The following is a 50,453-nucleotide window of genomic DNA, read 5'->3' as shown; positions in this document are numbered from 1 at the left end:
AGCCGTTCAAGTCCCTGTCAAATTGACCGGACTCGCTCGACCTGCGGGAATTAAGCGCCGCCCCCTTTCGGAGACAACCCCTCAAACTTACCAGCCGTTCGGCCGTTCTGCGAATCGATCTCCAGACCGGCGCGTCAGAAGGGTTTGCCGACAAGCGAGACACAACACACCAAAGTCACCTGAGTGAGAGAGGAGGGTTGCGCCGCACCGCGTCGGCTCCTAAAGATTAGCAGCGCTTCCGAGCCCTCGTGCCGCTTCGCCGTCTTCTCCGGCAACAGAACGATCACGACCGAACATAGACTCCCCACGTGAGCAGCAACACGCCGCCAGTGGCGAAGAAGGTTCCCACGAAGCGCATCCATCACGGCGACACCGTCATCGACGAGTACGCCTGGCTGAGCAACAAGGAAGATCCCGACACGACCGCCTATCTGGAGGCGGAGAACGATTTCCTCAAACAGCAGACCGCTCACCTCTCCGATCTCCAGGAGCAGGTGTTCCAGGAGATCAAGGGCCGCACCCAGGAGACCGACCTGTCGGTGCCCAGCCGCAAGGGCGCGTGGTGGTATTTCTCGCGCACCGAGGAGGGCAAGCAGTACGCGGTCTCCTGCCGGGTCCCCGCCGACAGCGACGCGCCCCCGGAGATCACCCCGGGCGAGCGGCTCGACCGCGAGCAGGTGATCCTCGACGGCAACGAGCTGGCCGGCGACAGCCCGTTCTTCTCGGTCGGCGCCAGCTCCGTCAGCCCCGACGGCACGATGCTGGCCTTCTCGACCGATTACAAGGGCGACGAGCGCTTCACGCTCAGGTTCAAGAACCTGACGACCGGCGAGGTGCTCCCCGACGAGATCACCGACATCTTCTACGGCGGCGCCTGGTCTGCCGACGGGTCGACGTTCTTCTACACGCGGGTGGACGACGCCTGGCGCCCCTTCCAGGTCTACCGGCACGCGCTGGGCACCCAGGAGGACGTACTCGTCTACGAGGAGTCCGACGAGCGCTACTGGGTCGGCATCGGGCTGACACGCAGCGAGAAGTACCTGGTGCTCGGCGCGGGCAGCAAGATCACCAGCGAGGTGCGGATCCTCGACGCGAACGACCCCGCGGGCGAGTTCAGGGTGGTCCGCCCGCGGACGACCGGCGTCGAGTACGGCGTCGAGCACGCGGGCGACTTCTTCTACGTGCTGCACAACGAGAACGCCGAGAACTTCGAGCTGGCCACGGCCCCGCTCGACGACCCCGGCACCTGGACGCCGCTCATCCCGCACGGGGAGGACACCAGGCTCCTGGAGATCGACGCGTTCTCCGACCACGCCGTGGTGCACCTGCGCCGCGACGGCCTGACCGGGCTGCGCGTGCTCCCGTACGGCTCGGCCGGCGGCACCTGGCGCGAGCGGGTCGAGGCGTCGGAGCGGAACGCGTACGAGATCGACTTTCCCGAGCCGCTCTACGACGTCGGCCCGGCCGGAAACCCGGAGTTCACGACCAGGCGGCTGCGGCTGGCCTACACGAGCATGGTCACCCCACCCAGCGTGTACGACTACGAGCTCGACAGCCACGAGCTGATCCTGCTCAAGCAGCGCCCGGTGCTCGGCGGCTACGACCCTGGCGACTACGAGCAGTTCCGCGAGTGGGCCACGGCCGGCGACGGCACGAAGATCCCGGTTTCGATCGTCAAGCGCAAGGACGCGGCCAAGCCCGCCCCGACCCTCCTGTACGGGTACGGCAGCTACGAGACCTCGATCGACCCCGGCTTCTCGGTGCCGAGACTGTCGCTGCTCGACCGCGGGTTCGTCTTCGCCATCGCGCACGTGCGCGGCGGCGGTGAGATGGGCCGGCGCTGGTACGAGGAGGGCAAGCTCACCAGGAAGCGCAACACGTTCACTGACTTCGTGGACGTGGCCAGGCACATGAAGGCGTCCGGCTGGAGCGAGCGGATCATCGCGCGGGGCGGTTCGGCAGGCGGCCTGCTGATGGGCGCGGTGACGAACCTGGCTCCCGAGCTGTTCGCGGGCGTGGTGGCCGAGGTGCCGTTCGTGGACGCGCTCAACACGATCCTCGACCCGTCGCTGCCGCTCACCGTCATCGAATGGGACGAGTGGGGCGATCCGCTGCACAACCCGGACGTGTACGCGTACATGAAGAGCTATTCGCCCTATGAGAACGTAGACGGCGGGCCGTACCCGCCGATCCTGGCGATCACGAGCCTGAACGACACGCGCGTGCTGTACCACGAGCCGGCCAAGTGGATCGCCCGGCTGCGGGCGTCCGCGAGCGGCGGGCCGTTCCTGCTGAAGACGGAGATGGGCGCCGGTCACGGCGGGCGCAGCGGGCGTTACGACGCCTGGCGGGAAGAGGCGTTCGCGCTGTCGTGGATCATCGAAAGGGGCACAGCATGACCTACCAGGCCGACGAGGGGCGTTATGAGCGCCAGCCGTACAACCGCAGCGGGCGCAGCGGGCTGAAGCTGCCCGCGGTCTCGCTGGGGTTGTGGCACAACTTCGGCGACAACCGGCCGATCGAGAACTCGCGGGCGATCCTGCGCCGCGCGTTCGACCTCGGCGTCACGCACTTCGACCTGGCGAACAACTACGGCGTGCCGTACGGCTCGGCGGAGCGGAACTTCGGCCGGATCTTCAGCGAGGACTTCGCCCCTTACCGGGACGAGCTGATCATCTCGACCAAGGCGGGCTTCGACATGTGGCCGGGCCCGTACGGCGAGTGGGGTTCGCGCAAATACGTGCTGGCCAGCCTGGACCAGTCGCTGGGGCGCATGGGCCTCGACTACGTGGACATCTTCTACAGCCACCGTCCCGACCCGGAGACGCCGCTGGAGGAGACCATGGGGGCGCTCGACCGGGCCGTGCGCTCGGGCAAGGCGCTGTACGCCGGCATCTCCAACTACTCGGCCGAGCAGACCGCGCAGGCCGCGCGGATCATGCGCGAGCTGGGCACGCCGCTGCTCATCCACCAGCCGTCCTACTCGATGATCAACCGGTGGATCGAGGACGGGCTGCTGGACGCGGTGGAGGAGGCGGGCATGGGCTGCATCGCGTTCTCGCCGCTGGCGCAGGGGCTGCTGACCGACCGTTACCTCGACGGCGTTCCCACCGACTCGCGTGCGGCGACCAGCAGGTTCCTGAACGCCGAGCAGATCAACGTGCAGCTGGCGCGCGACCTCAACGAGATCGCGCGGACCCGGGGTCAGACGCTGGCGCAGATGGCGCTGTCGTGGGTGCTGCGGGACTCGCGGGTGACGAGCGTGCTGATCGGGGCGAGCAGCGTCAAGCAGCTTGAGGACAACGTGGCGTGCGTGGACGGCCCCGCCTTCACGCAGGACGAGCTCCAGGCCATCGACAAGCTCACCGGCTCGGCATGAGCACGCCTCACAGGGCTTCGTGCCGCTGGAGGTAGGTGAAGGAGGCCCAGCCGGGCAGGACCGGGAGCCAGAACGTGAGCAACCGGTACAGCAGCACGGCCGAGGTCGCCAGCTCCTTGGGCACCCCGGCCAGCACCAGGCCGCCCACGAGCGCCAGTTCGACCGCGCCCAGACCACCCGGTGTGGGCGCGGCCGAGCCGATCGCGTTGGCCGTGAGGAAGACGACCGCCACGGCGGTGAAGCTGATCTCGTGGCCGAAGGCGGCGATGCAGGCGTGCAGGCACAGCACGAACATCAGGGTGATCATGAGCGTGCCGACGCACGCCTCGACCATCTTGCGCGGCGACTGCAGCACGTCGAGCAGCCGGGGCAGCACGTTGGAGAACAGCTTGCTCATCCGCGTGGTCAGCAGCCGGCGCAGCGGCGGGATGCCGAGCACCGCCACCACCAGCACGGCGACCGCCAGCATGACCAGGACCAGGCCGCGTGACGGCGTGAACGAGGTCGCGGTGGTGGAGCCGGTGATGTAGGCGAACAGGGCCAGCAGCGAGATGTGGAAGACGAGCATGATGAGCTGCGAGGCCCCCACGCTGGCCACCGCGCTGGCCGGTGGGACGCCGCGTTTCTGCAGGTAGCGTGTGTTGATCGCGACGCCGCCGACGGCGGCGGGCGCGACCAGCTTGACGAACGACGACGCGAACTGCACGAGCACCGTGCGCCAGAGCGGCAGGGGCTCGGGGACGAATCCGCGCAGCATGAGCGCGGCCGCCACGAAACTGGCGAACGAGGCCACCAGGGCGAGGCCCGACCAGGCCCAGTTGGCCGTGGTGACGACGTGGTAGACGTCGACCTGGCTGAGCTGGTAGAGCACGATGTAGGCGGCGATGGCGCTGGCGATGATCGTGATCAGGGTGCGCGGACGGAAGCGTTCGAGGCGGACTTCCTCGACCTTGCTCTGCGGCTTGAGGGCGACGATGTGCTCGCGGATGGCGGGCAGGACGTTCTTCGCCTTCGACAGCGCCGAGCGGGTCTCCCTGGTCAGCGCGATCTGCTGGAGCAGCGGCATGGCGGCGGCCAGCGCGTCGGGGCCCATCACGGCGGCCGCGGCGCGTACGGAACGCTCGGGGCCGACGCGCAGCGCCAGGTAGGTGAGCAGCTGGGCGACGTCGAGGCGCAGCAGCAGGTCGCCGGCGGCGACCTCGCCGCTGCGGGCGTCGGTGAGCACCACGCGGCCCGCCCGGTCGACGTGGATGCTGTCGCCGGTGAGGCGGCGGTGGGCCAGGCGCTGGATCTGCAGCAGCTCGACCTGCTCCCAGATCTGGGCGAGCAGGTCGTCGTCGATCTCCTCGTCGGGCAGCTCGTCGAGCGGGCGCGTGTCGATGTGCTCGTAAGCGAGCAGCGCGGCCTCGGTGCCGATCTCGCTGGTGCCGAGCAGGCGGGGGGTGCTGGCGCCGGCCGCCTGGGCCGCGTACGCCATGAGCGCCTCGCGTTCGAGCTCGGCCCGCAGCGATCTGATCGCCCGCCGCCTGGTCTCGGAGTTGAGCCGGAAGCGGCGCCACAGCCGGTAGGGGAGGCCGGCCACCTGCCGGTCGCGGTCGAGCACGGTCACGTCGAGGCCGGAGCCGTCGCGCAGGCCGATGGCGTAGCGGCGGCTGCCCTGGTGGTCGTCCTCGATGCGGCGGGCGGAGATCGGCGAGAACGACAGTTTGCGCAGCGCGGCGACCACGGCGCTGCCGGCCGGTCTGGTGTTGGGGCTGCCGACCCCGTAGAGGGTGGCGTAGCCGATGGCCATGCCCACGAGGACGGTGACGATGGCGCTGGGGATGGTGATCTGGCGGCCGGAGAAGAAGGCCAGGATGTAGAGGGCGATCGTGGTCCACATCAGCATGCGCCAGGTGGGGCGGCGGGAGATGCGGACGGCGGTGGCGTACGCGACGACCGAGGTGAGCAGCGTGTTGAGCGGCTCCATCTCGCGCCCGCCGGTGAGCAGGACGCGCAGGTCGTAGGCGTTGCCCCCGACGAGCCACTGCCCGAGCAGGAACGAGCCGGCCATGCCGACGATGGCGGCGATCAGCCCTTCGGCCACGCGCAGCCCGTCGCGGTGGAAGACCCGCTCGACCGCGAAGGCGGCGGGCACGATGAGGACGGCGGCGCCGCCGAGGAAGGCGGCGATCCTGCTGAGCAGGGGGACGAGCTCGGCGCCCTCCTTGACGTCGGCCTCCAGCCCGATCAGTGTCTGCTTGGCGACCAGGGCGAGCAGGACGACGGCGGCGAGCACGAGGATCGTGGCGATGAAGCGCAGCAGGTCGGAGGGCCGGCGCAGGCGCTGGGGCAGCAGCGGCTCGACGACGTAGACGGCGTTTACGTCGTCAGGGTCGTGGTCAGGGCGCGACTCAGCCACGGCGGGATCCTCCTCCGAGAGGTCCTCCGTGTTGTCTCGTTCCCTGATATCGGCCACCGAGAGAGATTCTGCCCCTTCCCGTGCCGGACCGTACGATCTCCGCCCCCCAGTGTCGTCGATCGTGCTCCAGTCGTCGCACGGGGCAGGCTACACGCTGGAGTTCCCACCCTTCACCTCTGATTTCCCGGCGCACCGAGGGGACGTAGGCTGTTCCTCATGTCGGGCGAATTGAGGGTTTTGGGGGCATGTCCACTGGACTGTCCGGATACCTGCTCCTGGGTGGTCACCGTGGAGGACGGCGCCGCGGTGAAGCTGCGCGGCAATCCCGACCAGCCCTACACCAGGGGCGCGCTGTGTGTGAAGGTCAACCGCTACCTGGAGCACACCAGGGCGGACGACCGCATCCTCTACCCCATGCGCCGGGTCGGGCCGAAGGGCTCGGGTCGGTTCGAGCGGATCACGTGGGAAGAGGCGCTCGACGAGATCTCCGTACGACTGCGCGGCATCGTCGAGGAGCACGGTGGCGAGGCGATCTGGCCGTATCTGGGCACCGGCTCGCTGGGCTACCTGCAAGGGTGCGAAGGCGTGGCGGGACGGCGGTTCTGGAACATGCTCGGCGCCTCCAAGCACTGGCTCAACATCTGCTCGGCGGCCGGCAACAGCGGCCTGCGCCGGACGAACGGCACCGCGGGCGGCATGGACCCGGAGAACTTCGCGCTGTCGAAGCTCATCCTGCTCTGGGGCACCAACACCCTGACCACCGGCCACCACCTGTGGAAGTTCATCCAGGACGCGCGGGCGAACGGCGCCCACGTCGTCGCCATCGACCCGATCCGCACCAGGACCGCCGACCAGGCCGACGAGCACCTCGCGATCAGGCCGGGCACGGACGGGGCGCTCGCGCTCGGGCTGCTCAACGTCGTGCTGGCCGAGAACGCGCAGGACGAGGAGTACCTGGCCGAACACGCCGAGGGCTGGGACGACTTCCGCGAGGAGATCCTGAGCTACCCGGTCGAGCGGGTGGCCGAGATCACGGGGATCCCGGCCGAGGCCGTCCACAGGCTGGGGATGAGGCTCGCGCACACGCGCCCGACCGCGCTGCGCGCCACGCACGGCCTCCAGCGGCACGCCGGCGGCGGCGCGGCGCTGCGCACGATCGCCGCCATCCCCGGCGTCACCGGCGACTGGCGCCACCCCGGCGGCGGCATGGCCTTCTCCACCAGCGACCACGTGCACCTCAACGTCGACCGGCGCGACGACCTGCTGGCCGAGCCCGTGCGCACGCTCGTGATGACCAAGCTGGCCTCCCAACTGGAGTCGGTGAAGTGCCTGTGGGTGTACGCGGCCAACCCGGCCGGCTCCTCCCCCGACGCCAACGCCATCAGGCGCGGCCTGGCTCGCGAGGACCTGTTCACGGTGGTCATGGAGCACTTCCCGACCGACACCGTGGACTACGCCGACATCGTGCTGCCCGCGACCATGCAGACCGAGCACCACGACCTGCACGCCGGGTACGGCCACATGTACCTGCTCTGGAACGAGCAGGCCGTGCCGCCCCCCGGCGAATGCCTGTCCACGACGGAGACGTTCCGGCGGCTGGCGGCGCACATGGGGATGACCGAGCCGTCGCTGTTCGACTCGGACCTGGAGCTGGCCGAGCAACTGCTGAACAGCGGGCATCCGTCGCTTGAGGGCATCACCCTGGACAGGCTGCGCAAGGAGGGCTGGATGCGGATGAGCTACCCGCGGCCCTTCACGCCGTTCGCCGAGGGCTTCCCGACGCCGTCGGGGCGGCTGCGCTTCCCGCCCCGGGGGAAGGCGTACGTGCCGTCGCACACGGCCGCCGCGGCGGGCGACTCGCCGTACCCGCTGACGTTGATCACGCCCGCCTCGCACACGTTCCTGAACACGACCTTCGGCAACAATCCCGAGCTGCGCCGCCGGGCGAAGGATCCCGTGGTGCTGGTCAACCCGGCCGACGCGGCGGCGCGCGGGCTGGTGGACGGCCGGCGCGTGCGCGTGCACAACGACGGCGGCGAGTTCCTGGCGGACGTGCAGGTCAGCGACCGGGTGGCGGCCGGGGTGGTGGCCTCGCGGAAGGGGCACTGGCCCAAGCTCAGCCCCGGCGGCGCCAACCCCAACGCGGTCGTGGCCGAGCGGGACGCCGACATGGGCAGGGGCCCGGCCTTTCACGACAACCTGGTGGAGATCACCCCAGTGTGAGCTTGTATCCCTCGTGGGAGGCGGTGAAGCCGAGCGAGTCGTAGAAGTGGTGCGCGCCCGTACGTGACTTGTCGGAGGTGAGCTGCACCATCGCGCAGCCGCGCGCCCGCGCCCTGTCGATCGCCCAGGTGATCATCTCGCGGCCGAGCCCCTGGCCCCGGGTGGAGGCGGCGACCCTGACGGCCTCGATCTGGCACCGCTCGGCGCCCAGCCTGGACAGCCCGGCCAGGTAGGTGAGCTGCATCGTCCCCACGACCTTGCCGTCCCGCTCGGCGACGATCAGCTCGTCGTACGGGTTGGCGTCGATCCGGTCGAACGCGGCGAGATACCGCTCGTCGTTCGGGTCGCCCTCGCGCGCGGCGCCGAGGTGGTCGTCGGCCAGCATCGCCACGATGGCGGGCACGTCCTGCCTGCGGGCCTGACGGAAGACGAGGGACAGCACGTAGTGGGACTCCATCACCGCGGGGTTGGACGGCAGCGCCATCACCTGGCCGCTGGGGGTGAAGCCCTTGCGGGCGTAGAGGGCTCTGGCGGCGTGGTTCCCGTCCACGGCCCACAGGCCGATCCGCCCGGCCCCCGTGCCCCTGGCCCAGTCCACGGCCTGGTCCACGAGCCGGGAGCCCACGCCCGCGCCTCTGGCTTCGGGGGCGACCCACATGGACACCAGGTGCGCGTCCTGCTCCTCCAGCAGCACGCACACCAGCCCGACGTCCTGGCCGGCGCGGGTGGCCACCCACCAGCACGACTCGGGGTTCGCCAGCCGCTGCGCCCACGTCTCGGGGTCGAAGGCGATTTCGCGGTCGTACGAGGAGCCGAACGCGTCCGGCGAGTCGCGCAGCGCGCGTAGCCGCACCTCACGCAGCCGGGGCCCTTCGCCGGGGCCGAGCCGCACAATGTCGATTTCCTGCATGCCCGAAATCATGTCAGGGACAGCTCAGGGTCTGTCCCCGATGCCCCCAGGGTGGGACAAAAGGCAGCATTGCTGACATGAACGAAATCAGTCGACGCGATGAGATATCGCTCTCCGGTGCAGCGCTGCGTGGCGCTCCATGGACGGCCGCCGCGATCGGCGGCGGGGTCACGGCCGCGGCCGGCTTCGGTGTGAGCCTGCTCACCGAGGGCGGCGACCTGGTGTGGGCGCTGGGGCTGGGCATCAGCCTGTTCGCCCTGATCGCCGCCATCGGCGCGGTCTCCAAGCCGGACGTGGGCGACCGGGTCACCCGTCAGGCCCGGCTCTGGTCGCTCAAGCATCCGTGGCGGTTCTCGCTCCTGCCCGCCGGCATCGTGGCCGTGCTCGACTACCCGGTGCAACTCGTCCTGGACGGCGAGGGGGTCTTCGGCTCGGCCTGGGACGCCGCGTGGCACAGCGCGCTCGTCTACCTGATCTCCGCCGTCCTGACGCTCACGATGCAGGGACGGGCGCGATCGAGCCGGTGAGCTCAAGCACTCGGCCGGTCAGCTCAAGCGCTCGTCCGGTGAACACAGGCGGTGCCGGTGAGCTCAGGCGGTGCCGGTGAGCTCAAGTGCTCAGCCGGCGACGGCCTCCCGCTCCGCCTGGCTCCTGCAGACGCAGAACTCGTTGCCCTCGGGGTCGAGCATGGTGACCCAGCCGGTGCCGTCCGGCTGACGCCGGTCGTCGAAGACGGTCGCGCCCAGCTCGATCAGCCGCTCGACCTCCTGGTCACGAGTCCTGCCCTCGGTCCCGTTGACGTCGAGGTGCAGCCGATTCTTGACCGTCTTGCCCTCAGGGACGCGGATGAACAGCAGGAACGGGTCGCGCTCGGTCCGCAGCATGACCTCGTCGTGGCCGGGCTCGTCGCCCTCGCCCAGGGGCAGTCCGGTGGCCTTGCTCCACCACGTGGCGATCTCGTACGGGTTGTGCGCGTCGATGGTGACGGCATGAATTTCGATCACGCCGCCACCCAACCCGACACCACCGAAGACGTCAAGCCAGTGTTCGCAGGCCGATGACCCCGGCCAGGATCAAGGCGATGGAGACGAGCCGGGGCCACGAGACCTCGTCGCCCATGGCGATCATGCCCAGGATCGCGGTGCCCGCCGCGCCGACGCCGGTCCACACCGCGTAGGCGGTGCCGACCTCCAGCGTCCTGAGCGCGTACGAGAGCAGGCCGAAGCTGAGCACGGCGGTGAACAGGAACGACAGCGTCCACCACAGATGGGTGAAGCCGCCGCTGAGCTTGAGTGACAGGGCCATGGCGACCTCGAAGACGCCGGCCAGCACCAGGATGATCCACGCCATGATGACGAACTCCCTCGGAGACGAGACTGACTCGGTGCGTCGTCTTCGCCTTCCGGGTACGGCGCGTCTCGTCCGGGAGCCGTAACGGCCCATCTACGCCAACGGCGCCCGCGCGGGGGTCATTCCCACCAGATGGTGACCCAGCGGTCGCGCGGCACCGGCCACATGCCGAGCTCGGCCGCCGTCTGCCCCACCTCCTCGGTTCTGGAGGGATCGAGGCAGACTCTTCTGACCGCGCTCGCTGCCAGCTCGTCAAGTGAGCTGAAACGTTCCAGCGGAGCCTCTCTCTCCTCCACCCGCACCGCGAACCCCAGCGCGGCGGCGAGCGCCACGCAGTCTTCCGCGATGGGCCGTACGGGCCGGTCGACGCCGTGGAAGTGCTGCCAGAGCGGCGTCATCCAGCTCATGGGATGGCGGTGCGGCAGCTCAAGCACCACCCGCCCGTGGGTGCGGGCGTCGAGCGCGCGCAGGAATCCGGCCAGGTCGGGCACGTTGTAGACCACGTGCGCGGCCACCGTCACATCGGCGGTCGGCACCTGGTCGGCGACGTCGGGCCAGCGGCCGTGGACCGTCGTGACCGGCACGCCCAGCTTCTCCGCCCTGGCGGAAAGCCCTTCCAGCATGGAGGCGGAGGTGTCGACCGCGTAGAGGTGGCCGATGCGCTCGTGCAGCGGCAGCGAGGCGGCACCGGGCCCGGAACCCACGTCGAGCAGGGTGCCCTTGTCGGGCAGTGCCTCGGCCAGGCGCGTCATGGTGGGGCCGTCGTCGGGCTCGGCCAGCGCCCTGTCGGTACGGGTGCCGAACCTCTCGAGCGAATGGCTCCACGGGTCCACCGGAGCCTTGGCCAGGATCTCGTCCGGAATCGCCCACGATTCGAGTCGCTCTCGCCACCTGGCGGCGAGTTCTTCGGCGTCCATGGAGACGAGCATGCCATGCATGGCGCGGGTTACCCGCGGGTAGCATTTCAGAGTAAGGTTACCCGCCAGTACAGATGTCTCGGTTCAAGGAGATCGACGCCCATGGGCCACTACAAGAGCAACCTGCGTGACCTGGAATTCAACCTCTTCGAGGTCTTCGGGAGAAGCGAGATCCTCGGCACGGGGCCGTTCGCGGAAGTGGACGAGGACGTCGCCCGCAGCGTGCTGGACGAGGCGAACCGCCTGGCGACCGGCGTGCTGGCCGACTCCTTCGAGGAGGGCGACCGGAACCCGCCCGTGTTCGACCCGGCCACCGGCTCCGTCACCCTTCCGCCCGGCTTCAAGAAGTCGTACAAGGCGCTGATCGACGGCGGCTGGGCGCACCAGGACCTGCCCGCCGACCTGGGCGGCCCCGGCATTCCGCGTACGCTCGCCTGGGCCACCGCCGAGATGGTGCTGGGCGCCAACCCCGCGCTCTACATGTACGCGGCCGGCCCCAACTTCGCCTACACCCTGTGGCAGGTGGGCACGCCCGAGCAGAAGCGCTTCGCCGAACTGGCCATCGAGCGCAACTGGGGCGCCACCATGGTCCTCACCGAGCCGGACGCCGGCTCCGACGTGGGCGCCGGGCGCGCGAAGGCGGTGCGGCAGCCCGACGGCACCTGGCACATCGAGGGCGTCAAGCGCTTCATCACCAGCGGCGAGCAGGACCTGACGGAGAACATCTTCCACCTCGTGCTGGCCCGCCCCGAGGGCCACGGCCCCGGCACCAAGGGCCTGTCGATGTTCCTGGTGCCGAAGTACCACGTGGACCTGGAGACCGGCGAGCTGGGCGAACGCAACGGCGTCTACGTCACCAACGTCGAGAAGAAGATGGGCCTGAAGGCCTCCACGACCTGCGAGCTCACCTTCGGCGACAAGCACCCGGCCGTCGGCTGGCTGGTCGGGGAGGTGCACGAGGGCATCAAGCAGATGTTCATGGTGATCGAGCACGCCCGCATGATGGTCGGCACCAAGGCCATCGCCACGCTGTCCACCGGCTACCTGAACGCCGTGGAGTACGCCAAGGCCCGCGTGCAGGGCGCCGACCTGGCCAAGATGGCCGACAAGAGCGCGCCCAGGGTGACCATCACCCACCACCCGGACGTGCGGCGCGAGCTCATGCTGCAGAAGGCGTACGCGGAGGGCATGCGCGCCCTGGTGCTCTACACGGCCACGTACCAGGACACCCTGCTCATCAACCCTGACGACCGGCACGCCCACGCGATGAACGACCTGCTGCTTCCCATCGTCAAGGGCATGGGCTCCGAGCGGTCGTACGAGCTGCTCTCCCGCTCGCTGCAGACCCTGGGCGGCTCCGGCTATCTGCAGGACTACCCGATCGAGCAGTACATCCGCGACGCCAGGATCGACTCCCTGTACGAGGGCACGACCGCGATCCAGGGCCAGGACCTGTTCTTCAGGAAGATCCTGCGCAACCAGGGCGCGGCGGTGGGCGCGCTGCTGGCCGAGATCAACGAGTTCGCCGGCTCCGACGCGGGCAACGGCCGGCTCAAGGAGGAACGCAAGCTGCTCGTCGAGGCCGCCGCCGACGTCAAGGCGATGGGCGACACCATGGCGGGCTGGGCGCTCGGCTCGCTGGACAAGCCCGAGGAGATCTACAAGGTCGGCCTCAACACCACCCGGCTGCTGCTCGCGCTGGGCGACCTGATCATCGGCTGGCTGCTGCTGCGCCAGGCCGAGGTGGCCCTGGCCAAGCTGGCCGAGGGCGAGGACGCCTTCTACTTGGGCAAGGTGGCCGCCGCCTCCTTCTTCGCCAAGACCGTGCTGCCCCGGCTGGCCGCCGAGCGGCGGGTGCTCGACTCCACCGGGCTGGAGCTCATGGAGCTGCCGGAAGAGGCCTTCTAGGACCTTCTCGCCGACGAACGCCCGCCTCTCGTGCGGGCGTTCTGTCGTGCGGGCGTTCTGTCGTCGGGGACACAGCCGGGCGGCGCGCCGGGCGAGTAAGTTCCCCGGCATGAGCTCTTCCCCGCACGACGACCACCATCCGGCCGCCCTGCCGCCACCGCGGGTCGAAGAGGTGTCGGACGGCGTGTTCGCCTACGTCCAGCCCGACGGCAGCTGGTGGATCAACAACACCGGGTTCCTGGCCGGGCGGCGCGGCGTCGTCGTCATCGACGCCTGCTCCACCGAGCGCCGCACCAGGGCCTTTCGCGAGGCGATCGGCAAGGTCAGCGACCGGCCGATCACCACTCTGGTCAACACCCACCACCACGGCGACCACACGTTCGGCAACTGGCTCTTCCCCGAAGCCACGATCGTCGGGCACGAGGGCGTGCGCGAGCAGATCATCGCCGACGGCATGCCCGCCTACCGCGCCGCGTGGTCGCCCGAGGTGGAGTGGGGCAAACTCGAACTCGCGCCGCCGTTCCTCACCTTCACCGACCGGATCACCCTCCACTCCGACGACCTGCGCTGCGAGGTCAGGCACGTGGGGCACGCCGCCCACACCACCAACGACTCCTACGTGTGGATCCCCGAGCGGCGGCTGCTGTTCTCGGGCGACCTGGTCTTCAACGGCGGGACGCCCTTCGTGCTCATGGGCTCGGTCGCCGGGGCGCTCCAGGCGCTCGAACAGCTCCGTGAGCTGGGGGCCGAGACGGTCGTGCCCGGTCATGGCGAGGTGTGCGGGCCGGAGGCGTACGAGCCCGTGGAGCGTTATCTGCGTTTCGTGCAGGAGACGGCTCGGCGCGGCAAGGAGGCGGGCCTGACGCCGCTGGAGGTGGCCGGGGAGACCGACCTGGGCGAATGGGCGGGGCTGCTCGACGCCGAGCGGATCGTGGGCAACCTGCACCGCGCCTACGCCGAACTCGACGGCCGGCCCCTGGGCGCCCCGATCGACGTGGTCACGGCCGTGCTCGACATGATCACCTACAACGGCGGGCAGCCACTGTCGTGTCTCGCCTGACGAGTGACGGGTGTGATCGGCTATAGCCGGGTATGACCGTGGCTGTACTTGCCGTTTGCCTGGAGGTCGCCATGGGTGTCGGGGTCAGCATCTTCTTCCTCACGCTTGGCGCCATCCTGAAATTCGCCATCGAGCCCGACGTGTTCGGTCAGAGCGTCCACATGGACATCATCGGCATCATCTTCATGATCGTCGGCGGTGTGGGCGTGGTGCTGAGCATCGTGCTGGCCCCTCGGCGGGGCCAGACGTCCGACGGCAGGCTGATGCACCGCGAGAACAACCCGCCGGACCTCTGACGGTTTCCTCGCGGCCGGTCAGAGCCTCATCAGAGGCTCAGCTGTACGGCCGCCCGGCCGGCCACGATCGGCTTGATGTGCTCGGCGATCACGGCCTGGTGGCCGGGGTCGTCGCGGTAGACGAGGTAGTCGTCGGCGTTGTCGAAGTCCGCCACCACGGCGAAGTCCCAGGTGCCCTGGTTGATGCCCGCGTCGGCGCCGACCGTGTAGGAGCGCAGCTGGGGGATCTGGCCGGGCAGTTTGCGCAGCTCGGTGACCACCCTGGCCTTCTGCTCGTCGGTCGCTTCCTCGGTCCAGGTGAACAGCACGATGTGGCGAATCATGAAAGCCACTTTAGCCATGTATCAAATGCCGGCCTCGGCCGCTCTGACGTGATCGGGGTGCGGGCGTCCCCCACCGTACGGCGATCGCCGGGAGAGGGGTCCTCCCGGCGGTCGCCGTACCGGTTCCATCGCGGTCCTGTAGGGGTCTGCGAGTGTTCAGCTCCAGGCGAGCATGCGGACGGGGTCCTCCAGCATCGCGCCGACGTCACGCAGGAAGTTCGAGCCCAGCTCGCCGTCCACGATCCGATGGTCGAACGAGAGCGACAGGGTCGCCACCTTGCGCACCGCCAGCGCGCCGTCCACCACCCACGGCATGTCCCTGATCTGTCCGATGGCGAGAATGGCCGATTCGCCGGGGTTGAGGATCGGGGTGCCGCCGTCGACGCCGAACACGCCGACGTTGGAGATGGTGAAGGTGCCGCCGGTCATCTCCGCCGGCTGCATGCGGCCCGCCCTGGCCGTTTCCGCCAGCCGGGCCAGCGCCCTGGCCAGGTCGGGGAGCGACAGCTCGTGGGCGTTCTTGATGTTGGGCACCACCAGGCCGCGCGGGGTGGCGGCGGCGATGCCCAGGTTGACGTAGTGCTTGATCACGATCTCCTGGGCCTCCTCGTCCCAGGAGGAGTTGATCACCGGGTGGCGTCGTGCCGCCGTGAGCACGGCCCTGGCCACCAGGAGCAGCGGGGAGACCTTGACCTCGGCGAACTCCTCCATGGTGCGCAGCCGCCGGACCGCCTCCATGGTGAGCGTCATGTCCACCTGGAGGAACTCGGTGACGTGGGGCGCGGTGAAGGCGCTGGTGACCATGGCGCGGGCGGTCGCCTTGCGTACGCCCTTGACGGGGATGCGCTCCTCGCGCTCCTTCTGGGCGGGCGCTCGGACCGGCGCGGTCACCGGCTCCTCGGCCCTGGCCGCCGCCTGGATGTCGTCCCTGGTGATCGAGCCCTGCGGGCCCGTGCCGGTGATGGTGGTCAGGTCGACGCCCAGGTCCTTGGCGAGCTTGCGTACCGGGGGCTTGGCCAGGACGGCCACCCGGGCGGGGGTCCCGGCCGGTGCCGCGTGAGGGGCTGCCTGGGGGGCGGGCTGGGGAGCGGGCTGGGGCGGTGGGGTGTCCAGCTCCACCCTGGACGGGTTGGCGACCGGGTTGGCGGGGATGCCCTTGCGCGGGCGGCGCTTGCTGGCGCCGGTCTTGACGCCGTAGCCGACCAGGACCGCCTGGCGCTCCTCCTTGGGGGCGGGGCTGCCGTGGGCGCCCGGCTCGACCGCGCCCTCGGCGGGCGGCCTCGGCACCATGTCGTCGGCCAGCGCCTCGGCCTTGCTCCTGGCCGCGGCTCCCGCACCCGTGCCGGCGGTGGTCTCGTCGCCGGGCTCCGAGGTGTCCACGGCGATGATCGGGACGCCCACGTCGACCGTGTCACCCTCGTTCACCAGGAGAGCCGCCACCACGCCGTCCCACGGGCTCGGCAGCTCGACGGCCATCTTGGCGGTCTCGATCTCCACCAAGGTCTGCTTGACCTTGACGGCGTCGCCGGGCTTGACGTGCCAGCGGAGGATCTCCGCCTCCGTCAGCCCCTCGCCGACGTCGGGCAGCTTGAACTCGCGTCGCATCGCCAACCCCCTCAGTACCCGAAGACCCGGTCGACGGCGTCGAGCACCCGGTCCAGGTCGGGCAGGTAGTGCTCTTCGAGCTTCGACGGGGGGTAGGGGGTGGAGAAGCCGCCGACCCGCAGCACGGGTGACTCCAGGTGGTAGAAGCACTCCTCGGTGATGCGCGCCGCCAGCTCGGCCCCGAGGCCGCTGTTGACCGGCGCCTCGTGGACCACCACGACCCGCCCCGTCCGGCGTACTGACTCCATGATCACCGGCTCGTCGAGCGGGTTGAGCGAGCGCAGGTCGATGACCTCCAGCGAGCGCCCGTCGTCCTCGGCCGCCGTGGCGGCCTCCAGGCAGGTCTTGACCATGGGCCCGTACGCCAGCAGCGTGACGTCGGCGCCCGGCCGCACCACCTTGGCCGCGTGCAGCGGCGTCCACCAGTCGGTGGAGGTGGTGTCGATGTCGGCCTTCTCCCAGTAGCGGCGCTTGGGCTCGAAGAACACCACCGGGTCGTCGCTGCGGACGGCCTGCTGGATCATGGTGTAGGCGTCGGCCGGGTTGGAGCAGGCGACGACGCGCAGGCCCGCGGTGTGGGTGAAGTACGCCTCGGGCGACTCGCTGTGGTGCTCGACCGCGCCGATGCCGCCGCCGCAGGGGATGCGGACGACGATGGGCAGCTTGATCGCGCCGAGCGAGCGCATCGGCATCTTGGCCAGCTGGGTGATGATCTGGTCGGCCGCGGGGAAGACGAACCCGTCGAACTGGATCTCGCACACCGGCCGGTAGCCGCGCAGCGCCAGCCCGATCGCGGTGCCGATGATGCCCGACTCGGCCAGCGGCGTGTCGATCACGCGGTCCTCGCCGAAGTCCTTCTGCAGGCCGTCGGTGACCCGGAAGACGCCGCCCAGCTTGCCGACGTCCTCGCCCATGATGAGGACCTTGGGGTCGTCCTCCATGGCCTTGCGCATGCCCTCGTTGAGCGCCTTGGACAGACTCAGGATCGTCACGACGCCTCCTTCGCGACCGCCACGACGGCAGGCCGGTACGACTCAGTCACGGAACCCCTCCAAGTACGCGGCGAACTGGGCGCGCTCCCGGTCGATCAGGGAGTGGGGCTCGCGGTAGACGTGGTCGAAGATGTCGAGCGGCTCGGGGTCGGGCATGGCCAGGCAGCGCCTGCGCAGGTCGGCCCCGAGCTGGTCGGCCTCGGCGTCGACGGAGTCGAAGAACGCCTGGTCGGCCAGCTCGTTCTTGAACAGGTAGGCCTTGACCCGCTCGATCGGGTCCTTCAGCTTCCACGCCTCCAGCTCGCTGGCCACCCGGTAGCGGGTGGGGTCGTCGGTGGTGGTGTGGGCGCCCATCCGGTACGTGAACGCCTCGATGAGCGTCGGACCCTGCCCCGTACGGGCGGCTTCGAGCGCCTTGCGCGTCACGGCCAGGCAGGCGAACACGTCGTTGCCGTCGACCCTGATGCCGGGGAAGCCGAAACCCGAGGCCCGGCGGTAGAGCGGGATGCGGGTCTGCTTCTCCAGCGGCTCGGAGATGGCCCACTGGTTGTTCTGGCAGAAGAACACGATGGGCGCGTTGAACACGCTGGCCCAGATGAACGACTCGTTGACGTCGCCCTGCGAGGTGGCGCCGTCGCCGAAGTAGACGATCGTGGCGGCGTTGGCGTCGTCGCGCTGGATGCCCATGGCGTAGCCGACCGCGTGCAGGGTCTGGCTGCCGATCACGATCGTGTACAGGTGGAAGTTGTGCTCCTCTGGGTCCCACCCGCCGTGGTTGACCCCCCTGAACAGCCCCAGCAGTTTCACCGGGTCCACGTCGCGGCACCAGGCGACGCCGTGCTCGCGGTAGGTGGGGAAGGCCATGTCGGAGTCGGTCAGGGCGCGGCCCGAGCCGATCTGGGCGGCCTCCTGGCCGAGCAGCGAGGCCCAGATGCCCAGCTCGCCCTGGCGCTGCAGCGCCACGGCCTCCAGGTCGATGCGCCGGACGAGCGTCAGGTCGCGGTAGAGCGACCGGACCTCCTCCGCGCTCAGGTCGATGTCGTAGTCGGGGTGCTCGACCCGCTCGCCCTCGGGGGTGAGCAGCTGGACGAGCTCCGGAGGTGCTTCAGCACCACGAGAGGCGTCGGTTGTCATGCCACTCCTGCTGGTCGGGGCTGGTGTCGATGGGGTTGCCACCTTAGGCCAGCCTTCTTCGCGGCGAACCGTTAGGTGGTGGTTCGCCCGCTGTTGGGGCCATCGTGGCAGACGTCACAGCCCTGTGCGCAAGCCCCATGTCCTCCCCGTTCCCGTTGTGTCGGCAGCCACACGCGCCGGTAGGCTGTGCTTCCCATCCACCCACCGCTCCCAGGAGGAACGCAGTGGCCCGCGTCATCGTGGACGTCATGTTGAAGCCCGAGATCCTCGACCCGCAGGGCCAGGCGATCGCCAGAGCGCTGCCGAGGCTCGGCTTCTCCGGCGTCTCCGCAGTGCGCCAGGGCAAGCGTTTCGAGGTCGAGATCGAGGGCGCGGCCGACGAGGCGGCGCTCGCGGAAGTGCGCAAGATGGCCGAGACACTGCTGGCCAACACGGTGATCGAGGACTACGCCGTCAGGGTCGAAGACTGAGCCGGAGGCCGGGAAGGCACTTTTGGCGCCGGATTTCCCCCGCGGCGGTTAAAGTCGGGTTCGCCCGTGCCACAATGCCACGGGCTTGCCAACAGTAAATAACAACAACGTGATTTTGCGGTTAGCCCCGTTTTCTCAGGGAAACCTACTCCAGGTGACATTCCGGAGCCCGGAGGAGTCCGGTGGATATTGAGTTCTCGTTGGCCCTGCCTCGGGATGCGATCGGCATACCGATGGTCAGGCGGGTGCTAGGCGACGCCATGCGTTCACTCAACGTGAGTGAGACGTGCATCGCCGACATGCTGCTCGCCGTCTCCGAGGCGTGTTCCAACGCGGTCCGGCACGGAGGGCCGGCCAACCGCTACGAGGTGACGGCCGCGATCGGCTCCGACCACTGCGACGTACGCGTGGCCGACAACGGCTCCGGCGTGCCGTCGATGCCGCGCCAGTTCCCTCCTCCCGACACCGAAAATGGCCGCGGCCTGCTGATCATGCGCTCCGTGGTCGACGAGATCTCCTTCGGCATCACGCCGGGGCGTGGCACGACCGTCCATCTGCGCAAGCTGCTCGACAGGGACGAAGAGGCGCAAGCCCGTCCGCGTGAACTGGCCGCGGTCTGACCTGCGTGTCCGCTCGTGGCTGAGCCGATGCGGACCATGGGGAAGCACCCGATAACCTGGTGACACCGCCGTCCACCCCGATCGGGCGGTGGCGCGCGCATTCCTCTGGAGGGGACGACTGTCATGAGCGCTGCCCGTGTGGGCGTTGTCACGTTTCCCGGCACTCTCGACGACCAGGACGCAGCCAGAGCCGTGCGCCTCGTCGGCGCGCAGGCGGTCCCGCTGTGGCACGCCGACCGCGACCTCAAGGGGGTCGACGCCGTCTTCCTGCCCGGTGGCTTCTCCTACGGCGACTATCTGCGCTGCGGGGCCATCTCGCGCTTCGCGCCGCTCATGGAGGAGCTCGTCCCGGCCGCGAAGGCGGGGCTGCCGGTGATCGGCACGTGCAACGGGTTCCAGATCCTGTGCGAGGCGCATCTGCTGCCCGGCGCGCTGACCCGTAACGCCTCGCTGCACTACGTCTGCCGCGACCAGCGGGTCAGGGTCGAGCAGACCGCGACCGCCTGGACCAACTCGTTCGAGGCCGGCCAGGAGATCGTGCTGCCGGTCAAGCACGGCGAGGGCCGCTACGTGGCCTCCGACGACACGCTCGCGGCGCTGGAGGCGGGCGGCCACGTGGTGTTCCGCTACGTGGGCGGCAACCCCAACGGCTCGCTCAACGACATCGCCGGCATCCGTAACGAGGCGGGCAACGTGGTCGGGCTCATGCCGCACCCGGAGCACGCGGTCGAAGAGCTGGTCGGAGCGCCGAGCACCGACGGTCTGGGCTTCTTCACCTCCATCCTGAAGAATCTGGTGAACACGTGAGCGAGGGAGCCGGCAGGCACATGGCCGACAGCGTGAAGCGAGCCGCGGAGACTCCCGACGAGCCGATGCCCTTCGCCGAGCTGGGGATGAAGTCCGAGGAGTACGACCGGGTCAAGGAGATCCTGGGTCGCCGTCCCACCGGCTCCGAGCTGGCCATCTACAGCGTCATGTGGTCCGAGCACTGCTCGTACAAGTCCTCCAAGGTGCATCTGCGGCAGTTCGCCACCAAGGCGCCCGCCTCCGAGGCGCTGCTGGTGGGCATGGGAGAAAACGCCGGCGTGGTCGACATCGGCGACGGCTGGGCGGCCACGTTCAAGATCGAGTCGCACAACCATCCCTCCTACGTGGAGCCGCACCAGGGCGCGGCCACCGGCGTCGGCGGGATCGTGCGCGACATCATGTCGATGGGCGCGCGCCCGATCGCCGTCATGGACGCGCTGCGCTTCGGCGCCGCCGACGCGGTCGACACCCGCAGGGTGCTGCCCGGCGTGGTCGAGGGCATCAGCAGCTACGGCAACTGCCTGGGCCTGCCCAACATCGGCGGCGAGGTCGTCTTCGACCCCTGCTACCTCGGCAACCCGCTGGTCAACGCCCTGTGCGTGGGCCTGCTGCGCAAAGACCAGATCAAGCTGGCCACCGCGCCGGGGCCGGGCAACAAGGTCGTGCTGTTCGGCGCCTCCACCGGCCCCGACGGCATCGGCGGCGCCTCGGTGCTGGCCAGCGCCACGTTCGAGGACGAGTCGCAGGCCAAGCGGCCAGCCGTGCAGGTGGGCGACCCGTTCATGGAGAAGCTGCTCATCGAGTGCTGCCTTGAGCTCTACGCCGCCGACGTCGTCGTCGGCATCCAGGACCTCGGCGCGGCCGGCGTCTCCTGCGCCACCACCGAATTGGCCGCCAAGGGCACCGGCGGCATGACCGTCGACCTCAATCTGGTCCCGCTCCGCGACCCCTCGCTCAGGCCCGAGGAGATCCTCATGAGCGAGTCGCAGGAGCGGATGATGGCCGTGGTCCGGCCCGACGACATCCCCGCGTTCATGGCGATCTGCAAGCGGTGGGACGTGCCCGCCGCCGTCATCGGCGAGGTCACCGACACCGGCCGCCTGGTCATGACCTGGGACGGCGAGGTCATCGTGGACATCCCGCCGGGCACCGCGGCCGACGAGGGCCCGGTCTACGAGCGGCCCTTCCACGAGCCCGCAGGTCAGGCCGCGCTCAACGCCGACACCCCCGACCGGCTGGAGCGGCCCGCCGACCTGCGCGAGACGCTGCTCAAGCTGCTCGGCTCGCCCAACCTGGCCTCCAAGGAGTGGGTGACCGACCAGTACGACCGCTATGTCCGCTCCAACACCGTGCTGGCGCAGCCGGCCGACGCGGGCATGGTGCGCATCTCCGAGGTCATGGAAGGCGCCGAGGCGACGACCAGGGGCATCGCGCTGGCCACCGACGGCAACGGGCGCTACGCCAAGCTCGACCCGTACGCGGGGGCGCAGCTCGCGCTCGCCGAGGCGTACCGCAACGTGGCCGTCACCGGTGCCAATCCGCTGGCCGTCACCAACTGCCTCAACTTCGGCTCCCCCGAAGACCCCGAGGTCATGTGGCAGTTCGCTGAGGCCACGCGCGGTCTCGCGGACGCCTGCCGGGCCCTGGGCGTGCCGGTGACCGGCGGAAACGTCTCCTTCTACAACCAGACGGGCTCGACGGCGATCCACCCGACGCCGGTCGTGGGCGTGCTCGGCGTGATCGACGACGTGGCCGCGCGGGTGCCGACGGGGTTCGTCGCCGAGGGGCTGCGGGTCGTGTTGCTGGGCGACACCCGCGACGAGTTCGGCGGCTCCGAGTGGGCGCATGTCGCCCACCGCCACCTGGGCGGGCTGCCGCCCAGGGCCGACCTGGAGGCGGAGAAGGCGCTGGCCACCGTCCTGGTCGAGGCCGCTCGGCGCGGGCTGCTCGCGGGCTCTCACGACCTGTCGGACGGCGGGCTGGCCGTCGCGCTGGCCGAGTCGTGCCTGGCGCGGGGCGTCGGGGCGACGGTGGAGCTGACCGGAGACGCCTTCACCGACCTGTTCAGCGAGTCGGCGTCGCGGGCGCTCGTCGCCGTGCGGCCCGAGGCGTACGCCGAGTTCGCCTCGCTGTGCGGGCGGCACGACGTGCCCTGCTACGGGCTCGGGATGACCGGCGGGAGCGCGCTGGTGGTCAAGGACGTGTTCGAGGTTCCCGTCGAGGAGCTGCGGGAGACGCACACGGCGGCGCTGCCGGCACTGTTCGGCTGAGGCCCTTCTTTCAGAAGCGGTCTTTCCCATGGTTATCCAGGGCCGGTACGGAGATCCGTACCGGCCCTGTCACCCACGACCGCAATCCCGCACGTGCCGTGACCGCCTGACGGGCGTCAGGCGCATGTGCCGACGCCTGTCCGACGATCACCACTTGTCCGTGCCCGCCACCGTCCGACGGCCGCCACCCACAGCACCTGGGTGCCGGCCTGTGTCCGGCGGGCGGCACGCGCACGTGCGGGCCCCTTCCTTCTGGTCGTGAGGCGCTTGGACGCCTGCCGGCGTGGTCGTTACTTCTTCTCCAGGCAGACGGCGTAGACCGTGCCACCGCCGCTGCCGCCGCCCGACATCTGCGAGCCGGCCTGGCCGTCGGCGGCCTTGAAGTCGGCCTTGGTGATGGCGACCGACCAGCCGCCGCCCGTCGGCATGCTGCTGGTCACCTGGTAGCGCGAGTCCACCTGGAAGCCGCCGCCGGTCACGGCGTCGCCCTTCTTGCAGTTCGCCGTGCCGGAGTTGCCGTTGAACCGGTCGCTGACGACGTAGGTGGTGTAGGCCGCGCCGCCGCCGGGCTCGCCCTTCGGGCCCTGGGGCCCCTGCGGGCCGCGCTGGCCGGTGTCGCCCTTGGGGCCTTGCAGGCCGCGGGGGCCGGTGTCGCCCTTCGGACCTGCAGTGCCGGGCTTGCCGGGTTCGCCCTGCGCGCCCGGCTTGCCCGGCTCACCCTGCTCGCCCTTAGGGCCCTGGTCACCCTTGAGGCCTTGCTCGCCCTTCGGACCCTGCTCGCCCTGCGGTCCTTGAGGGCCCTGAGGACCGGCCACGCCCTGCTTGCCCTGCGGCCCGGGCCTGCCGTGCTGGCCACGGTCGCCCTTGAGGCCCTGCGGCCCCTGCGGGCCCTGGGGACCTTCGGGGCCCGCGGGGCCCTGGCTGCCCGTCTGGCCGGTCGTGGACGTGCCGCCCCCGCCGATGAGCACGCGTACCTCGGTCTTCCTGCACTTGGCCGTGGCGTTGACGATGCGGACGTAACGCGACTTCCTGTGCACGCACGCGACCACCGTGCCGGCCGTGGCGCCCACCGAGGCGGCGGCGGAGACGGCGGACGAGGCGGTGGCGACGCCGCCGGTGGCGAGGAGCGAGGCGGCGAGCGCCCCCACGGTGGCGAGCGTGAGCGTACGCCCGCGGCGAACCTGGCTAGGCACGATTCCCCTCCAGAGGGTTTGGTGATGCTCATGGGATGCATGAGATTCACGCTTCAAACGTTCCAAAGGGTGACACTGATTACGTAACGCATTGGTCACAAAACAGAGGGTTACTGAGGTTGTTGACGGTTTGTCGGTACCGAGGGTGAGTAAAACGACGCAGTCGCGACAGCGAGCGAGCGTGGATAATCGATCTGTGCCAACCCCCGCTCCCGCGTCCTATCTCCCGCCCGCCACCCAGCCCGTGCGCGGCGTGGTGTGGGGAATCCACCTCGTCGTGCCCATGCTCGGGCTCTGGCTCCTGCTCGCCCAGCCCCACCTCAACATCCCCTGGCAGCACAACGCCAGCCACTTCTGGATGATCATCCTGGTGGCCGGGGTCAACGTCGTGCTCGGCGTCCTCATCAGCGAGTCCTCGCGCCGACGGCAGGACGCGCGGCTGTTCCTGGTCTCCATGGTCTTCCTGACCAGCGCCGGGTTCTTCTTCCTGCACGGGCTGTCCACCCCGAAGGTGATCCTCGACACCGGCTCCGTCGGGTTCGACATCGGCCAGCAGGTGGGGCTGTCGATCGCGGCGCTGTTCGCGTTCGCCTCCGCGCTGCCGCTCGGCGAGCAGCAGGCCAAGGCGGTGCTGGGCGCGCAACACTTCGTGCGCGCCGCGCTCGTCGGCATCATGGTGCTCTGGGGCGTGACCTCGCTGGTGCCCGGCCTGACCTCGCTCAGCGAGCCGCCTCTTGAGTCGCCGATGACCTGGCTGGCGTGGGCGTCGGTGCCGGGGCTGCTGCTGTACGCGGCGGCCAGCGTGATGATGTTCCTGCTCCACCGGCGGCGGCCTTCGGCGATGCTGATCAGCCTGATCACCGCCTACGCGCTGCTGGCCGAGTCGATGGTCGCGGGCATGTCCCAGCTCAACTGGCACCTGTCCTGGTGGGAATGGCACATCCTGCTCGTCTTCGCCTTCGTCTTCGTGGCCTACAGCTCCTACCTGCAGTTCCGGCGGGAGGGGTCGAGCGCGGGGCTGTTCGACTCGGTGGCGCTGTCGGCGACCGTGCGGCGCATTCAGCGCGACTACGACAAGGCGCTGGAGGAGATGGTCGAGCACGTACGCAGGGGCGAGCCGTTGGCCGCGACCCGGCTGTCGGGCAAGTTCCGGCTCAACGAGGGCCAGGCGGCGGTGCTCGACCGGGCGGGCGAGGCGCTGGCCAACGAGCGGGCGCTGTCGGAGCGGCTGGCCGCGCTGGTGTCGGTGAGCGCCCAGACCAGGATCGGGCTGCCGGAGGACCAGTTGCTGACCTCGTCGCTCGAACGGGTGCGGCAGGCGTACGGCGATGTCAAGATCGCGCTGGTGGCCGACGGCCGCACCCAGATCGGCTCGCGCGACTACCAGTTCGCCGACGGCAACCCCATCAGGCGTGACCAGCTGCTGGCCTTCCCGCTGACCGTCAAGGGCAACCTGGCGGGCGTGCTGGAGGTGCCGATCGGGCGGACCAACCAGGACGAGGCGCTCGCCGCCACGCTGGCCGGCCAGCTGTCCATCTCGCTGGAGAACGCCCGCCTCTACCAGGAGCTGCACACGCTCTTCCACCAGTACATGTCGCCCGACGTGGCCCACGCGCTGCTGGCCGACCCGCGGCAGGCGGCGCTGGGCGGCGAGGTGAAGGAGCTGACCGCGCTCTTCGCCGACCTCAAGGGCTTCACCACGTTCTCGGAGAAGGTCACGCCCGGCGAGATCGTCGAGATGCTCAACCGCTACCACACGGCCGCGGTGCCCCGCATCCTCGACAACGGCGGCACGATCGTGCAGTTCGTCGGTGACGCGCTGCTGGCCCTGTTCAACGCGCCGGCCACGCAGACGGGGCACGCGCGGTCGGCCTGCAAGGCGGCGCTCGCGATGCAGCGGGCCGCGTCCGAGATCGCCGAGGAGATGTCGTGGAAGCGGGAGGACGACATCGAGTGGCCGACGTTCCGGGTGGGCGTCAACACCGGTCCCGCGCTCGTCGGCAACATCGGCAGCCCGGAGCTGCGCGGCTTCAACGCGATGGGCGACTGCGTCAACGTGGCCGCCAGGCTCCAGGGCGTGGCCGAGCCCGGCACGGTCGTGATCGGCGAGACGACGCTGCGGCAACTGGGCGATGACGCCACGGTGACGCCGCTGGGAAGACTCAGCCTCAAGGGCAAGGAAGAGCTCGTCGAGGCCTATGTTCTGACCGAAATGACATAGAACGGTGATAGCCGTACCGACATAATCAGGCGCATGGATCCAGAGCCCGGTGAGTTTCTTTCCATGCTGACCCCGGAAGAGGTCGACGCCCTGCGCTCGGCCGGCCGGCCGAGGCGCTGGGATCGGGGCACCACCATCATGACCGAGGGCGACACGTCCGACTGGGTGCTCCTGCTGATGGAGGGCCGGGTCAAGTGCTCCTCCCACACCAGCGGCGGCACCGAGGTGGTGCTGGCCGTACGCGGTCCCGGCGCGCTGCTGGGCGAGCTCTCGGCCATCGACGGATCCCCCCGCTCGACCACGGTCACCGCGCTTGAGCCGATCTCCGGCATCGTGGTGCGCGACTTCTCCACGTTCCTGGAGTCCCACGGGCGCGTGGCGGTGCTGCTGATGAAGCTCGTCAGCGGGCGGCTGCGCGACGCCGACAGGAAGCGAATCGAGTACGGCGCGTTCGACACCACGGGCCGGGTCGCCACCCGGCTGCTTGAGCTGGCCGAGCGCTACGGCGAGAAGACCAACAGCGGCGTGCGTGTCGCGCTGCCCCTGTCGCAGGACGAGCTGGCCGGCTGGACCGGCGCCTCCCGCGAGGCCGTCAGCAAGGCGCTGCGCACGCTGCGCGACCGGGGCCTGATCGAGACCGGCAGGCGGCGCGTGGTGATCCACGACCTTGAGGGGTTGCGCAAGCGAGCCAGGTGACCCCTGGTACAAATCGGACGTACGTCGTACGTCATAGTGGAGGGCATGCCCGCCGTCACCCCCCAGGACGACACCCGCCTGCGTTACGCCTGGCGCGTGTGCGCGGTCACCAGCCTGGGCATCGTCCTCATCGGCGTGGCCGGCAGCACGCTCAACGTGGCCCTGCCGACGGTCGTGCGGCACTTCGGGGCCAGTGCGCTGGAGTCGACCTGGATCCTGCTGGCGTTCCTGCTGGTCAACACCGCGAGCCTGGTGTTCTTCGGCCGCGTGGCGGACCTGCTCGGCCGGCGTGAGGTCTATCTGACGGGGTTCGCCCTGTTCACGCTCGCCTCGCTGCTGGCGGGGCTGTCGCCGGACGTGTGGTTCCTCATCGGGACGCGGGCCTTGCAGGCGGTCGGCGCGGCCATGATCCTGGCGAACGGCACTGTGATCATCACCGACGCCTTCCCGCCCGACCGGCTCAGCCAGGGCATGGGCGTCTACATCGGCACGTTGTCGGTGGCCCAGCTCGCGGGGCCCACGCTCGGCGGGCTGATCGCGGAGACGGCCGGCTGGCAGTGGATCTTCTGGATCAACGTGCCCGCCGGGCTGATCGCGCTCGCCGTGGGCGCGGGCCTGCTGCGGAAGATGCCCAGGAGGCCGAAGGCGCCGGTGGACGCGCTGGGCAACCTGCTGGTGTTCGCGGCGCTGTCGGCGCTGCTGCTGGCGCTGTCGGAGGCCGGCTCCGGCGGGCTGTCCAGCCCTGTGTTCCTGATTGGGGCGGGGGTCTTCGTGCTGCTGGTGCCGCTCATCGTGCTGGCCGGGCGGCGCTCCCCCAGCCCGGTGCTGGATCTGCGGCTGTTCGGCGGGCGGCTGCTGGCCTGCGCGAACCTGGCCTCCTTCTGCAACGCGCTGGCCCGTTCCGCGCTGATCCTGGTGGTGGCGCTGTACTTCCAGGCGGCCAAGGGCCTGGACGCGTTCGAGGCGGGGCTGAGCGTGCTGCCGGTGCCGGTCGGGATCGGGCTGGCCTCCCCGCTCGTGGGCATGCTGGGGCGGCGGGTGTCGCCGTACGCGCTGTCGATCGTGGGGGCGGCGATGAGCACGACCGGGCTCGGCGTGCTGGCGCTGGCGGCCGATCCGGCGACGCCGTACTGGGTGATCGGGGGCGGGCTGTTCGTGGCCGGCTGCGGCAGCGGAACGTTCCTGACCGGGAACACGACGCAGGTCATGCGGGCGCTGCCGGCCGGCAGCCTGGGAGTGGTCAACGGCTTCCGGGTCATGGTGATGAACGTCGGCATCGTGATCAGCGTCGGCCTGTCACTCAGCGTCCTGACCGCGTCGGTGGGCCCGGCGCTGCGGGCGCAGGTGTACGCGGGCACGCTGTCCACGCTCTCGCCGGTGGCGGTGGGGCAGCTCATGGACGGGTTCCAGCGCGCGTACGGTGTCCTCTTCGCCGTAGCCCTCACCGGCACCGCCCTGGCCGCCCTCGCCCGCTCACCACGTCGCTGATGTATTACAGACCGTGTTACACTTAGGCCATGGGAACGCTTAACGTACGCACCGACGAAGCCATGGAGACGGCCCTGCGTGCGCTCGCAGGGGAGACGAGAAGCCGCTCTGAGGCGGTTCGTTACGCCCTGCTCCACACTTACAAGGAAATGCTACTCAACCAGGCCACAGCGGACGCGGACCGACTGCGCAACGACCCTGACGATCAGGCCGAGATGTTGGCGATCCAGCGCTTCATGGGCGTAGCCGAGTGATATTTCGGGGCGCGATCTACGAGCTCAAGGCCCTGCCAGGGACCCGCGACCACGAGCAACAGGGGCGGCGCTACGGTGTGATCATTCAGTCGGACCGCTTCACCACGAGCACGTTGACCATAGCGATGACCTCAACGAGCGCTGGGCCTGCCGTCTACCGGCTGGAGATCGAATTCAACGGAACGAAGTCCCGAGTCCTGACGGATCAGATCTACTCCGTTTCCCCATCAAGACTCGGGGAGTTCAAGGGCGCGCTGGAAGCGCATGAGTGTGCCGATCTTGATCGGGCGCTGATGCTGAAGCTCGGGCTTATTTGAGGGCCGGGGCCAGTCTGGATTCGACGTCGCGGTAGCGGGAGACCGGGATGAGGTGGACGCCGGCGAAGGCGCCCGAGTCGCGCAGGGCCAGCACTTGCTCGCAGGCCGCCTCCACGCCCGCCATGCGGTCGGCGGCCACCCGGTGCACCAGATCCTCGGGCAGGGCGATGTCGGGGATGGCGGCGGCCAGGGTGCGGGCGTGCCGCTCGCTGGCCAGGACCATGACGCCGGCGTAGACGGGCACGTCGGCGGGGTGCTCTTCGCGCCAGCGCACCTGCGCCTCGACCGAGTAGCTGACCTGGCTGAACAGGAAGTCGGCCTGGAGCTTCCAAGCCGGAAGCGGGCGCAGCGCGGCGGCGGCGCCCACGCGGAAGCCGGGTGAGAACTCGCGCGCCTCCGCGATCATCGAGCGCACCGTCAGATCGCTCGTCCGGTTACCGCTCGTCGGTTTGTCGCCGTAGACGAACAGGAACCGCTCGACCCCGTACGCCGCCGCCGTGAGGAGGTCGCGGCGGAAGCCGAGCAGGTTGCGGTCGCGCGAGTTGAGGCAGGCGATGCCGCGCCCGCCCATGGCCTCGACCTCGTGGGCCACGGCCACGCTGGAGACGGTGGCGCGGCCGATGTGGTTGTCGGGGATGAGGAACGAGTGGGCGATCGTGCTCATCGTGCCGATCTGGTGCCTGACGTGCTTCAGATCGGGCTTGGTCGGGGGTTCGATCTCGCAGATCAGCTCGAAGGGCATGATCACGACCCTAACGCCTGGCCGCCAGCGCCTCGATGCCGGACAGGACGAGGTCGACGCCGAAGGTGTCGTACAGGCTGGGAGCCAGTCCGCCGGCCAGTGAGGAGGCGCCTTCCACCAGGTGGGGGTAGCGCTGCACGGGCAGCGACTGCAGGCCCACCTGCTTGATCCGCACCTGCTCCTCCCACTCGCAGTCGGCCCGGACGTGGACGGGCGCGTCCGCGATGGAGATGGCGCTCTGCAGGAGGTATTTGGTGATCAGGCAGCTTTCGTCCACGGTGAAGCCGGCCGTACGGGCCAGCCCGAGCGCGCGGTCCCAGACGGCCAGGAAGTGCTCCACCTCGACCGGGTCGATCTGCTCCAGGATGCCCTTGGCGCAGGGGTGGGTGCGCAGTGTCCTGATCAGGCCCTCGACCAGGTCGCGGAGCTGGTCCTGCCAGGGGCGCTCGTCGGCGGGCTTGGGCGCGAAGCCGCCGATCAGGTGGTCGGCCATGCCGACGAGCAACTGCTCCTTGTTCTTGTAGTGCCAGTAGAGGGCCATCGGGGTCACGCCGAGGTCGGTGGCCAGGCGGCGGATGGTCACGGCTTCGAGGCCCTCGGCGTCGCCGATCTCCAGGGCCCGTTCCGCGATCGCCCGCGCGGTCAGTTTTCCCATCACGGTTGACAACTATACGACGTACAAGTTCAACTATACGACGTACAAGTACAGCGTATAGGAGGATATTTCATGCGATGGTGGGCTTTGGCGGCGGTGACACTAGGCACCTTCATGACCTATCTGGACAACAACGTGGGCAATGTCGCCCTGCCCACGATCCAGCGGGACCTGGGCCTGACAATCTCGGGCCTGGAGTGGATCGTCAGCTCGTACATCCTGGTCTTCGCCGGCCTCATGCTGGCCGGCGGCCGGCTGTCCGACGTGTACGGCGCCCGCAGGGTCTTCCTCGGCGGCCTGGCCGTCTTCACCGTGGCCTCGCTGGCGGCCGGACTGGCCACCTCGGGCGACATGCTGATCGCGGCGCGAGCCGTGCAGGGCGTGGGCGCGGCCCTGCTCACCCCCACCGCGCTCGCGCTGATCAGCCAGATCTTCCCCGACCCCGATGAGCGCGGCAGGGCCGTGGGCATCTGGAGCATGGCGGGAGCGCTGTCGATGGCGCTCGGGCCGGTCGTGGGCGGCTTCATCAGCGAGAACCTGCACTGGGGCTGGATCTACCTGGTCAACGTCCCCATCGGCGTCGTGACGGCCGGGCTGGCGCTGTGGGCGGTCAGGCCCGCGTTCGAGCGGGTGCGCCACAACCTCGACGTGCCCGGCCTGGTCACCTCGGCGGTGGCGCTCTTCGCCCTGACGTACGCGCTCATCGAGGGCGAGAGCGCCGGCTGGACCTCACCCGCGATCCTGGCCGCGGCGGGCGTGTTCGTGGTCGCGGCCGTGGCGTTCGTGCTGGCCGAGTCGCGCGCCGCCGAACCGATGGTGGCGGTGTCGCTGTTCAGGTCGCGGGTGTTCAGCGGCGGGCTGCTGACCAGCGGGATCTGGTCGTTCGGGGTGTTCGGGATCTACTTCTTCAGCGCCCTGTGGCTGCAGAACGTGCTCGGCTTCACCCCCACCGAGGCGGGCGCGTCGTTCGTGCCGATGGCGCTGACCATGGCCGTGGTCGCGCTCCTGTCGCAGCGGATCAGCGCCGCGCTCGGCATCGGCCGCACGGTGGCGCTCGGGATGGCGCTCATGGGCGCGGCGATCTTCCTGATCTCCCGCGTCGGCGCCGACGGCGGCTTTCCCGACGTCGCCCCCTGGTTCCTCCTGTACGGCCTCGGCGGCGGCCTGCTCGTCCCCCTGACCTCCGCCGTGCTGGGCGGCATGCCCAAGGCCCGCGCCGGGGTGGCCTCGGGCGTGCTCAACGTCTCCCGCGAGGTGTTCGGGCTGCTCGGCATCACCGTGCTGGGCGCGTTCCTCAGCTCCAGGCAGAGCGGCAGCGACCTGCCGCCGCTGGCTGCTTTCCTCGACGCCTACCAGTTCACGCTGGTCATCGCGGCCGTCGTGGTGGTGGCGGCGATCCCGATCGCGCTCTGGTCGCTGCGCGACCGGGCCGAGCCTGAGGAGCCTCAGGCCGCCGCGCCCGCCGTCGTGGGGTCCTCGAACTGAGTGCGGTAGAGCTCCTCGTAGCGGCCGCCGGTGGCGAGCAGCTCGGCGTGCGTGCCGCGCTCGGCCACCCGCCCGTCCTCGATGACGAGGATGACGTCGGCGGCCCTGATCGTGGAGAGCCGGTGCGCGATCACCACGGCGGTCCGGCCGGCCAGCGCCTCGCCCAGCGCCGCCTGCACGGCCGCCTCCGAGGTCGAGTCGAGCGCCGCCGTGGCCTCGTCCAGGATGACCACCCTGGGCCTGGCCAGCAGCAGCCGGGCGATCGTCAGGCGCTGGCGCTCGCCGCCCGACAGGCGGTAGCCGCGCTCGCCGACGACCGTGTCGAGCCCGTCGGGCAGCGACTCGATGAGGGCGGCCAGGCGGGCGCGGGAGAGCGCGTCCCAGAGCTCGTCCTCGCTCGCCTCCGGCCTGGCCAGCAGCAGGTTGGCGCGGATGGTCTCGTGGAACAGGTGGCCGTCCTGGGTGACCATGCCGAGCGTGTCGCGGATGGAGTCGGCGCTCAGGTCGCGTACGTCCACGCCGCCGAGCCGGACGGCGCCCGAGTCGACGTCGTACAGGCGGGGCAGCAGCTGGGCGATCGTGGACTTGCCCGCTCCCGACGAGCCGACCAGCGCCACCATCTGGCCGGGTTCGGCCCGGAACGAGATGCCGTGCAGCACCTCCTCGCCGCCGCGCGAGTCGAGCGTGGCGACCTCCTCCAGTGAGGCGAGCGAGACCTTGTCGGCCGAGGGGTAGGCGAAGCGCACGTCGTCGAACTCGACCGAGACCGGGCCCTCGGGCACCTCGCGGGCGTCCGGCCGGTCCTGGATGAGCGGCTTGAGGTCGAGCACCTCGAAGACGCGCTCGAAGCTGACGACCGCGCTCATGACGTCCACGCGGGCGCTGGCCAGCGCGGTCAGGGGCGCGTAGAGGCGGGTGAGCAGCATGGCCATGGCCACCAGGGCGCCGGGGGCCAGCTGTCCGCGCAGGGCGTAGAAGCCGCCCAGGCCGTACACGAGGGCCAGGGCCAGCGCGGAGACCAGCGTCAGCGCGGTCACGAAGGCCGACTGGGTCATCGCCGAGCGCACCCCGATGTCGCGGACCCTGCTGGCCCTGCTCGCGAACTCGGTGGATTCGTGCGCGGGCCGGCCGAACAGCTTGACCAGCGTCGCGCCCGGCGCGGAGAAGCGCTCGGTCATCTGCGTGGCCATGGCCGCGTTGAGGTCGGCCGCCTCGCGCCGCAGCCGGGCGATCCTGGTGCCCATCCGCCGGGCCGGCAGCACGAAGACGGGCAGGAGCAGCAGCGCGAGCAGGGTGATCTGCCAGGAGATGCCGATCATCGCGATCAGCGTCAGCACGAGCGTCACGAGGTTGCCCGCCACGCCCGACAGCGTGTCGGTGAAGGCCCGCTGGGCGCCGATCACGTCGTTGTTGAGCCGGCTGACCAGCGCGCCGGTGCGGGTCCTGGTGAAGAACGCGATCGGCATCTTCTGCACGTGGTCGAAGACGGCCGTGCGCAGGTCGAGGATGAGGCTCTCGCCCAGGCCCGCCGACAGCCACCGGTTCACCAGCCCCAGGCCGGCCTCCGCGATGGCCAGGGCGGCGATGGCCAGCGCCACGGTGACGACCACCTGGAGCGGCTCGCCGGTGAAGATGGCGTCGACCACCCGGCCCGCGAGCAGCGGCGCGCCCACCGCCAGGGCGGCCGTCACGACGCTCAGCACGAGGAACCACGCCAGCCTGCGGCGGTGCGGGCGGGCGAAGCCGCCGATGCGCCGCAGCGTCGCCCTCGAAACACTGCGACGCTGCGGCTGGTTGTTCATCGAGTACAGCTGGTGCCAGGCCGTCACTTCCATGCTCATGGCACGGACCCTACGACCTCAAGTTAACCTGAGGTCAAGCGCCGATCTTCTTGCCCTGCCCGTGCCAGACCACCGCGACCGACGGGCGCGGCTGGTCTCCGTCAGGCCAGTGACTGCTCGGCTCCTCCGGGCTCGCCCCGTCGGTCTCGCCCGGGTGCTGCACCGCCACGAAGACGCTGCGCTGGTCGGCCGTGACGAGCGGGCCGCAGGTCTCGGCGCCGACCGGCACGGTGAGGAACTGGCGCAGGTGGCCGCGCTCCTTGCCCTTGACCGGCATCACGAACAGGCCGTCGTTCGTGCCCAGCGCGTTGCCGTCCGTGGAGATCCAGAGGTTGCCGTCCTTGTCGAACGTGACGTTGTCCGGGCAGGAGATCGGCGAGACCTTGCTCTTGTCGTAGCCGGCGAAGTAGGTGGCGGCGTCGTTCGGGTCGCCGCAGACCAGCGGGATCGACCAGGCGAACCGCTTCTCCCCGGCGTCGCCGCGCCGCTCCACGATCTCCAAGACGTGGCCGTGCTTGTTCGCGGAACGCGGATTGGCCTCGTCCGCCTCGGCCGCGGTGCGGTTGGTGTTGTTGGTCAGGGCCACGTACACGCCGCCGGTGACCGGGTTGCGCTCCATGTCCTCTGGGCGGTCCATCTTGGTCGCGCCGACCTTGTCGGCGGCCGAGCGGGTGTGGACGAGCACCTCGGCGGCGGACATGCCGTCCACGTACGACTTGTCGCCCGAGACCAGCGGAATCCACTCGCCCGAGCCGTCGAACTCACCGTCCGCGGGCAGCTTGCCGGAGCCGTCGATCTCGGACGCCGGGCTGTCGCCGGTGAATTTGGCCACGTACAGGGTGCCCTCGTCCAGCAGCGTGCGGTTGTGCCGGTCGAAACCGGGCTTGTAGCGCTCCTTGGAGACGAACTTGTAGATGTACTCGTAGCGCGAGTCGTCACCCATGTAGACGACCAGGCGGCCGTCACGGGCCAGCGTCGTGTTGGCGGCCTCGTGCTTGAACCGCCCGAGCGCGGTGCGCTTGATCGGCGTGGAGTCGGGGTCGAACGGGTCGATCTCCACGATCCACCCGAACCGGTTGGCCTCGTTCGGGTGCTTTTCCAGGTCGAAGCGCTCCTCGACGCGGTCGAACCTGCGGCTGCTCGACGGCACGCCGGTCTGGATCGTGTAGCGGGTGATGTACGGCTTCTGCTCCGCCGGCACCTTGTCGCCGTTGACGAAGTACTGGTCGAAGTTCTCCTCGGCGGTCAGCACCGTGCCCCACGGGGTGGTGCCGCCCGAGCAGTTGTTCAGCATGCCGACGGGCCCGACGCCCTTGGGGTCGGCCGCGGTCCTGAGCAGGGCGTGCCCCGCCGCCGGGCCGCTGAACCGCATCTTCGTCTGGGCCGTGATGCGCCGGTTGTAGCGGCGGCGGCCCCTGGTGACCAGCTTCCACTCGCCCTTGCCGCCGGAGCGCTCGATCTCCACGACCGAGCCGCCGTGCGCGGCCAGCCCGATCCGGATCTGCTCCTCGGTCGCCTCCGCGCCGCCGGTGTAGCCGCGGAACATCAGGCTCTCGTCGGTGTACTCGTGGTTGACCCAGAGCAGCGCCCGGTCCTTGCCCATGGGCAGCAGCGTCACGTAGTCACAGTTGTAGCCGAACTGCTTGTTCTGGGCGTCGGCGCTCTGGTTGTCGAAGTCGAACTCCGGTGCGTCGGGCAGCACCGGATCGCCCCAGCGCACCACCACGGAGGAACGGTAATCGTCCGGGATGCTCAGCGCGTCTTCCTTGTTCGGCGGCACGGGCGTGAAGCGCAGGTCGCCGCTGCCGTGCCCCTTTCCCCTGGCGGCCTCCGCGGGCTCGTCCGCGAAGGCCGGGACGCCCGCGCCCGCCACCCCCGCGCCGGCCACGAGGGCGCCCAGCGCGCCCGCCCGCAGCACGCCGCGCCGCGACATCGCCTCGCGCACCACGTCGCCGAAGTAGGCGTTGCCGCTGGTGTTGGCCACGTCATGCGCGCACGCGTTGCCGCAGCGGAACTGACACGTCAGCGCGGATCGGCCACCTTTGTGCGGGGTGGACAGCAGCGGCAGCAGCCGCCGTCCCGCGTCGGGGTTCGCCACAGGTCCTCCATCAATGGGCGCGGTTGTACGGCGGGGACGCTACGGTCACTGTCGAAACCCGAGGTGAACGACGACCTCCATCTCGATGAACGCTTCCCGGGAGACAATGGTGGGGTGTCACCACGCAAGATGGATCCGGAGAAGCTGAGATCGGCCCTCGACGCCCAGCTCGTCGCCCTCGACGAGCCGCCCTACGACGGCCCGGCGTCCGCCCTGCCCGAAGCACTCGTGGCCGCCGTGCTGGCCGCCTACGACCGGGGGCTGAAGCCCGAGCGCGACGCGGCCAGGCAGGCCGTACGCCACCTGCTCGACCGGCTCGCGACAGCCGCGCCGGGAAGGACCGTCGAGGTGCGCGTGCCCCCGTACGCGGCCGTCCAGGCCATCGCGGGGCCCCGCCACACCCGCGGCACCCCGCCGAACGTGGTCGAGACCGACGGGCGGACCTGGATCGAACTCGCCCTGGGCCGCCTGACCTGGGACGAGGCCATGGCCAAAGGCGCCATCTCCGCCAGCGGGGCGCGAGCCGACCTGTCAGCGCACCTGCCGCTCTAGCGGCTGCCGTTCATCCAGGGGAACTTCGACTCGAAGCAGCGGTCGGCGAGCTGGCCGTCCAGGTGGGCGCACTCCTGCACCACGTTCCAGAACCAGATGGCCACGATCGCGAAGAGGATCAGCGACAGGATGCTGATCACGATGCCGGCGATGGCGCGGCCCCTGCCGACCTGCCTGACCAGGGCCACGCAGCCGAAGACGATCGACAGGATGGCCGTGATGAGGCCGGTGAAGCAGACGAAGACCAGGAACGGGCTGGCCACGCCGAGGACGAGCGAGGCGGTGGCCAGGCCGCTGCCGGGGGGCGGCTGCTGGTATCCGCCGTACGGGGACGGCTGGGCGCCGTAGGGCGATCCCGGGGGCGGGGGGTAGCCGGGCGGGCCGCCGTACGGGCTGGAGGGGGTCGTGCCGGGCACGGTCGGGTCCTGGTCCCGCGGCGGGCCGCCCTGGTACGACGGACCCTCCTGGCCGCCGTACGGCGGGCCCTGGGGCGGACCTGAGGGGCCTTGGGACGGGCCTGAGGGGCCGGACGGGCCCTGCTCGTAGCGGGAGGGCGCCGGCCTGGGCGGCGGCTCCTCCTCGTGCGGCGTCCCGCTCCAGCCCGGATAGGACGGAGTCGCGCCGGGCACCGGGAACACCTGCGTCGACTCGGCGTCCGCGCCACCGGCGGGCGGCGTGGTCGTCGGCGTCGTCGGGGTCGTCGGCCCGGTGTCTCCGCCCGTCGCGGGCGGCGGCGTCTCCGGCGAGGTGGGCAGATCGGGATGGGACGGCCCGTCGGCCGGCCTCGGCTCGTGCGTCGGCGGCACGTCGGGCTCAGGCGCGCCCGGCTGCGGCGCCACGGGCGGCCTGGGCGCGATCGGCTCCCCGCCCGGGTGCGGCTCCTCCCCCTGCGCCGGCTCGCTGCCCCTGGACGGTTCGTCACCGCGGGTCGGCTCCTCCGGCGGCATGCCCTCACTCCACCACGCGGGCTCCCCCTCGTCGTGGCGGCCTTCGCGCGGGTCCTGCCCCTGGCGGGGCTCGTTCGGGTCCCCAGGTGTGCTCACGTCTGCGTCTCCCGCCGGGTCAGCATGCCGGATACTTCACCCTTTCGCGGAAGGGGTCCGTTAAACCGCGCGACACGGTAATACCGTGTCCAACCTTGGGTCACCATGCGTCAAAGCTCCAGGTGAGAGGCGGGGCGGAGGCCCCGATATCGCCCCCGGGTGTGCGAGCACGGAAGCCGCCGACCTAGACTGAGGCATGTGCTGAAGGGCGACGGCCGGCTCGGCCATGACCTGGACCCCCACGACCGCGCACCTAAAGACGCCTGTGGCGTCTTCGGCGTCTGGGCTCCGGGCGAGGAAGTTTCCAAACTCACCTACTACGGGCTGTACGCGTTGCAGCACCGCGGGCAGGAGTCCGCGGGCATCGCGGCCAGCGAGGGCAGCCGCATTCTCGTCTACAAGGACATGGGCCTGGTGGCCCAGGTCTTCGACGAGTCGGTGCTGAGCACCCTGCGCGGCCACCTGGCGATCGGTCACTGCCGCTACTCCACCACCGGATCCAGTGTGTGGGAGAACGCGCAGCCCACGCTGAGCTCGACCGACGTGGGCGGGCTCGCGCTGGCCCACAACGGCAACCTCATCAACACCCCGGAGCTGGCCCAGCGGCTTGAGCCCGGTTCCATCCGCGCGACCACCGACACCGAGGTCCTGACCACGCTGCTCGCGCAGGACCGCACCCGTTCCGTCGAAGACGCGGCCGCCGAGCTGCTCCCGCAGGTCAAGGGCGCCTACACGCTGGTCTTCATGGACGAGAAGACCCTTTACGCCGCCCGCGACCCGCAGGGCATCCGCCCGCTGGTCCTGGGCCGCCTGGAGCGCGGCTGGGTGGTGGCCTCCGAGACCGCGGCGCTCGACATCGTGGGCGCCACGTTCGTCCGCGAGGTCGAGCCGGGCGAGATGCTCACCATCGACGAGCGCGGCGTGCGGTCGCGCCGCTTCGCGCTGGCCGAGCCGAAGGGCTGCCTGTTCGAGTACGTCTACCTCGCCCGCCCCGACACCACCATCGCCGGGCGCGGCGTGCAGGTCACCCGGGTCGAGGTGGGCCGCGTACTGGCCCGCGAACACCCGGTCGAGGCCGACCTGGTCATCCCGACGCCCGAGTCCGGCACGCCCGCCGCCGTGGGCTACGCCGAGGAGAGCGGCATCCCCTACGGCCAGGGCCTGGTGAAGAACTCCTACGTCGGCCGCACGTTCATCCAGCCGTCGCAGACCATCCGCCAGCTCGGCATCCGGCTCAAGCTCAACCCGCTGCGCGAGGTCGTCGAGGGCAAGCGGCTGGTGGTCGTGGACGACTCGATCGTGCGCGGCAACACCCAGCGGGCCATCGTCAAGATGTTGCGCGAGGCGGGAGCGCGTGAGGTGCACGTACGCATCTCCTCCCCGCCCGTGCAGTGGCCGTGCTTCTACGGCATCGACTTCGCCACCAGGGCGGAGCTGATCGCGGGCTCGCTGTCGGTCGAGGAGATCCGGGCCTCGCTGGGGGCCGACTCGCTCGGCTACATCTCCCTGGAGGGCCTGACCAAGGCCACCACCATCCCGTCCGAGCGCCTGTGCAGGGCCTGCTTCGACGGCACCTATCCCATCCCGATCGACCAGGACAACGTGGGCAAGTTCGTGTTGGAGAGCAAGACGTGAGCACCTACGAGGCCGCCGGGGTCGACATCGAGGCGGGCGAGCGGGCCGTGACCCTGATGAAGGACAAGGTGGCGCGCTCGCGGCGGCCGGAGGTGGTCGACGACGCCAGCGGCTTCGCCGGGCTCTTCGACGCCTCGGCGCTGCTGCGTTACCGGCGCCCGCTGCTGGCCAGCTCGACCGACGGCGTCGGCACCAAGGTCATGATCGCCCAGCGGTACGGCAAGCACGACACGATCGGCATCGACCTGGTCGGCATGGTCCTCGACGACCTGGTGGTCTGCGGGGCCGAGCCGCTGTTCATGACCGACTACATCGCCTGCGGCAAGCTGGTTCCCGAGCGCGTCGCCGAGATCGTCGGCGGCGTGGCCGAGGGCTGCCGGCTGGCCGGGGCCGCGCTGGTGGGCGGCGAGACGGCCGAGCACCCGGGGGCGATGGGCCCGGACGAATACGATCTTGCGGGTGCGGGCACCGGCGTCGTGGAGGCGTCGGCGATGCTCGGCCCCGACCGCGTGGTCGCCGGTGACGTGGTGCTGGCGCTGGCCTCGTCGGGCGTCCACTCCAACGGCTACTCGCTGGTGCGTCACGTGCTGCGCGAGGCCGCGCTCTCGCTCGACACCGTGCTGCCCGAGCTGGGCCGTCCGCTGGGCGAGGAGCTGCTGGAACCGACGCGGATCTACTCGCTCGACTGCCTGGAGCTGGCCCGCGCGGTCGATGTGCACGCCTACGCGCACATCACCGGCGGCGGGATCGAGAACAACCTGTCCAGGTCGCTGCCGGCCGGTCTCGACGCGCTGCTCGACCGGTCGTCGTGGACGCCGCCCGCGGTCTTCGGGGTGCTGGCCGGGCTCGGGAAGATCGCCCAGCGGGACATGGACCGCACGTTCAACCTCGGGGTCGGCATGGCGGCCGTGGTGGCCGCCGACGTCGCCGACGCGGCGATCAGGCTGCTGGCCGGGCGCGGGCTGGACGCCTGGGTGCTGGGCGAGATCGTGCCCGGCACCGGACAGGCCCGCTACCGCTGACGCCACCTCACGGAGCCGGGGCACCGCGCCCCGGCTTCCGCCGAGGAACGCGAAGGAAACCCGCGGAGTGCTCAAAAAGCCCGCGCATCGATGCGTGCGGAATGAGCACTCGTGGAAGGCGCATCGCATTCGTGTGCGGAGTGCTCACCCGCGAAAGGCGCTCCGCTCGGATGTGTGAACGTCCCGAGATCGGAAGCTCGTACCGGCTTCGCCCCACGTGACGAAAGCCCCACGGTCACCCGTGGGGCCCGACGAGTGTGGCCGAGGATCCGGCGTGCCGGGCCCTCGGCCACCTCAACCTGGAGAACGCCTACCGGCGGCCGGGCGAACGGCCGTCGTCGTCTTCTCCGGCGCCATAGTCATCGGCGTAATCGGCATAGCGATCCGCCAGCTCATCATCGCGGTCGTCGGCGTCGTCATTGCGGCCGGGGTCGCCGACCCCGAGTTCGTCGCGAAGACGGTCAAGATCCGTGCCACCGCTGTTGTACTTCAGCTGGCGAGCAACCTTGACCTGCTTGGCCTTTGCTCGGCCGCGCCCCATTGGCTCGACCCCCTCGTGTGGGGTCGTCCCCGACCCCTCGTCGCTAACGCACCACACACTGACGCCGCCTGACTTTGGGCGTCAGCCTATCGTTCGCCTATTACCGTACCTGTTTTGTGCCCAGCTCGGTACGTCGTATGGACGTGGGGCGTCAGTGGCCCAGCCAAATGCCCCTAATCCGCCCGACTTCCGACATTCTGCGCTCGGCCAGCCTATCTGCTGCCACCGCCGGCGGAACGCCCTCCTCGGCGGCGATTCGGAAGATCTTCAGAGTCGTGTCGTAGATCTGGGCCGCCTTCGACCTGGCTCGTTCCATGTCGAAGCCCCCGATCTCGTCGGCGACCTGAATCACACCGCCGGAATTGACCACGTAGTCGGGCGCGTAGAGGATGCCGCGTTCGGCGAGTTGCTTCTCCACGCCCGGATGGGCGAGCTGGTTGTTGGCCGCCCCGCAGACGATCTTCGCCTTGAGCGCGGCCACCGAGTCGTCGTCGAGCGCGCCGCCCAGCGCGCAGGGCGCGAAGACGTCGATGTCGGCCTCCACCAGCGCACGCGCGTCGGCGACCACCTCGACCTCGGGATGCCGCTGACGTACGCGTTCGACCGCTCTTGGATCGACGTCGCAGATCACGACGTCGGCGCCGTCCTCACGGAGCAGCCCGACCAGGCGGTGGCCCACCTTGCCGACCCCCTCCACGCCGACCCGCTTGCCGCGCAGCGACGGCGTGCCGAACACCCGCTCGGCCGAGGCCCGCATGCCCTGGAACACGCCGTAGGCGGTGAGGATCGAGGAGTCGCCGGCCCCGCCGTGGGCCAGGGTGCGGCCGGTGGCGAAGCGCGTCTCGCGCGCGACGATGTCCATGTCCTCGCTGTAGGTGCCCACGTCGCAGGCGGTGATGTAGCGCCCGCCGAGCGACTGGACGAACCTGCCGTAGGCGCGCAGCAGCGCCTCGCTCTTGTCGCGCGCCGGGTCGCCGATGATGACGGCCTTGCCGCCACCCAGGTCGAGGCCCGCCAGCGCGTTCTTGTACGCCATGCCCTTGGCGAGGTTGAGCACGTCGGCCAGGGCCGCCTGCTCGCTCTCGTACGGATAGAACCTGGTGCCTCCCAGTGCCGGCCCCAGCGCCGTGTTGTGGATGGCGATGATGGCACGCAGGCCGCTCGGCTCGTCGGCGCAGAACACGACCTGCTCATGGACGTCCTTGTGGGACGCTCCGAAGACGTCGGTCACGGTAGTGACTCCCTGTCCGGTCCACCGCACCTTTGCGGCGGAGATCACCTCACAGAGTAGTAAGCCTCGACGGTGCGCGCAGGATCGCTTCGTGACACGATGCCTCCGTGCTGCCCTATGCCGCCTACCTCCGTGTCTATGAGCCACTGACCGCGTTCGCCGAGTCCGAGCGCAAGGTGTGGGCCGACTACGCCGACTCACGGGACCGCCCGCGCCGCGCGAACGCGCTCAATGCGGAGCACGGCGAGTCCGTCATGCGCCTGCTCGGCATGCCCCCTCAACCCGTTCCCGCCCAGGAGAGCCCCAACGCCTATCTCCGGCGTGTTGAGGACCGTCTCTATGTGTGTCCCTGGCAGACCCGCCTGCGCTCGTGGATGGCGTTCTCACGGCTTCGTGGCACCACTCCCGTGAAACTGATGGATCACCTCGTGCCCAAGCCGATCGCCGAGCAGACGGCCGACGACTTCGATCGCTACAAGCGAAGGGCCGGATCATCGGCGTTGCGCACCCACATCCGCACCACGGCGTGGCACGTGCCGCCGTCGTGGTTCGTGCCGTTTGATGGGAACGAGCGCTGGCTGGTGCTCGGCTCGGCCAATCCGGGGCAGGACGTGACGACCACTACGGGGCGTAACCTCATCTACGTCACCTCCATGGCGCAGGCCAGGAGGCGGGCGGCGCGCGCGCTCAACGTCCTGCGCCGCCATCTGGGCGACGTGGCGTCCAATTTCGACGTCGAGGACATCGCGCGGTGGCTGGAGGAGTTCCACCCCCACAGCCTGGTCGAACTCGACTACGGCGGGCTCGTGCACCTCATGGACGACGACGCGTTGCAGGCCGACCAGTCCGTCGCGGAGCTTTCAGCGGCCCTGACGGGCCTGGACACGGGTCAAGAAGAACTTGCCTATGCCATGTACCAGAGGGTCATCCTCCGGTGGAAGTCAATGCAACTGCTGGAATCTGCCAACTGAGCCCCAATACGGCTGTCTGACCTGCATGAGTAGGTCACGTCTCGCGGCTGCTCTCTTCTGCGAACTGAGTAGTTTGCCGTTTTCACTGCGATACCACGAAACGTGTCGCTAGAATCACCGAGCGTGACATGGCCACGGGGGCGGGCAGTTGGGTCAAAGAAGGGCTCGCCAATCGCTCTGCGTGGCGGTATGGTCACATCGGGTGATGCCGCATATGGCTCGGAAAAGCCGCACGCTCTGCGCCATAGGGGGACATCCGTGACACGCGCAAAGGCAGTCACAGGATCGCTAAGCCGGTCCACACGGAGGAGAGGCCGCACAAATGTCAGCTCGTACACCCGAGGCCGAGCCACTGCTCACGCCCGCTGAGGTCGCGACCATGTTCAGGGTCGACCCCAAGACCGTTACGCGGTGGGCCAAGGCGGGCAAGTTGACGTCGATTCGTACCCTCGGCGGTCATCGGCGTTACCGGGAGACCGAGGTCCGAGCACTGCTCGCGGGGATTCCGCAGCAGCGCTCCGAGTAGCTGGAGGGGTCGTCACGGACCTCAGGGGGGTTGAAGGGGTGGACCAGGTCGGCGACCGGCCCGGTCCACCGCTGTGACGACATGACGTCGCACGGGAAGTTGGCGCCGCCCGCCCGGCGCCATCCTCCCCGAGTCACGTCACTCCGGTGAGGCAGCCGACCCGCGGCTGTCCCCGTTCAGTGAGACAGCCCGACCAAGGCTGTCACGCCAGCAGCTCAAGCAGCCTGGCGACGTCACCGTCGTGCGCGGCGGCGACGCCGAGCAGCGCGATCATATGATCGACGAGCAGCTTCTCGAGTGTCGATCGCTCTATGTCGCGATACTCGAGCCAGTCGAGGCCGGCCGTCTCCACGGAGGCGATCCACGACCGCAGGGTCGTGCGCAGCACCGGGCTGGGATCCTCGACGCCCATCTGCTTCTGGATCAACCGGAAGAGCCGGCGGCGCACGCCGTCGACGATCTCACCGACCTCGCCGCTCCTGTTGGCCGGGCCGCCGCGCAGCAGCGCCGCGAAGCCCGCCGCGTGTTCCTCGACGAAGTCGAAGTAGCGACTGAGCCCTGAGGCAAGCTCGTCGAGCGGCCTGCCGCCCCCGTGGGGCCGCAGCCGGGACTCCAGCTGCTCCGCCGCGCTCCGCAGCGCGGCCACGTAGAGCTCCTGCTTGCCGCCGAAGTAGTGGTAGACCAGCGCCCGCGAAGCTCCCGCCGCCGAGGCGACATCGTCGATCGAGACGTCTTCCGCGTCGCGGGTGCTGAACAGCTCCAGCGCCGCCGCCATCAGCTCTTCCCTGCGCCGGTCCACGCTGAGCCTGCGCCGCGCCGGCCGAGTCGTCTCGGAGGTCGTCGCGGGGGTCGTCGCGCGGGCCGGCTCGGGGGTCGGCTCGGGGGTCGGCTCGGGGCTCGTCTCGGGGGCCGTCTCAGCTGCGGTCTCGGCTGCCTTCCCGGGTGTCACACCTGCACAGTATCCGACGGCCTGCCCAATAGCGGACGCGCGACCGTCCAGTCAACATCGACCTCCGGGTGAGCAAGGTTGCGCTAATCCGTAACGAAGGCCGTACCCTGCGGCTAACTCGATCGTTTGGTCAGACAGGTGCCCATATCCGCATCGCGGGGGAGACACATGTCAGGACCGCCCGTCAACTCTTCAACCATCGCCGAGCTCAGAGAGGTAGACGCACTGCCTCGGCCCAGACCGACCATCCGTAACGTCGCCGAACGAGCCGGCGTGTCGAAATCGCTGGTCTCTCTCGTGCTGCGCGGATCCCCGCACGTGAGCGAGCACCGGCGCCAGGCCGTGCTGCAGGCGGCCCGCGAGCTCGGCTACCGGCCGAACGCGGTCGCGCGCAGCCTGGTCGAAGGACGTACGCATCTGGTGGGCGCGCTCGTCGCCGACCTGCACAACCCGTTCTACGCGGAGTTCCTCGACGGACTGCAGGAGAGCCTGCACGGCGACGGCCTGCGCATGCTGATCGGGAACAGCCAGTGGGACCCGGCGTTCGAGGACGAGGCCGTGGAGGCCTTCCTTGAGCTGAGGGTCGACGGGCTGGTCCTGCTCGGCATCGCGCCGACCAGCGAGACGCTGATCGAGGCCACCGCGTACACCCCCACGGTCGTCGTAGGGGAACGTGACATCGAGCTCGACGGCGTCGACATCGTGGTCGACGACGACCAGCTCGGCGCCCGGCTGGCCATCGACCACCTGGTCGAGCACGGCCACAAGCGGATCGCGCACATCGAGGGCAGGCGCTCGTCACGCTGCGAGGGTTATCTCGTGGCCATGCGCAGGCATTCGCTGGCGCCGTACATCATGGTCGAGGCCGCCGACTCCACAGAGGAGGGCGGCAGGGACGCGGCCGTCGCGCTGCTGACCCGTGACCCCAGGCCCACGGCGATCTTCGCCGCCAATGACGTGGTGGCTCTCGGCGTGCTGTCCGCCGCGAGCGAACTGGGCCTGCGCGTGCCCGAGGACCTGTCGGTGGTCGGCTACGACAACACGCACCTGTCGGCCTCCCACCACATCTCGCTCACCTCGGTCGACCAGCCGCGCCGGGCCATGGGCCGATCGGCCGCCGCGCTGCTGAGCGACCGGATCGGAGATCCGGGCAAGGTCGCGCGACTGAGGGAGGTACGCCCTGAGCTGATCGTGCGGCGCAGCACGGGACCCGCCTAAGAGCGGGCCAAGGCTGGGTCAAGCCGTGTGGAGGCGCGGCCGCACGGCGGTTTACTCGTCAGGGTCATGCTAATTGTGGCCGGATTCGGTCCGGTCACGATCTGATCCGGGGGGAACAGTCATGCGTGATCCGGAATTGGTGTCCTGCGCCCAGCGCGCCGCGGCCGAGCTAGAGCGCGCCTGGGGGCACTGGCGAGCGAACAGGGGACGGGGCACCGACGGCGGCGCGGAATCGGTCGCCAGCTACGTCGCCCACTCGCTGGACCATCCGTGGGGCCGCCCCCGCGTCGTTCTCGGGCTCGACGCCGAGGACGCGCGGGAGCTGGCCGCCCTGCTCGAACGGCAGGAGGTCGGAGAGCACGTCTGGTGAGACAGGCGTCCCGGTGAGGGCTGACCCGCGTACCGCCACGCTTGGGGCGTAAGCCGGGGCCGCGGCTCCCTGCTTGCCGTAAGTTGGACGGCATGCGTGCTCTACCAGCCACAGTCCTCGCCGTCTGCGGCCTGATCGCCTCCGCGTGTGGCGGCACCGGCTCCGGTGGCGCCGCGGCAGGTCAGGCCGCCCCCGCGACGCCGGCGGGGCAGGCTTCATCCTCCTCCGCGCCCGCGAAGGAGGCGCCGCCCGAGGCCAAGCCGCTCGACGGCAAGGTCATCGTCATCGACCCGGGCCACAACGGCGGCAACTACCGCAACCCCACGGCGGTCAACCGCAAGGTCAACGTGCTGACCAAGTGGAAGCCCTGCGACACGACCGGCACGTCCACCAACGACGGCTACAGCGAGGCCGCCTTCACCTGGGACGTCTCCAAGCGGATGGTGAAGATCCTCAAGGGCCGGGGCGCCACGGTCAAGCTGACCCGCCACGACAACGACAGCGTCGGCCCGTGCATCACGCAGCGGGCCGCCATCGGCAACAAGGCCGGGGCCGACGCCGCCATCTCCGTGCACGCCGACGGCTCGGGCCCGGCCAACCACGGCTTCCACGTCATCATGCCGAAGAAGATCAAGGGTCCGGTCGACAAGGTCGTGGCCGCCTCCAGCAGGCTCGGCATCGCCGTACGCGACGCCTACCGCAAGGGCACGGGCCTGCCTTACTCCACCTACATCGGCAACAAGGCGCTCGACTACCGCAGCGACCTGGGCGGGCTCAACCTGTCCACGGTGCCGAAGATCTTCATCGAGACCGGAAACATGCGCAACGCCGCCGAGGCGGCCAAGTTCAGGGACCCCGCGTTCCGGCAGCGGATCGCCCTGGCGCTGGCCAACGGATTGCAGCACTATCTCGAAGCATGATTCCTCGCCCGCAGCTGTTCAGTGATCTGTCCGCCTCTTATGTGCTCACCTCGGGCGTGACGGTCTCCGGCGACCTGGTCGGCCCCGTGCGCACGGCCCTGGCCGGGCTCGACCCGCTTCCCGGCGACTCCGGGGAGATCGACGTGCGCCGCGATCCCGCGCTGGACGAGGAGGCGTACCGGCTGACGACCGGGTCGCGGGGTGTGGAGATCGTGGCGGGCGGCCCGGCGGGCGCGTTCTACGCGGCGCAGTCGCTGCGCCAACTGCTGCCCCCGGCCTCTTTCCGCTTCTCGGCCGGCGCGTCGTGGCCCTTGCCGGGGGTGCGCGTCGAGGACGCGCCGCGTTTCGCCTGGCGCGGGCTGCACCTGGATGTGGCCCGGCATTTCTTCCCCAAGCGGGAGATCCTGCGGCTGATCGACCTGATGGCGCTGCACAAGCTCAACCGGCTGCACCTGCACCTGGTGGACGACCAGGGGTGGCGGGTGGAGAGCCCGGCCTATCCGCTGCTGCACGAGGTCTCCTCGCACCGCCCGCGTACGGCGACGAACCCCCACCGCGAGCCGGAGACCTACGACGACCTCCCGCACGGCGGCTACTACACGCTCGACGACCTGGCCGAGATGGCCGCGTACGCCCGCACGCGGCACATCACGATCGTCCCCGAGATCGACGTGCCCGGGCACGCGTCGGCGATCCTGGCCGCCTACCCGGCGTTCGGCGTCACCGGCGAGCCTTACGACGTGCTCGACCGCTGGGGCATCTCCCCCGCCATCCTGTCGCCGCTGCCGCCGACCGTGGAGTTCCTGACCACGATCTTCGACGAGATCATCGGAGCGCTGGGCGAGACGCCGTTCCTGCACATCGGCGGCGACGAGGTCGTGCTCGACCACTGGGCCGGGTCGGCCGAGATCGGCGCCTACCGCGACTCGCTCGGACTGGAGAGCGTCAACGACCTCCAGGCGTGGTTCCTGCGCCGGTTGGCCGACGCGCTGGCCGAGCGGGGCACCCGCGCCGTGGTGTGGGACGAGGCGTTCGTCAGCGGGCGGCTGCGGCAGGACACCGTGGTCATGCCGTGGCGCGGCATGGGCGTGGGCCGCCGGGCCGCCGCCGCGGGACACGACGTGGTGGCGACGCCGGTCTTCCCGCTCTACTTCGACTACGCCGAATCCTCATCGGCCGACGAGCCGATGGCCATCGGCGACGCGATCACGATCGACGACGTGGCCGCCTTCGAGCCGGCGCCGGCGGACTGGACGGAGGAGGAGCGGGCCCGCGTCCTGGGGGTGCAGGCCCAGCTCTGGACCGAGCGGGTGCCCGACGCCCGTACCGTCGACTACCGGCTGTGGCCCAGGGCCTGCGCGCTGGCCGAGGTGGCCTGGTCGGGCGCGGCCTCTCCCGGCTTCGACGGGCGGCTGCGCGAGCACCTCGCCCGGCTCGACGCGCTCGGCGTCGAATACCGGCCCGCGGCCGGGCCGCACCCGTGGCAGCGCCGCCGGCCGCACCGCCCTGGGCGCGTCAACGTGTCCGAGGCGATGGCCAGGATCGAGGCCATGACGTACGACGCGGAGTCGACCCGGCCGAGCCTGTGATCGGGTTCTAGAAGGCCGGCCGGTCGTTGAGTATGCGCTGGAACAGCCGGTGGTCCTGCCACCGGCCGTCGATCTCCAGGTAGCGCGGGGCGGTGCCGTACGCCTCGAACCCGGCTTTGAGCAGGACGCTCTGGGAGGCGGCGTTGTCGAGCAGCGTGCCCGCCGCCACCCGGTGCAGCCCCACCTCCTGGTCGGCCATGCGGCACACCTCGCGCACGGCCTGGGTGGCCAGGCCGCGGCCAGTGTAACCGGCGTCGGTCCAGTAGCCGAGGTCACCGCTGAGCCACGGGCCCCTGACGATGTTGTTGAGCGTCATGCGGCCTGCCACGAGGTCGCCGTCGGCCAGCACCCAGGCCACCGCCTGCCCTGCCGCCTGCTGCTCCAACAGGCTCTTGAGCCGCCTGGCCTGCCCCCGCTCGGTGAAGAACTCCTCCGGCCTGCGCGGCTCCCAGCGCCGCAGGTGCTCGCGGTTGCGCAGGTAGGCGTCCAGCAGGGGCCGCGCGTCGTACTCGGTGATGGGGCGGAGCACGACGTCGCCGGTGAGCTTGACTGCTTCGATCACCGCTCCACGATAGGGCGTCACGCCGTACGGCCGACGGCCTCCGTGACCGACTTGAGCCCGTGGCGGTGCACCCGGCGCAGCAACTGGCGGTGGATGCGCGCGGCCCACAGCGGGCCGCCGTAGATCCAGCCGGTGTAGCCCTGGACCAGGGTCGCGCCGGCGAGGATGCGTTCCCAGACGTCGTCCACGTCCTCGACCCCGCCCGCCGACACCAGCGTCAGGCGGTCGCCGGTCTTGGCGCGCAGGCGCCGCAGGACTTCCAGCGAGCGCTCCTTGAGCGGGCGGCCCGACAGGCCGCCGGTCTCGCCGCCGTGCCTGATCGTGGTGTTGGTCGCGATGATGCCGTCGAGGCCCAGCTCCAAGGCCAGCTCGGCGACCGCGTCGACGTCCTCGTCGGCCAGGTCGGGCGCGATCTTGACCAGCAGCGGGGTACGCCGCGGCGTGGCGTCGGCCACCTGCTTGACCGCGGTGAGCAGCGGGCGCAGCAGCGAGACCGCCTGGAGGTTGCGCAGCCCGGGCGTGTTGGGCGAGCTGACGTTGACCACCAGGTAGTCGGCCAGCGGGGCGAGCAGCCTGGCACTGGCCACGTAGTCGGCGGTGGCCTCGGACTCGGGGACGACCTTGGTCTTGCCGATGTTCACCCCGACGACCACGGGGACGCTGCGGGGCTTGCGCAGCCTGCGCGCGGCGGCGTGAGCGCCCTCGTTGTTGAAGCCCATCCGGTTGATCACCGCCCGCTCGCGTACCAGCCGGAACAGGCGGGGGCGCGGGTTGCCCGGCTGGCCGTGCGCGGTGATGGTGCCGACCTCGACGTGGCCGAAGCCGAGCGCGGCGATGCCCTCGGCGCACGCGGCGTCCTTGTCGAAGCCGGCGGCCAGGCCGAGCGGCCCGGGGAAGTGCACGCCGAACGCGCTCACCCGCAGGGCCGGGTCATGCGGCGCGAACGCCCGGTGCAGCAGCCGCTTGAGCAGCGGCAGCCGCGCGAGGAGCGCGAGGGCGCTCACGGTGAGACGGTGCACGGCCTCGGCGTCGAAACGCCGCAAGACCTGCGAGAACACGAGGCGATACATCACGCGTCAGGCTATCAAGCCGGCTTCGTGGGCGATGATCGCGGCCTGTACGCGGTTGCGCACGTCGAGCCGGGTCAAGATGGCGCTCACGTACGCCTTCACCGTGCCCTCCACGATGTGCAGCCGGCGGGCGATCTCCGCGTTGGACATCCCGGCGCCGAGCAGGGCGAGCACCTCGCGCTCGCGTTCGGTGAGCGCCGCGATGCGGTCGCGGGCCGCCGCGCCCCTGGCCATCCGCCCGCCCGCGAGCTGGGTGATGACGCGCTGGGCGACCTTGGGCGACAAATACGCCGCGCCGTCGGCCACCGCGTGGATCCCGGCGATGAGCTCGCGCGGATCGCCCGACTTGAGCAGGAACCCGCTGGCCCCGACATCGAGCGCCTTGGCGATGTAGTCGTCCTCCCCGAACGTCGTCAGCATCACCACCGCGGTGCCCGGCGCGGCCCTGCGCAGTTCCGCCGCGGCGGCCAGCCCGTCGAGCCCGGGCATGCGGATGTCGAGCAGCGCCACGTCGGGGCGGTGGCTGATGGCCAGGTCCACCGCCTGCCTGCCGTCGCCCGCCTCGGCCACGACGTCCAGCTCAGGATCTGACTGGAGGA

Annotated in this window: 47 protein-coding genes and 1 riboswitch (1 of these 48 running past the window's edge); of the genes, 26 read left to right on the top strand and 21 right to left on the bottom strand. The window is 70.2% G+C overall.

Going from position 1 to position 50,453, the window contains the following annotated elements; genetic code table 11:
• The first annotated feature begins 308 nt into the window (after nt 1-308).
• Nucleotides 309-2,399 (top strand): S9 family peptidase, encoded by a 2,091-nt coding sequence (locus AB0C28_RS49380; RefSeq protein ID WP_357861844.1) that lies wholly within the window; start codon nt 309-311, stop codon nt 2,397-2,399.
• Nucleotides 2,396-3,379 (top strand): L-glyceraldehyde 3-phosphate reductase, encoded by a 984-nt coding sequence (gene mgrA / locus AB0C28_RS49375; protein WP_358083423.1) that lies wholly within the window; start codon nt 2,396-2,398, stop codon nt 3,377-3,379. Before AB0C28_RS49380 ends, mgrA begins: the two co-directional genes overlap by 4 nt.
• A 7-nt stretch (nt 3,380-3,386) precedes the next feature.
• Here mgrA and AB0C28_RS49370 read toward each other — a convergent pair whose 3' ends face one another.
• Nucleotides 3,387-5,780 carry a lysylphosphatidylglycerol synthase transmembrane domain-containing protein gene (locus tag AB0C28_RS49370; protein WP_357861848.1) on the bottom strand — a complete coding sequence of 798 codons (2,394 nt, stop codon included), beginning with the start codon at nt 5,778-5,780 and terminating at the stop codon, nt 3,387-3,389.
• Nucleotides 5,781-5,996: 216 nt separating this feature from the next.
• Here AB0C28_RS49370 and AB0C28_RS49365 point away from each other — a divergent pair, with 216 nt between their 5' ends.
• Nucleotides 5,997-8,003, top strand: a complete 2,007-nt coding sequence (locus tag AB0C28_RS49365) for a molybdopterin oxidoreductase family protein (RefSeq protein WP_358083421.1) — start codon at nt 5,997-5,999, stop codon at nt 8,001-8,003.
• On the opposite strand, the gene AB0C28_RS49360 is transcribed toward AB0C28_RS49365, so the two are convergent.
• Nucleotides 7,990-8,913: a GNAT family N-acetyltransferase gene (locus tag AB0C28_RS49360; protein WP_358083418.1), complete on the bottom strand. Its 924-nt coding sequence runs from the start codon at nt 8,911-8,913 to the stop codon at nt 7,990-7,992. The genes AB0C28_RS49365 and AB0C28_RS49360 overlap by 14 nt on opposite strands.
• A gap of 77 nt (nt 8,914-8,990) precedes the next feature.
• On the opposite strand from AB0C28_RS49360, the gene AB0C28_RS49355 reads away from it, so the two are divergent.
• Complete coding sequence (locus AB0C28_RS49355; protein ID WP_358083415.1) at nt 8,991-9,440, top strand: hypothetical protein; 450 nt, start codon at nt 8,991-8,993, stop codon at nt 9,438-9,440.
• Nucleotides 9,441-9,530: 90 nt separating this feature from the next.
• Here AB0C28_RS49355 and AB0C28_RS49350 read toward each other — a convergent pair whose 3' ends face one another.
• From AB0C28_RS49350 to AB0C28_RS49340, 3 genes are all read right to left on the bottom strand, one after another.
• Nucleotides 9,531-9,917: a VOC family protein gene (locus AB0C28_RS49350; RefSeq protein WP_357861854.1), complete on the bottom strand. Its 387-nt coding sequence runs from the start codon at nt 9,915-9,917 to the stop codon at nt 9,531-9,533.
• A gap of 31 nt (nt 9,918-9,948) precedes the next feature.
• Nucleotides 9,949-10,263: a multidrug efflux SMR transporter gene (locus AB0C28_RS49345; protein ID WP_358083412.1), complete on the bottom strand. Its 315-nt coding sequence runs from the start codon at nt 10,261-10,263 to the stop codon at nt 9,949-9,951.
• A gap of 33 nt (nt 10,264-10,296) precedes the next feature.
• A riboswitch (guanidine-III (ykkC-III) riboswitch) is annotated at nt 10,297-10,357 on the bottom strand.
• A gap of 25 nt (nt 10,358-10,382) precedes the next feature.
• Nucleotides 10,383-11,180 carry a methyltransferase domain-containing protein gene (locus tag AB0C28_RS49340; protein WP_358083409.1) on the bottom strand — a complete coding sequence of 266 codons (798 nt, stop codon included), beginning with the start codon at nt 11,178-11,180 and terminating at the stop codon, nt 10,383-10,385.
• Between the two features lie 102 nt (nt 11,181-11,282).
• On the opposite strand from AB0C28_RS49340, the gene AB0C28_RS49335 reads away from it, so the two are divergent.
• The 3 genes from AB0C28_RS49335 to AB0C28_RS49325 all read left to right on the top strand — a co-directional run bounded on the left by AB0C28_RS49335 (nt 11,283) and on the right by AB0C28_RS49325 (nt 14,444).
• Nucleotides 11,283-13,088: an acyl-CoA dehydrogenase gene (locus tag AB0C28_RS49335; RefSeq protein ID WP_357861859.1), complete on the top strand. Its 1,806-nt coding sequence runs from the start codon at nt 11,283-11,285 to the stop codon at nt 13,086-13,088.
• Nucleotides 13,089-13,197: 109 nt separating this feature from the next.
• Nucleotides 13,198-14,148 carry an MBL fold metallo-hydrolase gene (locus AB0C28_RS49330; RefSeq protein WP_357861861.1) on the top strand — a complete coding sequence of 317 codons (951 nt, stop codon included), beginning with the start codon at nt 13,198-13,200 and terminating at the stop codon, nt 14,146-14,148.
• 32 nt (nt 14,149-14,180) lie between these two features.
• Nucleotides 14,181-14,444 carry a hypothetical protein gene (locus AB0C28_RS49325; protein ID WP_358083406.1) on the top strand — a complete coding sequence of 88 codons (264 nt, stop codon included), beginning with the start codon at nt 14,181-14,183 and terminating at the stop codon, nt 14,442-14,444.
• A gap of 29 nt (nt 14,445-14,473) precedes the next feature.
• Here the strand turns inward: AB0C28_RS49325 and AB0C28_RS49320 are convergent, their stop codons facing one another.
• The 4 genes from AB0C28_RS49320 to pdhA all read right to left on the bottom strand — a co-directional run bounded on the left by AB0C28_RS49320 (nt 14,474) and on the right by pdhA (nt 18,498).
• Nucleotides 14,474-14,767, bottom strand: coding sequence for a Dabb family protein (locus tag AB0C28_RS49320; RefSeq protein WP_358083403.1), 294 nt, complete (start codon nt 14,765-14,767; stop codon nt 14,474-14,476).
• Nucleotides 14,768-14,923: 156 nt separating this feature from the next.
• Nucleotides 14,924-16,372, bottom strand: a complete 1,449-nt coding sequence (locus AB0C28_RS49315) for a dihydrolipoamide acetyltransferase family protein (RefSeq protein ID WP_358083400.1) — start codon at nt 16,370-16,372, stop codon at nt 14,924-14,926.
• An 11-nt stretch (nt 16,373-16,383) separates the two neighbouring features.
• Nucleotides 16,384-17,364, bottom strand: coding sequence for an alpha-ketoacid dehydrogenase subunit beta (locus tag AB0C28_RS49310; protein ID WP_357861869.1), 981 nt, complete (start codon nt 17,362-17,364; stop codon nt 16,384-16,386).
• Between the two features lie 42 nt (nt 17,365-17,406).
• The gene (pdhA, locus tag AB0C28_RS49305; RefSeq protein ID WP_357861871.1) at nt 17,407-18,498 is read right to left on the bottom strand and encodes a pyruvate dehydrogenase (acetyl-transferring) E1 component subunit alpha; all 1,092 of its coding nucleotides are present in this window, start codon (nt 18,496-18,498) and stop codon (nt 17,407-17,409) included.
• A 224-nt stretch (nt 18,499-18,722) separates the two neighbouring features.
• Between pdhA and purS the strand changes: the two genes are divergently transcribed.
• From purS to purL, 4 genes are all read left to right on the top strand, one after another.
• Nucleotides 18,723-18,968, top strand: a complete 246-nt coding sequence (purS, locus tag AB0C28_RS49300; protein ID WP_346105659.1) for a phosphoribosylformylglycinamidine synthase subunit PurS — start codon at nt 18,723-18,725, stop codon at nt 18,966-18,968.
• Nucleotides 18,969-19,201: 233 nt separating this feature from the next.
• Nucleotides 19,202-19,588, top strand: coding sequence for an ATP-binding protein (locus tag AB0C28_RS49295; protein ID WP_346105694.1), 387 nt, complete (start codon nt 19,202-19,204; stop codon nt 19,586-19,588).
• Nucleotides 19,589-19,711: 123 nt separating this feature from the next.
• Nucleotides 19,712-20,395, top strand: coding sequence for a phosphoribosylformylglycinamidine synthase subunit PurQ (purQ, locus tag AB0C28_RS49290; RefSeq protein WP_357861874.1), 684 nt, complete (start codon nt 19,712-19,714; stop codon nt 20,393-20,395).
• A 20-nt stretch (nt 20,396-20,415) separates the two neighbouring features.
• On the top strand, nt 20,416-22,665 hold the full coding sequence (gene purL / locus AB0C28_RS49285) for a phosphoribosylformylglycinamidine synthase subunit PurL (RefSeq protein WP_358083397.1): 2,250 nt from the start codon (nt 20,416-20,418) through the stop codon (nt 22,663-22,665).
• Between the two features lie 290 nt (nt 22,666-22,955).
• Here the strand turns inward: purL and AB0C28_RS49280 are convergent, their stop codons facing one another.
• Nucleotides 22,956-23,858, bottom strand: a complete 903-nt coding sequence (locus tag AB0C28_RS49280) for a hypothetical protein (protein ID WP_358083395.1) — start codon at nt 23,856-23,858, stop codon at nt 22,956-22,958.
• Nucleotides 23,859-24,054: 196 nt separating this feature from the next.
• On the opposite strand from AB0C28_RS49280, the gene AB0C28_RS49275 reads away from it, so the two are divergent.
• From AB0C28_RS49275 to AB0C28_RS49255, 5 genes are read left to right on the top strand one after another with little or no spacing between them, the layout of a single operon-like run.
• Nucleotides 24,055-26,079: an adenylate/guanylate cyclase domain-containing protein gene (locus tag AB0C28_RS49275; RefSeq protein WP_358083393.1), complete on the top strand. Its 2,025-nt coding sequence runs from the start codon at nt 24,055-24,057 to the stop codon at nt 26,077-26,079.
• Nucleotides 26,080-26,112: 33 nt separating this feature from the next.
• Nucleotides 26,113-26,775, top strand: coding sequence for a Crp/Fnr family transcriptional regulator (locus AB0C28_RS49270; protein WP_357861882.1), 663 nt, complete (start codon nt 26,113-26,115; stop codon nt 26,773-26,775).
• A gap of 45 nt (nt 26,776-26,820) precedes the next feature.
• Nucleotides 26,821-28,263, top strand: a complete 1,443-nt coding sequence (locus AB0C28_RS49265; RefSeq protein ID WP_358083391.1) for an MFS transporter — start codon at nt 26,821-26,823, stop codon at nt 28,261-28,263.
• Between the two features lie 29 nt (nt 28,264-28,292).
• Nucleotides 28,293-28,517, top strand: a complete 225-nt coding sequence (locus AB0C28_RS49260) for a hypothetical protein (protein WP_357861886.1) — start codon at nt 28,293-28,295, stop codon at nt 28,515-28,517.
• Nucleotides 28,514-28,834, top strand: a complete 321-nt coding sequence (locus AB0C28_RS49255) for a type II toxin-antitoxin system PemK/MazF family toxin (RefSeq protein WP_358083388.1) — start codon at nt 28,514-28,516, stop codon at nt 28,832-28,834. Before AB0C28_RS49260 ends, AB0C28_RS49255 begins: the two co-directional genes overlap by 4 nt.
• Here AB0C28_RS49255 and AB0C28_RS49250 read toward each other — a convergent pair.
• Together AB0C28_RS49250 and AB0C28_RS49245 are read right to left on the bottom strand one after the other, a co-directional pair.
• On the bottom strand, nt 28,827-29,576 hold the full coding sequence (locus tag AB0C28_RS49250) for a methylenetetrahydrofolate reductase (protein ID WP_358083385.1): 750 nt from the start codon (nt 29,574-29,576) through the stop codon (nt 28,827-28,829). The genes AB0C28_RS49255 and AB0C28_RS49250 overlap by 8 nt on opposite strands.
• Nucleotides 29,577-29,586: 10 nt before the next feature.
• Nucleotides 29,587-30,231 (bottom strand): TetR family transcriptional regulator, encoded by a 645-nt coding sequence (locus AB0C28_RS49245; protein ID WP_358083433.1) that lies wholly within the window; start codon nt 30,229-30,231, stop codon nt 29,587-29,589.
• 72 nt (nt 30,232-30,303) lie between these two features.
• Here AB0C28_RS49245 and AB0C28_RS49240 point away from each other — a divergent pair, with 72 nt between their 5' ends.
• The gene (locus AB0C28_RS49240) at nt 30,304-31,716 is read left to right on the top strand and encodes an MFS transporter (RefSeq protein ID WP_358083382.1); all 1,413 of its coding nucleotides are present in this window, start codon (nt 30,304-30,306) and stop codon (nt 31,714-31,716) included.
• Here AB0C28_RS49240 and AB0C28_RS49235 read toward each other — a convergent pair.
• Both AB0C28_RS49235 and AB0C28_RS49230 read right to left on the bottom strand, forming a co-directional pair.
• Complete coding sequence (locus AB0C28_RS49235) at nt 31,677-33,557, bottom strand: ABC transporter ATP-binding protein (RefSeq protein WP_358083379.1); 1,881 nt, start codon at nt 33,555-33,557, stop codon at nt 31,677-31,679. The two genes, AB0C28_RS49240 and AB0C28_RS49235, sit on opposite strands and share 40 nt — an antisense overlap.
• Nucleotides 33,558-33,591: 34 nt before the next feature.
• A complete protein-coding gene (locus AB0C28_RS49230) occupies nt 33,592-35,655 on the bottom strand; it encodes a PhoX family phosphatase (RefSeq protein WP_358083377.1) in 2,064 nt (687 codons plus the stop codon).
• Between the two features lie 129 nt (nt 35,656-35,784).
• Between AB0C28_RS49230 and AB0C28_RS49225 the strand changes: the two genes are divergently transcribed.
• Nucleotides 35,785-36,207 (top strand): sterol carrier family protein, encoded by a 423-nt coding sequence (locus AB0C28_RS49225; protein WP_357862014.1) that lies wholly within the window; start codon nt 35,785-35,787, stop codon nt 36,205-36,207.
• On the opposite strand, the gene AB0C28_RS49220 is transcribed toward AB0C28_RS49225, so the two are convergent.
• Nucleotides 36,204-37,250: a hypothetical protein gene (locus AB0C28_RS49220; RefSeq protein ID WP_358083374.1), complete on the bottom strand. Its 1,047-nt coding sequence runs from the start codon at nt 37,248-37,250 to the stop codon at nt 36,204-36,206. The two genes, AB0C28_RS49225 and AB0C28_RS49220, sit on opposite strands and share 4 nt — an antisense overlap.
• A gap of 198 nt (nt 37,251-37,448) precedes the next feature.
• On the opposite strand from AB0C28_RS49220, the gene purF reads away from it, so the two are divergent.
• Both purF and purM read left to right on the top strand, forming a co-directional pair.
• Entirely contained in the window at nt 37,449-38,885 is a 1,437-nt protein-coding gene (gene purF / locus AB0C28_RS49215; protein WP_346105636.1) for an amidophosphoribosyltransferase, read from the top strand.
• Entirely contained in the window at nt 38,882-39,907 is a 1,026-nt protein-coding gene (gene purM / locus AB0C28_RS49210) for a phosphoribosylformylglycinamidine cyclo-ligase (RefSeq protein ID WP_358083371.1), read from the top strand. The genes purF and purM overlap by 4 nt, the downstream gene beginning before the upstream one ends.
• A gap of 310 nt (nt 39,908-40,217) precedes the next feature.
• On the opposite strand, the gene AB0C28_RS49205 is transcribed toward purM, so the two are convergent.
• Nucleotides 40,218-40,448: a DUF3073 domain-containing protein gene (locus AB0C28_RS49205; protein WP_346105632.1), complete on the bottom strand. Its 231-nt coding sequence runs from the start codon at nt 40,446-40,448 to the stop codon at nt 40,218-40,220.
• A gap of 151 nt (nt 40,449-40,599) precedes the next feature.
• Nucleotides 40,600-41,679 (bottom strand): Glu/Leu/Phe/Val dehydrogenase, encoded by a 1,080-nt coding sequence (locus AB0C28_RS49200; RefSeq protein WP_357861901.1) that lies wholly within the window; start codon nt 41,677-41,679, stop codon nt 40,600-40,602.
• Between the two features lie 107 nt (nt 41,680-41,786).
• Here AB0C28_RS49200 and AB0C28_RS49195 point away from each other — a divergent pair, with 107 nt between their 5' ends.
• Together AB0C28_RS49195 and bldC are read left to right on the top strand one after the other, a co-directional pair.
• Nucleotides 41,787-42,650 carry a hypothetical protein gene (locus tag AB0C28_RS49195; protein WP_357861903.1) on the top strand — a complete coding sequence of 288 codons (864 nt, stop codon included), beginning with the start codon at nt 41,787-41,789 and terminating at the stop codon, nt 42,648-42,650.
• Between the two features lie 322 nt (nt 42,651-42,972).
• On the top strand, nt 42,973-43,176 hold the full coding sequence (gene bldC / locus AB0C28_RS49190; protein ID WP_013133571.1) for a developmental transcriptional regulator BldC: 204 nt from the start codon (nt 42,973-42,975) through the stop codon (nt 43,174-43,176).
• A 202-nt stretch (nt 43,177-43,378) separates the two neighbouring features.
• Here bldC and AB0C28_RS49185 read toward each other — a convergent pair whose 3' ends face one another.
• Nucleotides 43,379-44,125: a TetR/AcrR family transcriptional regulator gene (locus AB0C28_RS49185; RefSeq protein ID WP_358083368.1), complete on the bottom strand. Its 747-nt coding sequence runs from the start codon at nt 44,123-44,125 to the stop codon at nt 43,379-43,381.
• 198 nt (nt 44,126-44,323) lie between these two features.
• Between AB0C28_RS49185 and AB0C28_RS49180 the strand changes: the two genes are divergently transcribed.
• The 4 genes from AB0C28_RS49180 (at nt 44,324) to AB0C28_RS49165 (ending at nt 48,222) form a co-directional block, all read left to right on the top strand.
• The gene (locus tag AB0C28_RS49180; protein ID WP_358083431.1) at nt 44,324-45,343 is read left to right on the top strand and encodes a LacI family DNA-binding transcriptional regulator; all 1,020 of its coding nucleotides are present in this window, start codon (nt 44,324-44,326) and stop codon (nt 45,341-45,343) included.
• Nucleotides 45,344-45,464: 121 nt separating this feature from the next.
• Nucleotides 45,465-45,713, top strand: coding sequence for a hypothetical protein (locus AB0C28_RS49175; protein ID WP_345559797.1), 249 nt, complete (start codon nt 45,465-45,467; stop codon nt 45,711-45,713).
• Nucleotides 45,714-45,805: 92 nt separating this feature from the next.
• Complete coding sequence (locus tag AB0C28_RS49170; RefSeq protein WP_357861907.1) at nt 45,806-46,633, top strand: N-acetylmuramoyl-L-alanine amidase; 828 nt, start codon at nt 45,806-45,808, stop codon at nt 46,631-46,633.
• Nucleotides 46,630-48,222: a beta-N-acetylhexosaminidase gene (locus tag AB0C28_RS49165; protein ID WP_358083365.1), complete on the top strand. Its 1,593-nt coding sequence runs from the start codon at nt 46,630-46,632 to the stop codon at nt 48,220-48,222. Before AB0C28_RS49170 ends, AB0C28_RS49165 begins: the two co-directional genes overlap by 4 nt.
• 7 nt (nt 48,223-48,229) lie before the next feature.
• Here the strand turns inward: AB0C28_RS49165 and AB0C28_RS49160 are convergent, their stop codons facing one another.
• The 3 genes in view from AB0C28_RS49160 to AB0C28_RS49150 are tightly spaced (at most 17 nt apart) and all read right to left on the bottom strand, a layout consistent with a single transcriptional unit that may run on beyond the window.
• Nucleotides 48,230-48,784, bottom strand: a complete 555-nt coding sequence (locus AB0C28_RS49160) for a GNAT family N-acetyltransferase (RefSeq protein ID WP_357861911.1) — start codon at nt 48,782-48,784, stop codon at nt 48,230-48,232.
• Between the two features lie 17 nt (nt 48,785-48,801).
• Nucleotides 48,802-49,854, bottom strand: a complete 1,053-nt coding sequence (locus tag AB0C28_RS49155; RefSeq protein ID WP_357861913.1) for a quinone-dependent dihydroorotate dehydrogenase — start codon at nt 49,852-49,854, stop codon at nt 48,802-48,804.
• Nucleotides 49,855-49,860: 6 nt separating this feature from the next.
• Nucleotides 49,861-50,453, bottom strand: partial view of a response regulator transcription factor gene (locus tag AB0C28_RS49150; RefSeq protein ID WP_357861915.1) — the 3' portion only. The gene runs 58 nt beyond the window's last position; the window shows 593 of its 651 coding nt (coding positions 59-651); its start codon lies beyond the right edge, outside the window — the gene reads right to left on this strand; its stop codon occupies nt 49,861-49,863.

Source organism: Nonomuraea sp. NPDC048892 (genome assembly GCF_040649735.1).
Lineage (GTDB): Bacteria > Actinomycetota > Actinomycetes > Streptosporangiales > Streptosporangiaceae > Nonomuraea > Nonomuraea maheshkhaliensis.
The sequence above is the reverse complement of the archived record's forward strand: the minus strand, read 5'-3'. Positions and strand labels throughout refer to the sequence as shown.

Coding starts and splice junctions, on each gene's coding strand:
- AB0C28_RS49320 (WP_358083403.1), bottom strand. CDS start 14,767: ATGATTCGCCACATCGTGCTGTTCACCTGGACCGAGGAAGCGACCGAC.
- purL (WP_358083397.1), top strand. CDS start 20,416: ATGGCCGACAGCGTGAAGCGAGCCGCGGAGACTCCCGACGAGCCGATG.
- AB0C28_RS49170 (WP_357861907.1), top strand. CDS start 45,806: ATGCGTGCTCTACCAGCCACAGTCCTCGCCGTCTGCGGCCTGATCGCC.
- AB0C28_RS49165 (WP_358083365.1), top strand. CDS start 46,630: ATGATTCCTCGCCCGCAGCTGTTCAGTGATCTGTCCGCCTCTTATGTG.
- AB0C28_RS49175 (WP_345559797.1), top strand. CDS start 45,465: ATGCGTGATCCGGAATTGGTGTCCTGCGCCCAGCGCGCCGCGGCCGAG.
- AB0C28_RS49260 (WP_357861886.1), top strand. CDS start 28,293: ATGGGAACGCTTAACGTACGCACCGACGAAGCCATGGAGACGGCCCTG.
- AB0C28_RS49360 (WP_358083418.1), bottom strand. CDS start 8,913: ATGCAGGAAATCGACATTGTGCGGCTCGGCCCCGGCGAAGGGCCCCGG.
- AB0C28_RS49235 (WP_358083379.1), bottom strand. CDS start 33,557: ATGAGCATGGAAGTGACGGCCTGGCACCAGCTGTACTCGATGAACAAC.
- AB0C28_RS49270 (WP_357861882.1), top strand. CDS start 26,113: ATGGATCCAGAGCCCGGTGAGTTTCTTTCCATGCTGACCCCGGAAGAG.
- AB0C28_RS49340 (WP_358083409.1), bottom strand. CDS start 11,180: ATGGACGCCGAAGAACTCGCCGCCAGGTGGCGAGAGCGACTCGAATCG.
- bldC (WP_013133571.1), top strand. CDS start 42,973: ATGTCAGCTCGTACACCCGAGGCCGAGCCACTGCTCACGCCCGCTGAG.
- mgrA (WP_358083423.1), top strand. CDS start 2,396: ATGACCTACCAGGCCGACGAGGGGCGTTATGAGCGCCAGCCGTACAAC.
- purQ (WP_357861874.1), top strand. CDS start 19,712: ATGAGCGCTGCCCGTGTGGGCGTTGTCACGTTTCCCGGCACTCTCGAC.
- AB0C28_RS49335 (WP_357861859.1), top strand. CDS start 11,283: ATGGGCCACTACAAGAGCAACCTGCGTGACCTGGAATTCAACCTCTTC.
- AB0C28_RS49365 (WP_358083421.1), top strand. CDS start 5,997: ATGTCGGGCGAATTGAGGGTTTTGGGGGCATGTCCACTGGACTGTCCG.
- AB0C28_RS49155 (WP_357861913.1), bottom strand. CDS start 49,854: ATGTATCGCCTCGTGTTCTCGCAGGTCTTGCGGCGTTTCGACGCCGAG.
- AB0C28_RS49315 (WP_358083400.1), bottom strand. CDS start 16,372: ATGCGACGCGAGTTCAAGCTGCCCGACGTCGGCGAGGGGCTGACGGAG.
- AB0C28_RS49355 (WP_358083415.1), top strand. CDS start 8,991: ATGAACGAAATCAGTCGACGCGATGAGATATCGCTCTCCGGTGCAGCG.
- AB0C28_RS49295 (WP_346105694.1), top strand. CDS start 19,202: ATGGTCAGGCGGGTGCTAGGCGACGCCATGCGTTCACTCAACGTGAGT.
- AB0C28_RS49250 (WP_358083385.1), bottom strand. CDS start 29,576: ATGCCCTTCGAGCTGATCTGCGAGATCGAACCCCCGACCAAGCCCGAT.
- AB0C28_RS49330 (WP_357861861.1), top strand. CDS start 13,198: ATGAGCTCTTCCCCGCACGACGACCACCATCCGGCCGCCCTGCCGCCA.
- AB0C28_RS49345 (WP_358083412.1), bottom strand. CDS start 10,263: ATGGCGTGGATCATCCTGGTGCTGGCCGGCGTCTTCGAGGTCGCCATG.
- AB0C28_RS49205 (WP_346105632.1), bottom strand. CDS start 40,448: ATGGGGCGCGGCCGAGCAAAGGCCAAGCAGGTCAAGGTTGCTCGCCAG.
- AB0C28_RS49240 (WP_358083382.1), top strand. CDS start 30,304: ATGCGATGGTGGGCTTTGGCGGCGGTGACACTAGGCACCTTCATGACC.
- AB0C28_RS49245 (WP_358083433.1), bottom strand. CDS start 30,231: ATGGGAAAACTGACCGCGCGGGCGATCGCGGAACGGGCCCTGGAGATC.
- AB0C28_RS49225 (WP_357862014.1), top strand. CDS start 35,785: ATGGATCCGGAGAAGCTGAGATCGGCCCTCGACGCCCAGCTCGTCGCC.
- AB0C28_RS49265 (WP_358083391.1), top strand. CDS start 26,821: ATGCCCGCCGTCACCCCCCAGGACGACACCCGCCTGCGTTACGCCTGG.
- pdhA (WP_357861871.1), bottom strand. CDS start 18,498: ATGACAACCGACGCCTCTCGTGGTGCTGAAGCACCTCCGGAGCTCGTC.
- AB0C28_RS49325 (WP_358083406.1), top strand. CDS start 14,181: ATGACCGTGGCTGTACTTGCCGTTTGCCTGGAGGTCGCCATGGGTGTC.